The 56,835-nt window shown below is 73.1% G+C and carries 49 protein-coding genes, 1 pseudogene and 1 riboswitch (2 of these 51 cut by a window edge); of the genes and pseudogenes, 18 read left to right on the top strand and 32 right to left on the bottom strand.

What is annotated here, in order from left to right:
- The 4 genes from ACH4T9_RS15890 to ACH4T9_RS15875 form a co-directional block, all read right to left on the bottom strand.
- Nucleotides 1-1,423 carry the 5' portion of an ABC transporter permease gene (locus ACH4T9_RS15890; protein WP_396672681.1) on the bottom strand. It extends 1,058 nt beyond the left edge of the window, so the window shows 1,423 of its 2,481 coding nt (coding positions 1-1,423); the start codon lies at nt 1,421-1,423; its stop codon lies beyond the left edge, outside the window.
- Nucleotides 1,420-2,205, bottom strand: coding sequence for an ABC transporter ATP-binding protein (locus ACH4T9_RS15885; RefSeq protein ID WP_396672682.1), 786 nt, complete (start codon nt 2,203-2,205; stop codon nt 1,420-1,422). Before ACH4T9_RS15885 ends, ACH4T9_RS15890 begins: the two co-directional genes overlap by 4 nt.
- Nucleotides 2,206-2,353: 148 nt before the next feature.
- Complete coding sequence (locus tag ACH4T9_RS15880) at nt 2,354-3,019, bottom strand: response regulator (RefSeq protein ID WP_396672683.1); 666 nt, start codon at nt 3,017-3,019, stop codon at nt 2,354-2,356.
- On the bottom strand, nt 3,016-4,263 hold the full coding sequence (locus ACH4T9_RS15875) for a sensor histidine kinase (RefSeq protein WP_396672684.1): 1,248 nt from the start codon (nt 4,261-4,263) through the stop codon (nt 3,016-3,018). The genes ACH4T9_RS15880 and ACH4T9_RS15875 overlap by 4 nt, the downstream gene beginning before the upstream one ends.
- Nucleotides 4,264-4,633: 370 nt before the next feature.
- Here ACH4T9_RS15875 and ACH4T9_RS15870 point away from each other — a divergent pair, with 370 nt between their 5' ends.
- Complete coding sequence (locus ACH4T9_RS15870) at nt 4,634-5,638, top strand: hypothetical protein (protein ID WP_396672685.1); 1,005 nt, start codon at nt 4,634-4,636, stop codon at nt 5,636-5,638.
- A gap of 136 nt (nt 5,639-5,774) precedes the next feature.
- Here the strand turns inward: ACH4T9_RS15870 and ACH4T9_RS15865 are convergent, their stop codons facing one another.
- Complete coding sequence (locus ACH4T9_RS15865; protein WP_396672686.1) at nt 5,775-6,785, bottom strand: linear amide C-N hydrolase; 1,011 nt, start codon at nt 6,783-6,785, stop codon at nt 5,775-5,777.
- A gap of 183 nt (nt 6,786-6,968) precedes the next feature.
- On the opposite strand from ACH4T9_RS15865, the gene ACH4T9_RS15860 reads away from it, so the two are divergent.
- Nucleotides 6,969-8,195, top strand: a complete 1,227-nt coding sequence (locus ACH4T9_RS15860) for an SLC13 family permease (protein ID WP_396672687.1) — start codon at nt 6,969-6,971, stop codon at nt 8,193-8,195.
- Between the two features lie 22 nt (nt 8,196-8,217).
- Here ACH4T9_RS15860 and ACH4T9_RS15855 read toward each other — a convergent pair whose 3' ends face one another.
- Nucleotides 8,218-8,442, bottom strand: a complete 225-nt coding sequence (locus tag ACH4T9_RS15855) for a DUF1203 domain-containing protein (protein WP_396672688.1) — start codon at nt 8,440-8,442, stop codon at nt 8,218-8,220.
- A gap of 299 nt (nt 8,443-8,741) precedes the next feature.
- Between ACH4T9_RS15855 and ACH4T9_RS15850 the strand changes: the two genes are divergently transcribed.
- Nucleotides 8,742-11,750, top strand: coding sequence for a carbohydrate binding domain-containing protein (locus tag ACH4T9_RS15850; RefSeq protein ID WP_396672689.1), 3,009 nt, complete (start codon nt 8,742-8,744; stop codon nt 11,748-11,750).
- Between the two features lie 52 nt (nt 11,751-11,802).
- Here ACH4T9_RS15850 and ACH4T9_RS15845 read toward each other — a convergent pair whose 3' ends face one another.
- From ACH4T9_RS15845 to ACH4T9_RS15830, 4 genes are all read right to left on the bottom strand, one after another.
- Complete coding sequence (locus ACH4T9_RS15845; RefSeq protein WP_396672690.1) at nt 11,803-12,630, bottom strand: MerR family transcriptional regulator; 828 nt, start codon at nt 12,628-12,630, stop codon at nt 11,803-11,805.
- A gap of 137 nt (nt 12,631-12,767) precedes the next feature.
- Complete coding sequence (locus tag ACH4T9_RS15840) at nt 12,768-14,369, bottom strand: asparagine synthetase B family protein (protein ID WP_396672691.1); 1,602 nt, start codon at nt 14,367-14,369, stop codon at nt 12,768-12,770.
- A gap of 3 nt (nt 14,370-14,372) precedes the next feature.
- The gene (locus ACH4T9_RS15835) at nt 14,373-15,341 is read right to left on the bottom strand and encodes a DUF5715 family protein (RefSeq protein ID WP_396672692.1); all 969 of its coding nucleotides are present in this window, start codon (nt 15,339-15,341) and stop codon (nt 14,373-14,375) included.
- 667 nt (nt 15,342-16,008) lie between these two features.
- Nucleotides 16,009-17,613: a cellulose binding domain-containing protein gene (locus ACH4T9_RS15830; protein ID WP_396672693.1), complete on the bottom strand. Its 1,605-nt coding sequence runs from the start codon at nt 17,611-17,613 to the stop codon at nt 16,009-16,011.
- A gap of 460 nt (nt 17,614-18,073) precedes the next feature.
- On the opposite strand from ACH4T9_RS15830, the gene ACH4T9_RS15825 reads away from it, so the two are divergent.
- Nucleotides 18,074-19,789, top strand: a complete 1,716-nt coding sequence (locus tag ACH4T9_RS15825) for a DEAD/DEAH box helicase (protein ID WP_396672694.1) — start codon at nt 18,074-18,076, stop codon at nt 19,787-19,789.
- Nucleotides 19,790-19,898: 109 nt separating this feature from the next.
- Here ACH4T9_RS15825 and ACH4T9_RS15820 read toward each other — a convergent pair whose 3' ends face one another.
- On the bottom strand, nt 19,899-20,270 hold the full coding sequence (locus ACH4T9_RS15820; RefSeq protein WP_396672695.1) for a DoxX family protein: 372 nt from the start codon (nt 20,268-20,270) through the stop codon (nt 19,899-19,901).
- 111 nt (nt 20,271-20,381) lie between these two features.
- Between ACH4T9_RS15820 and ACH4T9_RS15815 the strand changes: the two genes are divergently transcribed.
- Nucleotides 20,382-20,891, top strand: coding sequence for a MarR family winged helix-turn-helix transcriptional regulator (locus tag ACH4T9_RS15815; RefSeq protein WP_396672696.1), 510 nt, complete (start codon nt 20,382-20,384; stop codon nt 20,889-20,891).
- Between the two features lie 229 nt (nt 20,892-21,120).
- Here ACH4T9_RS15815 and lon read toward each other — a convergent pair whose 3' ends face one another.
- On the bottom strand, nt 21,121-23,451 hold the full coding sequence (gene lon / locus ACH4T9_RS15810) for an endopeptidase La (RefSeq protein WP_396672697.1): 2,331 nt from the start codon (nt 23,449-23,451) through the stop codon (nt 21,121-21,123).
- Between the two features lie 492 nt (nt 23,452-23,943).
- Here lon and ACH4T9_RS15805 point away from each other — a divergent pair, with 492 nt between their 5' ends.
- The gene (locus ACH4T9_RS15805; protein ID WP_161683941.1) at nt 23,944-24,291 is read left to right on the top strand and encodes an Lsr2 family protein; all 348 of its coding nucleotides are present in this window, start codon (nt 23,944-23,946) and stop codon (nt 24,289-24,291) included.
- 575 nt (nt 24,292-24,866) lie between these two features.
- The gene (locus ACH4T9_RS15800; protein WP_396686833.1) at nt 24,867-25,079 is read left to right on the top strand and encodes a hypothetical protein; all 213 of its coding nucleotides are present in this window, start codon (nt 24,867-24,869) and stop codon (nt 25,077-25,079) included.
- A gap of 291 nt (nt 25,080-25,370) precedes the next feature.
- Here ACH4T9_RS15800 and ACH4T9_RS15795 read toward each other — a convergent pair whose 3' ends face one another.
- Nucleotides 25,371-26,264 (bottom strand): hypothetical protein, encoded by an 894-nt coding sequence (locus ACH4T9_RS15795; RefSeq protein ID WP_396672698.1) that lies wholly within the window; start codon nt 26,262-26,264, stop codon nt 25,371-25,373.
- Nucleotides 26,265-26,454: 190 nt separating this feature from the next.
- On the opposite strand from ACH4T9_RS15795, the gene ACH4T9_RS15790 reads away from it, so the two are divergent.
- From ACH4T9_RS15790 to ACH4T9_RS15780, 3 genes are all read left to right on the top strand, one after another.
- Nucleotides 26,455-27,597 (top strand): DICT sensory domain-containing protein, encoded by a 1,143-nt coding sequence (locus tag ACH4T9_RS15790; protein WP_396672699.1) that lies wholly within the window; start codon nt 26,455-26,457, stop codon nt 27,595-27,597.
- 287 nt (nt 27,598-27,884) lie between these two features.
- A complete protein-coding gene (locus tag ACH4T9_RS15785; RefSeq protein ID WP_396672700.1) occupies nt 27,885-28,442 on the top strand; it encodes a hypothetical protein in 558 nt (185 codons plus the stop codon).
- Nucleotides 28,443-28,612: 170 nt separating this feature from the next.
- Nucleotides 28,613-28,981 carry an FKBP-type peptidyl-prolyl cis-trans isomerase gene (locus tag ACH4T9_RS15780; RefSeq protein ID WP_161683944.1) on the top strand — a complete coding sequence of 123 codons (369 nt, stop codon included), beginning with the start codon at nt 28,613-28,615 and terminating at the stop codon, nt 28,979-28,981.
- 237 nt (nt 28,982-29,218) lie between these two features.
- Here ACH4T9_RS15780 and ACH4T9_RS15775 read toward each other — a convergent pair.
- Nucleotides 29,219-29,578 (bottom strand): annotated as a pseudogene (locus ACH4T9_RS15775) (STAS domain-containing protein); the annotation flags it as partial.
- A 140-nt stretch (nt 29,579-29,718) separates the two neighbouring features.
- On the opposite strand from ACH4T9_RS15775, the gene ACH4T9_RS15770 reads away from it, so the two are divergent.
- Nucleotides 29,719-29,859, top strand: a complete 141-nt coding sequence (locus ACH4T9_RS15770; RefSeq protein ID WP_396672701.1) for a hypothetical protein — start codon at nt 29,719-29,721, stop codon at nt 29,857-29,859.
- Nucleotides 29,860-29,890: 31 nt separating this feature from the next.
- On the opposite strand, the gene ACH4T9_RS15765 is transcribed toward ACH4T9_RS15770, so the two are convergent.
- From ACH4T9_RS15765 to pdhA, 5 genes are all read right to left on the bottom strand, one after another.
- A complete protein-coding gene (locus ACH4T9_RS15765) occupies nt 29,891-31,150 on the bottom strand; it encodes an Ig-like domain-containing protein (RefSeq protein ID WP_396672702.1) in 1,260 nt (419 codons plus the stop codon).
- Between the two features lie 228 nt (nt 31,151-31,378).
- On the bottom strand, nt 31,379-33,061 hold the full coding sequence (locus ACH4T9_RS15760; RefSeq protein ID WP_396672703.1) for a right-handed parallel beta-helix repeat-containing protein: 1,683 nt from the start codon (nt 33,059-33,061) through the stop codon (nt 31,379-31,381).
- Nucleotides 33,062-33,475: 414 nt separating this feature from the next.
- On the bottom strand, nt 33,476-34,924 hold the full coding sequence (locus ACH4T9_RS15755; RefSeq protein WP_396672704.1) for a dihydrolipoamide acetyltransferase family protein: 1,449 nt from the start codon (nt 34,922-34,924) through the stop codon (nt 33,476-33,478).
- Entirely contained in the window at nt 34,921-35,937 is a 1,017-nt protein-coding gene (locus ACH4T9_RS15750) for an alpha-ketoacid dehydrogenase subunit beta (RefSeq protein ID WP_396672705.1), read from the bottom strand. The genes ACH4T9_RS15755 and ACH4T9_RS15750 overlap by 4 nt, the downstream gene beginning before the upstream one ends.
- The gene (gene pdhA / locus ACH4T9_RS15745) at nt 35,937-37,169 is read right to left on the bottom strand and encodes a pyruvate dehydrogenase (acetyl-transferring) E1 component subunit alpha (RefSeq protein WP_396673045.1); all 1,233 of its coding nucleotides are present in this window, start codon (nt 37,167-37,169) and stop codon (nt 35,937-35,939) included. The genes ACH4T9_RS15750 and pdhA overlap by 1 nt, the downstream gene beginning before the upstream one ends.
- Before the next feature lie 72 nt (nt 37,170-37,241).
- On the opposite strand from pdhA, the gene ACH4T9_RS15740 reads away from it, so the two are divergent.
- On the top strand, nt 37,242-37,748 hold the full coding sequence (locus tag ACH4T9_RS15740) for an Lrp/AsnC family transcriptional regulator (protein WP_396672706.1): 507 nt from the start codon (nt 37,242-37,244) through the stop codon (nt 37,746-37,748).
- A gap of 46 nt (nt 37,749-37,794) precedes the next feature.
- Here the strand turns inward: ACH4T9_RS15740 and ACH4T9_RS15735 are convergent, their stop codons facing one another.
- The 3 genes from ACH4T9_RS15735 to ACH4T9_RS15725 form a co-directional block, all read right to left on the bottom strand.
- Entirely contained in the window at nt 37,795-38,766 is a 972-nt protein-coding gene (locus tag ACH4T9_RS15735; protein ID WP_396672707.1) for a DNA polymerase domain-containing protein, read from the bottom strand.
- 76 nt (nt 38,767-38,842) lie between these two features.
- The gene (locus tag ACH4T9_RS15730; RefSeq protein ID WP_396672708.1) at nt 38,843-39,664 is read right to left on the bottom strand and encodes an SAM-dependent methyltransferase; all 822 of its coding nucleotides are present in this window, start codon (nt 39,662-39,664) and stop codon (nt 38,843-38,845) included.
- Nucleotides 39,665-39,757: 93 nt separating this feature from the next.
- Entirely contained in the window at nt 39,758-40,084 is a 327-nt protein-coding gene (locus ACH4T9_RS15725; RefSeq protein WP_396672709.1) for a hypothetical protein, read from the bottom strand.
- A 336-nt stretch (nt 40,085-40,420) separates the two neighbouring features.
- Between ACH4T9_RS15725 and ACH4T9_RS15720 the strand changes: the two genes are divergently transcribed.
- A complete protein-coding gene (locus tag ACH4T9_RS15720) occupies nt 40,421-41,911 on the top strand; it encodes a S8 family peptidase (protein WP_396672710.1) in 1,491 nt (496 codons plus the stop codon).
- A gap of 62 nt (nt 41,912-41,973) precedes the next feature.
- On the opposite strand, the gene ACH4T9_RS15715 is transcribed toward ACH4T9_RS15720, so the two are convergent.
- From ACH4T9_RS15715 to ACH4T9_RS15705, 3 genes are all read right to left on the bottom strand, one after another.
- Nucleotides 41,974-43,104, bottom strand: coding sequence for a helix-turn-helix domain-containing protein (locus ACH4T9_RS15715; protein ID WP_396673046.1), 1,131 nt, complete (start codon nt 43,102-43,104; stop codon nt 41,974-41,976).
- 46 nt (nt 43,105-43,150) lie between these two features.
- Nucleotides 43,151-43,321 carry a hypothetical protein gene (locus ACH4T9_RS15710; RefSeq protein WP_396672711.1) on the bottom strand — a complete coding sequence of 57 codons (171 nt, stop codon included), beginning with the start codon at nt 43,319-43,321 and terminating at the stop codon, nt 43,151-43,153.
- Nucleotides 43,322-43,459: 138 nt separating this feature from the next.
- Nucleotides 43,460-44,668 carry a helix-turn-helix domain-containing protein gene (locus ACH4T9_RS15705; protein WP_396672712.1) on the bottom strand — a complete coding sequence of 403 codons (1,209 nt, stop codon included), beginning with the start codon at nt 44,666-44,668 and terminating at the stop codon, nt 43,460-43,462.
- Between the two features lie 231 nt (nt 44,669-44,899).
- Between ACH4T9_RS15705 and ACH4T9_RS15700 the strand changes: the two genes are divergently transcribed.
- From ACH4T9_RS15700 to ACH4T9_RS15685, 4 genes are all read left to right on the top strand, one after another.
- Nucleotides 44,900-46,120, top strand: coding sequence for a hypothetical protein (locus ACH4T9_RS15700; RefSeq protein WP_396672713.1), 1,221 nt, complete (start codon nt 44,900-44,902; stop codon nt 46,118-46,120).
- Nucleotides 46,117-46,788 (top strand): hypothetical protein, encoded by a 672-nt coding sequence (locus tag ACH4T9_RS15695; protein ID WP_396672714.1) that lies wholly within the window; start codon nt 46,117-46,119, stop codon nt 46,786-46,788. Before ACH4T9_RS15700 ends, ACH4T9_RS15695 begins: the two co-directional genes overlap by 4 nt.
- A 95-nt stretch (nt 46,789-46,883) precedes the next feature.
- The gene (locus ACH4T9_RS15690; RefSeq protein WP_396672715.1) at nt 46,884-47,369 is read left to right on the top strand and encodes a GNAT family N-acetyltransferase; all 486 of its coding nucleotides are present in this window, start codon (nt 46,884-46,886) and stop codon (nt 47,367-47,369) included.
- A 122-nt stretch (nt 47,370-47,491) separates the two neighbouring features.
- The gene (locus ACH4T9_RS15685; protein WP_396672716.1) at nt 47,492-47,992 is read left to right on the top strand and encodes a hemerythrin domain-containing protein; all 501 of its coding nucleotides are present in this window, start codon (nt 47,492-47,494) and stop codon (nt 47,990-47,992) included.
- Nucleotides 47,993-48,173: 181 nt separating this feature from the next.
- Here ACH4T9_RS15685 and ACH4T9_RS15680 read toward each other — a convergent pair whose 3' ends face one another.
- Nucleotides 48,174-49,022, bottom strand: coding sequence for a metallophosphoesterase family protein (locus ACH4T9_RS15680; protein ID WP_396672717.1), 849 nt, complete (start codon nt 49,020-49,022; stop codon nt 48,174-48,176).
- A 141-nt stretch (nt 49,023-49,163) separates the two neighbouring features.
- A riboswitch (ZMP/ZTP riboswitch) is annotated at nt 49,164-49,253 on the top strand.
- Nucleotides 49,254-49,271: 18 nt separating this feature from the next.
- Between ACH4T9_RS15680 and ACH4T9_RS15675 the strand changes: the two genes are divergently transcribed.
- Nucleotides 49,272-50,711: a glycine hydroxymethyltransferase gene (locus tag ACH4T9_RS15675; protein ID WP_396672718.1), complete on the top strand. Its 1,440-nt coding sequence runs from the start codon at nt 49,272-49,274 to the stop codon at nt 50,709-50,711.
- A 107-nt stretch (nt 50,712-50,818) separates the two neighbouring features.
- On the opposite strand, the gene ACH4T9_RS15670 is transcribed toward ACH4T9_RS15675, so the two are convergent.
- From ACH4T9_RS15670 to ACH4T9_RS15645, 6 genes are all read right to left on the bottom strand, one after another.
- On the bottom strand, nt 50,819-51,079 hold the full coding sequence (locus ACH4T9_RS15670) for a hypothetical protein (RefSeq protein ID WP_350887997.1): 261 nt from the start codon (nt 51,077-51,079) through the stop codon (nt 50,819-50,821).
- 61 nt (nt 51,080-51,140) lie between these two features.
- The gene (locus tag ACH4T9_RS15665; protein ID WP_396672719.1) at nt 51,141-52,544 is read right to left on the bottom strand and encodes a PLP-dependent aminotransferase family protein; all 1,404 of its coding nucleotides are present in this window, start codon (nt 52,542-52,544) and stop codon (nt 51,141-51,143) included.
- The gene (locus ACH4T9_RS15660; RefSeq protein WP_396672720.1) at nt 52,493-53,605 is read right to left on the bottom strand and encodes an alpha-hydroxy acid oxidase; all 1,113 of its coding nucleotides are present in this window, start codon (nt 53,603-53,605) and stop codon (nt 52,493-52,495) included. Before ACH4T9_RS15660 ends, ACH4T9_RS15665 begins: the two co-directional genes overlap by 52 nt.
- Nucleotides 53,598-54,569, bottom strand: coding sequence for an alpha/beta hydrolase (locus tag ACH4T9_RS15655; RefSeq protein WP_396672721.1), 972 nt, complete (start codon nt 54,567-54,569; stop codon nt 53,598-53,600). The genes ACH4T9_RS15660 and ACH4T9_RS15655 overlap by 8 nt, the downstream gene beginning before the upstream one ends.
- Before the next feature lie 9 nt (nt 54,570-54,578).
- A complete protein-coding gene (locus tag ACH4T9_RS15650; RefSeq protein WP_396672722.1) occupies nt 54,579-55,796 on the bottom strand; it encodes a cytochrome P450 in 1,218 nt (405 codons plus the stop codon).
- 69 nt (nt 55,797-55,865) lie between these two features.
- Nucleotides 55,866-56,835: the 3' portion of an SGNH/GDSL hydrolase family protein gene (locus ACH4T9_RS15645; protein ID WP_396673047.1), read on the bottom strand. Its footprint extends 302 nt past the window's final position; 970 of the gene's 1,272 nt are visible here — the last part of the coding sequence; its start codon lies beyond the right edge, outside the window — the gene reads right to left on this strand; the stop codon is at nt 55,866-55,868.

The following is a 56,835-nucleotide window of genomic DNA, read 5'->3' as shown; positions in this document are numbered from 1 at the left end:
CGATCCGGCGCGGGTTGCGCACCGCGTTCGCCACGGCCAGCCCGGCGGTCGCCCCGAACAGCCGGCGTGCCGGCCAGCCGAGCACCCGCACCAGCGCCGGCACCAGCACCGGGCCGAACAGCACGATGCCGAAGAAGGTGAGCACCCCACCCGCCGCGACCAGCGGCACCTGGCCGCCGGCCCCCGCCGCCACCAGCGCGGCCACCCCCGAGCCGAAGACCAGCGCGCCGGCCGCCAGCCGGACCCGGCCGGCCCGGCGGGTGGGCTGCACCGCCGCGTCGGTGAGCGCGGCCACCGGCGCGATCCGGGTGCCCCGCCAGGCCGGCACGGCGGCGGCCCCGACGGTGAGGGCGGTGCCCAGCAGCAGGCAGGTCAGCACGGTCGACGCGGTGACGGCGAGCCCGCCGGAGACGGGCACGTCGAACGCGGACAGCAGCGCGTTCATCCCGACGGCCAGGCCGGTCCCGGCGGCCACCCCGAGCGCGGAGGCGGCCAGCCCGGTCACCGCCGCCTCCAGCAGCGTCGCCCGGAACACCTGCCCCCGGGTCGCGCCGACCAGCCGCAGCAGGGCGGTGCGCCGGGTGCGCTGGGCGAGCACGATGGCGAAGGTGTTGGCGATGACGAACCCCGCCACCACCACGGCGACCCCGGCGAAGGTGAGCAGGAACAGGTTGAACTGCTTCAGGTCGCGTACGGCGTCCTCGACGGCGGCGTCGAGGATCTCCTGCCGGTCCTTCACGCTCACGCCGGCACCGGTCACCGCCGCCAGCCGGTCGGCCAGCTCCGCCGCCGGCACGCCGGGCGCGGCGGCCACCATGATCCGCCCGTAGCCTTTCTCCGCGGCGACGGCGAGGGCGTCGGGCCCGGCCAGGCCGATGAACGGCCCGCCGACGTCCCGGGAGGTGCCGGCCACGTCGACCGTGCCGACCAGGGTGTACGGGCGGGCCGCTCCCCCGCTGCCGCCCACGTTCACCGGCGACCCGAGGGTGAATCCCTCCTCGGCCACCGTCGGCGCGTCGAGGACCAGCTCACCGGGGCGCTGCGGGAGCCGCCCGGCCACCACGTCGTACGACTGGAGGGCCGGGTCGGTGGGGATCGCGGCGAGGACGGCGAAGCCGAGCACGGGCCGGCCGTCGGAGCCGACCACCCCGGCGGTGCCGGTCAGTTCCCCGTCGGCGGCGCGCACCCCGTCGACCGCGCGTACCTTTTCGACCAGGGCGGGCGGGATCGGAGCCTGCTCGGCGTACACGGCGAGGTCGGTGTGCCGGTCGAAGGTGCCGGCCCGGTCGTACGCGCCCTGCCTCATCCCGTCGGTGAAGATCAGGGTGCCGGCGACGAAGGCGACGCCGAGCACCACGGCCAGCGAGGAGAGCAACAGCCGCAGCGCGTCGGCGCGCATCATGCGCAGGGTCAGCCGGGTCATCGAGGGCCCCCCGCCGCGCCGGCCGGTGCCGGGTCCAGGCGGGCGAGGGCGTCGAGGACCGCCTCGGCGGTCGGCGCGGTCAGCTCGCGGACCAGCCGGCCGTCGGCGAGGAACACCACCCGGTCGGCGTGGCTCGCGGCGACCGGGTCGTGGGTCACCATCACCACGGTCTGGCCGAGGGTGTCGACGGCCTCGCGGAGCAGCCGCAGCACCTCCGCGCCGGAGCGGGAGTCGAGGTTGCCGGTCGGCTCGTCGGCAAAGATCACCCACGGCTTGGTGATCAGGGCACGGGCGACGGCGACCCGCTGCTGCTGGCCGCCGGAGAGCTCGGCGGGCCGGTGCCGCAGCCGGTCGGTCAGCCCGACGGCGGCGACCACCTGGCGCAGCCAGCCCGGGTCGGGCCGGCGGCCGGCGATGGCCAGCGGGAGCACGATGTTCTCCTCGGCCGTCAGCGCGGGCAGCAGGTTGAACTTCTGGAAGACGAAGCCGACCCGGTCCCGGCGCAGCAGGGTCAGCCGCTTGTCGTCGAGCCGTCCGGTGTCGGCGTCGCCGATGCGCACCGTGCCGGCGCTGGGCCGGTCGAGGCCGGCAAGGCAGTGCATCAGGGTGGACTTGCCGGAGCCGGACGGGCCCATGATGGCCGTGAACCGGCCGGCGGCGAAGTCGACGTCGACGCCGTCGAGGGCGACGACCCGCGCCTGACCGACGCCGTACTCCTTGCGCAGGCCCCGGGCGGTGACCGCGACGCCGGCGGCGGCGAACGCGGGAGGTGGTACGGACACGTGGTGCTCCCCGTGAAGACGGCGGCTGGGACGTCTCCGACGCTATGGGCGACACCGGCCGACCCGCGTCCACCCGCGCGCTCGACCTCGGTGCGCCCAGGGGTGCGCCGCCCGGTACGGCGGCGTACGACCTGAGTCGTACCCGCCGTCAGCCCCCGGGGGTGACCAGGCCGCTCTCGTACGCCAGCACCACTGCCTGGACCCGGTCGCGGAGCTGGAGCTTGGCCAGGATCCGCCCGACGTGGGTCTTCACGGTCGCCTCGGCGACGTGCACCCGGGCGGCGATCTCGGCGTTGGACAGGCCCTGCGCCACCAGCAGCAGGATCTCCCGCTCCCGCTCGGTGAGCTGGGTCAGCCGGGGGTCCCCGGTGGGGCCGGGGCCGAGCTGGCCGGCGAACCGTTCCAGCAGCCGGCGGGTGATCGGCGGGGCGACCACCGAGTCGCCCTCGGCCACCACCCGGATCGCGGCCAGCAACTCCTCCGGGGGGACGCTCTTCAGCAGGAACCCGCTCGCCCCGGCCTGGAGCGCGGCGAACGCGTCGGACTCGGTGTCGAAGGTCGTCAGGACCAGCACCCGGGGGGTGCCCCCGGGCCGGCCCGCGCAGATCCGCCGGGTCGCCTCCACCCCGTCCATGGTCGGCATCCGGATGTCCATCACCACCACGTCGGCCTCGATCCGGTCGAGCACCCGCAGCGCGTCCGCGCCGTCGATCGCCTCACCGACCACGGTCAGGTCCGACTGGGAGTCCAGCACCATCCGGAATCCCGCCCGCACCAGCGCCTGGTCGTCCACGATCACCACGCGGATCGTCATGCCGCCACCTCCGTCCCGGTGCTCGACGGTAGCGGCAGCCGTACCTCGACCTGCCACCCCCCGGTCAGCCTGGGACCGGCGGTGAGGCTGCCGTCGTACACCGTCACCCGTTCGCGCATGCCGACCAGGCCGTGACCGCCGGAGGGCGCGGGCCGGACCACCGGCCGACCGCGACCGTCGTCGGCGGCCCGGACCACGACGGCGCCGGGCGGGTGGTCCATCCCCAACGCGACCGTCGCGCCGACCCCGGCGTGCTTGAGGGCGTTGGTCAGCGCCTCCTGCACCACCCGGTACACGGTCAGCTCCAGGCCGGGCGGCAGCGCCGGGGGCTCGCCGGTGACCGTCCAGTCGATGCGCAGCCCGGCGGCGCGGAACCGGTCCAGCAGGTCGGGCAGCCCCACCAGCGCCGGTCGCCGGTGCACCGGTTCCGCCGACAGGCCCGGGGGCCCCGGACCGTCCGTCCCGGCCGCCGCGGCGGGCCCGGCCGCTTGGTCGGGCGCGCTCGGCTCCCGCAGTACGCCCACCAGGCGGCGCATCTCCTCCAGCGCCTGCCGGCCGGTGTCGGCGACCACCTTCACCGCCTCCCGGGCGGTCTCCGGGTCCCGGTCGAACATGTATCGCGCCCCGTCGGCCTGCACGATCATCACGGCCATGCTGTGCGCCACCACGTCGTGCAGCTCCCGGGCGATCCGGGTGCGCTCCTCGGCCACCGCCGCCCGCGACTCGGCCTCCCGCTCGCGCTCCAGGGTGGTGGCCCGCTCCTCCAGGCTGAGCACGTAGAGCCGCCGGGTACGCACGTTGAGGCCCATCAGCCAGACCGCGCCGGTGACCAGGGCGAACCAGATCGCCGTGGCCCACCAGACGACCGTGCCCTGCATCTGGAACGCGCCCAGCACCACCCCGACGGCGGCGACGATGCCGGCGACGATGCCGTCGCGCAGCCGCTCGGCGTACTTCACGACGCTGTACAGGGCGATCAGCACGGCGATGTCGAAGGCCAGCGGTCCCCAGCCGGCGACCACCTGAACCAGGGCGAGCACGGCGATGGCCGCCGTCACCGCCGACGGGTGGGTTCGCCGGAACAGCAACGTCACGGCCATCGCCGCGCCGACGCCGGTGGCCCACCACCCGCCGGGCTGGTTGACCGCGCCGGCGAGGCCGAACAGCACCACGAAGCCGGAGACCGCCACGTCGAAGGCCACGCTGCGCAGCGGCCGGCCGAACAGGATCCGCTTCACGGTCACCCAGCGTACGGGCCGGCGTGTGGTCCGGGCGTGGCCGGCCGGCTCCGGGCGGTGGGGCGTACCCGGCTCCCGGTGGGCCCGTCGGGTGGGACGCGAACGGGCAGGCGTACAGGAGCGTCGCGGGCCGCCGTTGATACACAATCGCGCGTGACTATTTGATTCATGTTCCGCCGTATCCGGGAATTACCGCCTCCCCGGCAAATGCGGACACCCTTTGAGCAATCGACATTCTTAAGTGTTTCATTGTTTGTGGCCGCTGCCTTACAGTAATCGAGCCGGGTGGCCGGGAACCTCAAAATCACTCGGACCTCCACCGCCCCATCGAAAGGGAATCAGCATGACAATCGCACGCACACGTCCACGTCCGCGCGTGGCACGGCTGCTGTTCGGTGCCGTACTGACCGCCATCATGGCGTTCTCCGTGGGCGGTACCGCTGCGGCCGCCGTCGACTCGGGCAGCGGCATGGCCGCCAACGCCCGCACCGACGTCTACATCAAGGACATCGCGAGCGACACCGGCTTCGAGCCGCACGGCGCCATCTATTCGTCGTTCTTCAACAGCCCGAACATCAAGATCTGCCCCACCGCGGTGGAGTGCGCCTCGTCCACGAATCCGGTCGTCGGCTCGACGAGTTACATTTTCGTGAAGCTGAACAACCACGGCCCCTACGGTTCCGGAATCAGCAGCGGAACGCTGAAGGCGTACTACACCACCTCCGGCGGCGCCGCGAACTGGCCGCTAAACTGGACGCAGATCGGCGCGAAGCCGCTGGTGGTCGCCGCCTCCGGGGTAACCACGACGTCGATCGCGTGGAACAACGTGCCCTCCATCGGGCACTTCTGCCTCCTGCTGCGTTGGGAGTCGCCGACCGACCCGATGCTGTTCGAGGGCCCGGCGACGTCCATCAACACGCAGTACAACAACAACATCGCCTGGAAGAACGCCAACACCGTCCCGGCGGCCACCCCCGGCTCGATCTCGGTCCGGCCGTACGCCCTGGCGAACGCCCTGGACGTGCCGGCCAAGTTCGACCTCGCGTTCCGGCCGCTGGGCGAGGCGGTGCCGGGTGCCAAGATCGTCGCCGACCTCGGCCCCGAGATGTTCCAGCGCTGGCGGGCCGCGGGTGCGCAGGGTGAGGGTATCCGGGTCGTCGGCAACACCTCGATCCAGATCGTCGACCCGGCCAAGGCACAGATCAAGGACCTGCTGATCAACCCGAACGAGCGGCCCGTGCTGTCGCTCAGCTTCTCGGTGGACCAGGTCCTGCAGAAGCCGTACGTGCTCCAGGTCGTCCAGGTCGGCCCGGCCAAGGAGATCGGCGAGAAGTTCGACGTGGGCGGGGTGGACTACACCTTCGATCCCAAGGAGCGCTGACGAGGGGGCGGTGGGCCGGGGGCCGGGGATCGCATCCCACGGCGCCCGGCCCACCGGCGTGCCGCCGCCCACCCCACGCCGGCCACTACGCGCCGGGACGGGGCCTGGAGGGAAACGGCCAGCCGTCCTTCAGGATCTACGGGAGGGTGACCGGGAGGCGGTACTGACGGTCCGTGCCCGTGGTGGTGCGGAGGTGGATCTCCCCGGTGCGCAGGCCGTACGTGACCGACCAGCGGGTGTGGCCCTGCCGGACGTCGTTGAGCAGTTCCAGCGCCGCCCGGTCGTCGACCACCCCGCCGGCCTTCGCCAGCGCTGCGGCGAGCACGCCGTAGCGGTGGTCGGTGCGCCGCTTGTCCTCGGGTACGCCGACAACGGGCACGTTGGTCAGCGCCTGCCAGCTCCCCCGCCCCTTCTCGACCCGCAGCGCCCCGTCGACGAACTCGACCACGGCCGACGCCCCCGTGGCGTCGGCGAGCAGGTAGTGCAGCGGCGGCCCGCCCTCGAAGTCGAGGTTGTGCCGGCCGAACACGGCGACGGCCTCGTCCACGGTGGCTGCCTGGTCGAGTACCAGCCGCAGGATGCGCACCGAGCCGACCGTGGGCTTGCCCGCCTCGGGGCGGGCGGTCGCGGCGTCGTCGGCGGCCAGCCCGACGGCGAGCCCGCGCTCGTTCATCCCGTCGAAGGGCAGCAGGGGCGCGTCGAGCAGCCGGCGGTCCCCCGTGGGGTCGGCGCCGACGCCGAGGTAGGACATGTCGACCAGGGAGACCGTGGCGTACCCGTCGGGCGGGTCGGTGCGCAGCACCAGAGCCGGGTTGGCCTCCCAGTCGAAGTTGCGGGCGAACAGCGGCCGGCTCCGGTCGCCCCACGCGGCGAAGAGCGAGCAGCCGAACGGGCTGGGCGGCGCGGCGTCGGTGCCGACGGTGGGGTCGTAGTCGCCGACGAAGGTCATCTCCCACATCGGCAGGTCGTCGACCTTGCGCAGGCTGGCCAGGGTCTGTTCGGCCTCGGCCGCGCTCTGCCGCGAGGCGGTGGGCGTGCCGGTCGCCGGGCCGGCGGGCGTCGACCCGGCGGCGGTGGGCTCGGGTCCGGAGCAGGCGGTCACGGCGAGCAGCAGGGCCAGGCCGGCGCCGAGGAGGGTCCTACGCATAGTTCCTGAACGCTAAGTCAGCCATCGACCGTTGTCCACCATGGCTGGCGGTCCGGGGAGCCGGCGGCGGGAACGCCGCCGCCGGCCGTCAGGTCCGTCCGATCCTGGCGGCACCGAGTGCCTGGTCACAGGGGCACGGCGAGCCGCCGGGGCGGCCCGGCCGCTGTGCGAGGATCAGCCGCCGTGATCACTGACGGCGGCGAGCCACCCGCACCGGCCGGTCGGACCCGGCTGCGTCGGTTGCACCCGCTCGACGGGGTGGCGCTGGGGCTGGCCCTGCTCGGGGCTGCCTGCGCGCTGACCGGGCTGCTGCCGCGCGCCGAGACGGCGGCCACCCTGGCACGCGTCCTGCCGCTGCTGCTGTTCCTCGGCACGGTGGTGGTGCTGGCCGAGCTGACGGCGGCGGCCGGGGTGTTCGACGTGCTGGCCACCCGGCTGGCCATCGTCGCCCGGGGCAGCTATCCCGCGCTGTTCGTGCTCTGCGTCGGCCTCGCCTCCGTCACCACGATCGCGCTGAACCTGGACACCACGGCCGTCCTGCTCACCCCGGTGATGCTGGCGCTCGCGCGCCGGCTGGGCATGCCGCCGCTGCCGCTGGCGATGACCACGGTGTGGCTGGCCAACACCGCGAGCCTGCTGCTGCCGGTGTCCAACCTGACCAACCTGCTCGCCGCCGACCGGGTCGGCCTCGACCCGCTGCCGTACGCGGCCCGGATGGCGCTGCCGCAGCTCGCCGCGATCGGGGTCACCATGGCACTGCTCTGGGCCGGGTACTGGCGGCGGGGGCGGCGAGGGGCGGCCCGGTTCGTCGCGCCCGAGCGGCCCGCGCCGGTGGACCGGGTGCTCTACCGGACCGCGCTCGCCGGCTGCCTGCTCCTCGTCGCCGGGATCCTCGCCGGGGTGGAGATCGGGATCGCCTCGGCGGTGGCCGCCGGGCTGGTGCTGGCCGGGTTCGCCGTCCGGTCCCGGGCCACGCTGCGGCCGGCGCTGGTGCCGTGGCGGCTGCTGCTCTTCGTCACCGGGCTGTTCCTGGTGGTGCAGACCCTCGGCCGGCACGGGCTGGACGACCTCGTCGGCGTGCTGCTCGGCCCGGACGGGGGGACGCTCGGGGCGCTGCGGGCCGGCGGGACGGGCGCGCTGCTGGCCAACATGGTGAACAACCTGCCCGCGTACGTGGCGGGCGAGGCGGTGCTCCCCCCGGGTGACGTCACCCGGCTGTTGGCCCTGCTCGTCGGCACGAACGTGGGGCCGCTGGTCGCGCCGTGGGCGTCGCTGGCCACCCTGCTCTGGTACGAGCGGTGCCGGGCCGCCGGGCTGGCGGTGCCGCTGGGCCAGTTCGTGGCCGCCGGCGCCGTGCTCACGGTGACCGCCACGCTCGCCGCCGTCGGCGCGCTGCTGCTCACCGGCTGACCCCGGGCGGCGGTGGCGGGCGTCAGCCGAGCCGGTCCACCGTGAACATGAAGCACCCGTATGCCACGTTGCGGCTGTGCAGCCGTTGCACCGCCGGGTCGGCCAGCAGTTCGACGATCAGCGGTTCACCGCCGACGGCGGTCGAGCGGTGCGGCGGCAGGCCGGAGGCGTCCCGGTCGGTGGCGCGGACGGCGGCGGGGACCTCGGGCGGCAGCGCCCGGACCCGGAAGGCGGGGGTCGTCGTCATGGTGTCAGCCTGCACCCCCCCGCCGGGCGGGACGCTGGCGGAAATCAGTCGTCGCGCTCGCGTGGCAGACGGTGCCGGCAGGGTGTTTTCCCGCCTGTTGTGAACATCTGGTGTCGGGACGTTGATGGTGGTAACTTTCTCGACACTTGCAAGACCTTGCAGAAAGATTCGGCCTTGCTTGACGTTATGCGTCATGCCACTGTCCGGATCGGACAGCCCACCCCCGAACCGAGGGCTGTCCCGCAGGGGTCCGTCCCCCTTCGGCCCAGGCGCCGACATCTCACCCCCGAGGAGCCCCGATGGGCAGCAGCACCGGGCGACGACGACGGATGATCGGGGCCGCGATGGCCGCCGGTCTGGTCGTCGGGCTGGCCCCGCTCAGCATCGCCGCCGCCGCGAACACCGTGACCGTCTACTACCAGCCCCCGGCCGCGTGGACCGGCACCGTGAACCTCCACTGGGCCCCCGACGGAGGCGCGTGGACGGCCGTGCCGGGCGTACCGATGGAGCCGGCCTGCACGGGCTGGCGCAAGCGGACCGTCGACGCCGGGTCCGCCGCCGGCCTGCAGGCGGTCTTCAACAACAACGCGGGCACCTGGGACAACAACAACGGCCGCAACTACCGCCTCGGCACCGGCGTGGTGACCGTGTCCGGCGGCGTGGTCGGCGCGGGCGACCCTTGCGCCGGCACCCCGACCCCCACCCCCTCGCCCACCCCGTCGACCGGCCGGACGGCCGACGTCTGGTACCACGTCGCCACCCGGGGCTGGGCCACCGCGAACATCCACTACCAGCCCGCCGGCGGGGCCTGGACCGCCGTGCCCGGCGTGCCGATGGAGGCCGTCTGCACCGGCTGGGCCCGCCGCACGGTCGACCTGGGTGCCGCCGCGACGATGAAGGCGGCGTTCAACAACGGCACCGGGAACTGGGACAACAACAACGGCGCGGACTACGCCATCGGGACCGGGGTGACCACGGTCAAGGGCGGCGTGGTGACCGCCGGGGCGAGCGCGCCGTGCGTACCGGAGACGCCGGACACCACCGCGCCGTCCACCCCGACCGGACTGGGCGCCACCGCGAACGGGGTGCGGGTGGCGGTGTCCTGGGCGGCGTCCACCGACGACCGGGCGGTCACCGGGTACCGGCTCACCCGCACCGGCGGGCCGCAGGGCACGGTCACGATGACCACCGCCGCCACCAGCTACCTCGACGGCGCGCTGACCGCGAACACCCGCTACGAGTACACCGTGCGGGCGTACGACGCGGCCGGCAACACCTCACCGGCCAGCGACCCGGCGGCGGCGACCACCGGCGACGGGCCGCCCCCGGCGACGGCCGGCAGCCCGCTCGGCGGCGATCCCCGCGAGGACAGCATCTACTTCGTGATGACCGCCCGGTTCGCCGACGGGGACAACGCCAACAACCGGGGCGGCAGCCAGCACGTCAGGTCCGGCAACGCGGCCAACAACGACCCGATGTTCCGGGGCGACTTCAAGGGCCTGATCGACAAGTTGGACTACATCAAGGGGCTCGGCTTCTCCGCCCTGTGGATCACCCCGGTGGTGCTGAACCGGTCCGACTACGACTTCCACGGCTACCACGGCTGGGACTTCTACCGCGTGGACCCGCGCCTGGAGAGCCCCGGCGCGAGCTACCAGGACCTGATCAACACCGCGCACGGCAAGGGCATCAAGATCTTCCAGGACGTGGTCTACAACCACAGCTCCCGCTGGGGCGCCAAGGGCCTGTTCACCCCGACGGTGTACGGCGTCCGCGACGAGCAGTGGAAGTGGATGTACAGCAAGCAGGAGCCGGGCCGCGGGTACGACCCGATGGTGGAGCACGCAGGCGCCGATCCGGAGCTGACCCCGGCGCAGAACGCCCTGGCCAAGGGCCGCGCGTACAACGGGGACGTGTGGTCGACGGCCGCGCCGGCCGGCAACCAGTGCCCGCGCTGGGGCACCCCGAACGGGACCAGCCCGGAGGGCTTCAAGCTCTACGAGTGCCAGTGGCCGGCACCGACCAACAAGCTGTTCCCCGCCGACCTGTACCACCAGTGCTGGATCGGCAACTGGGAGGGCGAGGACGCCCGGAGCTGCTGGCTGCACGAGGACCTGGCCGACTTCAACACCGAGAACGCCACCGTGCAGCAGTACCTGATCGACGCGTACAACCGGTACATCGACATGGGGGTGGACGGCTTCCGGATCGACACGGCCGTGCACATTCCCCGGGTCACCTGGAACCGCCGCTTCCTGCCGGCCATCCAGCAGCACGCCCTGGCCAAGCACGGCGAGAAGGGCAAGGACTTCTACGTCTTCGGCGAGGTCGCCGCGTTCGTCAACGACAAGTGGAACCGGGGCTCGGTCAACCACTCGGCGCAGTTCTTCACCTGGAAGGAGCGCAAGGAGTACAGCCCCGACGACGTCAGGGCCGCGATCGAACAGTTCGACTACGAGCAGCTGTCCGGCCCGGGCGGCCAGCCCACCACCGACAACGCCTTCCTGCGCGGGAACACCTACCACGCCCCGGACCACTCGAAGGCGTCCGGCATGAACGTCATCGACATGCGGATGCACATGAACTTCGGCGACGCCAACAACGCGTACGGCAACGGCAAGGACTCCGACGACAGCTACAACGACGCCACCTACAACGTCGTCTACGTCGACAGCCACGACTACGGGCCGAACAAGTCGAACACCCGGTACACCGGGGGCACCGACGCCTGGGCGGAGAACATGAGCCTGATGTGGACGTTCCGGGGCATCCCGACGCTCTACTACGGCTCGGAGATCGAGTTCCAGAAGGGCGCGAAAATCGACTGCGGGCCGACCTGCCCCCTCGCCACCACCGGCCGGGCCTACTACGGCGACCACGTTCAGGGCACGGTCACCGCGTCGGACTTCGGCAAGGTCAGCTCCGCCACCGGGCCGGTGGCCACCACGCTCAGCCAGCCGCTGGCCAAGCACGTGCAGCGGCTCAACCAGATCCGCCGGGCGGTGCCCGCCCTACAGAAGGGGCAGTACTCGACCGAGGGGATCAGCGGGTCGATGGCGTACAAGCGCCGGTTCACCTCCGGCGCGGTGGACAGCTTCGCGCTGGTGACGGTCTCCGGCAGCGCGACGTTCGCCGGGGTTCCGAACGGCCGGTACGTCGACGCGGTCACCGGCGACGTGAAGACGGTGACCAACGGGACGCTGACCGCGGCCGTCGCCGGCAAGGGCAACCTGCGGGTGTACGTGCTGGATCTGCCGGGCAACCCGGCGCCGGGAAAGATCGGTGAGGCGGGCGCCTACCTGCGGTGACCCGACAGCGGGGGCGGCCGGACCGGCCGCCCCCGCCATCGCCGCGTCGGCCTCAGGGGGTGGGCCGGACCACCGGGAGCTGAAGCTCGGTCACGCCCTTCGTCGGGTCGTCGGCGCAGTAGTCGAGGTACAGCTCACGGGCGAAGCCGGCGGCGCGCCAGCCGTGCTCCTCGATCCAGGCGGCGAGCACCTGCATACTGCGCTCCACCTCGTCCATCGGGCCGTGGTGGATGAGCGTCGCCGCCGCCGGCACGGCGGGCAGATCGACGATCGCGACGTCCCGGGCCGCTGCGGGGTCGGCGGTCACCGTCACCCCGGCGTGCACCACGACGGCCTCCCCCTCGGCCGGCTCGTACCAGGCCAGGGCCGGCCCTGCGAGGGCCAGCCGGGCCGCGTCGAGGCGGCGGAACAGCTCCGGGTAGAGCGGCTGGATCACCGGGGAGATGTCCGGGGTCTGGTAGCTGCGGGCCACCGCCGTCAGCTCCGCGACGCGGACCGGGGGCAGTTCCTTGAGTACGACGTCCTGGGTGGTCATCCGACCCTCCGTCTCGATCATGCGGAGCCTCGCCTCGACCCCGGCCAGCCGCGCGGTGTCGGCGGCCAGCCGGGCCGCCAGCTCGGACCGGCGCAGCCGCAGCATGCCGCGCAACTCGGCGACGTCGACGGCGTCGTCGAGGATCGCCCGTACCTGCCCAAGGGTCAGCCCCAGTTCCTTGAGGGCGATCACCCGGTTGAGCCGGTGCAGTTGCTCGGCCCGGTAGAGCCGGTACCCGGTGTGCGGGTCGACGGCGGCCGGGCGGAGCAGCCCGATGCTGTCGTAGTGACGCAGCATGCGGACCGACACCCGGCCGAGTCCGGCGAAGTCTCCGATAGTGAACATGGCCCCTCACACGTTCGGCCCTGACACGGTGTCAGAGTCAACCAGACGGGGCCGGCAGCCGGGGGCGGGTAATGAAGGACCGCGCCGGGCGGCCGAGGCCGACCCGGCGGGGCGGGGTACGGGGCGAGCAGCAGCGGTCAGCCGACCGGCGTACGTCGCGTGGCGCGCGGGCCGACCAGCCGGCGGACCACCGGCGCGGCGTTCCACTTCGCCGCCCCGACCAGGTCCCGGGCGTGCTCCAGCATCGTGTAGTCCGGCCTGGCCAGCCCGTCGGCGATGGCCCGGTCCAGGTCGTTGCCGCATCGACTGAGCACGCTGTCGAAGTCCCGCCGGACGGGTTCGAGCAGGTGATAGCCGAACGAGCGGTGCAGCCGGGCGAACAGCGGCTTGTAGAGCCGGGCCCGCTCGTGCAGCCCCGACGAGTACGACATCGGGTTCTTCGGCCGGCGCAGCACGTAGTCGGGCAGCACGTCGGCGAAGGCCCGTCGCACGATCCACTTCTCCCGCCCCTCGCGCAGCTTCAGCTCCAGCGGCAGCCGCATCGCCAGTTCCACCACGCTGAGGTCGAGGAACGGCACCCGCGCCTCGACCCCGTGCCCCATGCTGGTCCGGTCCACCCGCTGCAACTCCGTACGGCACAGGTTGCGGATCCGGTGCAGGAACAGCCGGCGGGCCCGCTCGGGGCCGACCTGGTGGTACATCGGGTAGCCGCCGAACAGCTCGTCGGAGCCGTCCCCGGTGAGCACCACCCGCACGCCCAGCTCGCGGAGCCGACGGAAGATCGGCACCGAGACCACCGCGTTGATGATGTCCCCGTACTCGGTCAGCTCCGAGATCCGGATGGCCTCCCGCACATCGGCCAGCCGGACGTCACGGGGGCGCAGCTCGACCACCTCGTGCGGCATCCCCAGGTCGGCGGCGAGCCGCCGGGCGTACGCCACGTCCGGGCTCTCCGGCACGCCGACGGTGACCGCCACACAGTTCGGGTGCATCTGGTGGGCGTGCACCAGGGCCAGGGAGCTGTCCAGCCCGCCGGAGAGCACCACGCCGAGGGGCAGGTCGGTGTCCACCCGCATCCGGATGCTGTCGGTGAGGGCGGCACGGACGAGCAGGGCGGCCTCGTCCGGGTCGTCCACCATCGGCAGCCCTTCGCCGAGGGTCAGCAGGTCGACGTACGGGCGCAGCCGGACGTCGCCACCCGGCTCGGCCCAGCCGTGGTGCCCCGGGGGCACCTCGCACACCGGCGCGCCGTGCCCGACCAGCGCCTTGACCTCGCTGGCCAGGTGCAGGCAGCCGGGCACCCGGGACCAGTACAGCGGCTTGACCCCGATCGGATCACGGGCCAGGTAGGCCCGCCCGGTGGTCTGCTCGACGACGACGAATGCGTACTCGCCGCGCAGCCGCCGCACCGCGTCCTCGCCCCAGGCCAGGAACGCGGCGAGCAGCACCTCGGTGTCGCTCTCACTGCGGAACGGGTGGCCGAGTCGCGTCAGCTCCGCGCGCAGCTCGTGGTGGTTGAAGATCTCGCCGTTGTGGCAGAGCAGGAACCGCCCGTCGGCGGAGACCCAGGGCTGCACGGCCCGGTCCCGGTCGACGATCCGCAGCCGGCGGGTGCCGGCGAGCAGCCCGGCCTCCCGGCGGGTCTCGGTCACCTCGCCGCGCGGGGCGAGAACTGCCAGCATCCGGCGGAAGGTGGCCGGGTCGGCCTCCGGGCCGATGCTCAACGCGATGCCACACACGGCTCAGACCCCCATCTCGGCCTCGTACGACCGGCGGAACCGCAGCCCGGCGGCGGGCGCGAGGCACAGGTGCCACGCCTGTCCCTCGTCGACCACGTTGACCTCCCCGGCCCGCTGCCGGGCGAGCAGCAGCCCGGCCAGGGCGTCCCGGGCGCCGAATCGCTCGAACCAGGCCAGCTCCACGTCGACGGCGTAGCCGAGACAGTGCCCGCTGGGCACCATCGCGGCGTAGCCGAGGCGGCGTAGCTGGTGCTGATGCTCGGCGCTGCGGACCAGGCTGGTCACCCACAGCGGCGGGGTGCCGGGCGGGGTGATCCGGTCGAACTCGCGGCCGATGTCGTTGAGCAGGCCGATCACCTCGCGCCGGGCCCGGCGGAACTTCAGCCCGGCGGTGTGCGGCCGGGCCTCCGGCAGCAACCGGCGGCGCACCGCCCGCACGCCACGGCCGACGAGGGTGCCCGGCTGCTGCTGGTACCGGAAGCGGAGCAGGTCGCGGCGGCGCAGCCACTCCAGGTCCACCAGGTCTGCGCTGGCGTTCACCTGCGCGTCGGTCATGAAGGTGGGCGCGTCGCGCCACCACAGCACGTCGATGCGGGAGAGCAGGTAGATCCGGATCAGGGCGGTGAGGTCGGCGGCGGAGCTGCGCGGGTTGGGCCGGTAGCGGGCCATCTCCAGCAGCAGCGTCTCCCGGGCCCCGATGAGGCCCTGCGGGGTGGCGTGGAGCACCGCGGCGATCGCCGGCTCACGCAGGCGCTCGTCGAGCAGCACCTGTCGGGCCCCCGTCGACTCGGGTTCGGCCAGGGCACCGACCTCGATCAGCAGCTCCGCCACGGCCGCCCGGTAGGCGGCGAGGTCCGGGGCGGCGGGCGAGGCCGGTCGGCGGGCCACCCCCCGGGCCGCCCGACGGGCCGGCATGGCGGACGCGACGGGCAGGCCGAGCTGGGGGCCGGTGCGTCGACTGGGCACTCGCATGGTCGGGTCCTCTCTTCCGGCACGACACGGTGTGGGTTGACCTGATACACACCGTAATGGCCAGAAGTGGGGGCGAGAGCGAACAATCTTCCTATATCCCCCTAACGGCGGGGACCACCGTCCAACGGTGAGGACCGCCCGGACCGCTGGCAGCAGCGGCGCAGCCCTGGGCGACGCCGCTGCCCCGGATCGGGCTGGTGGCGCACGGCGACGCCGAGCCGTCGGTGACCGCCGAGTTTGCTACCTGCGACTCAACCGCTGACCGAGGTGGAGCCGGACGGCCGGGGTGGGTGCGGCACCCCGGCCGTCCGCCCGGGCCTCGATTCCCGGAGGAAGAGGCCCTTGTCCCAGTTTCGCCGAACCCGGCCGTTCGCGCAGCCCCCTCCGCCGACCGCGGAGCCGGACCGCGCCCAAGAAACCCGCGGTGTCCCGGTCGTCGTCGATCGAACCGAGCCCGTCCAACAGGAGGGTGCTCCGGCGGGAGGGCTTCGCGTAACGGGGCCCGCGCACGAATCGGCCCGGGGCGCGGAGGCGGGCCCGGCCGGCCGCGGGTCGGGCCGGGCTGCCGCGACCGGCGGCGGGAACGTCGGGTGTCCCCGACCGGTTCGGCCGGGGACACCCGTGGCTGGTGCGGGCCGCCCGTCAGGCCGCCCGCACGGGGGACGTGTCAGCCCTTGGCGCAGGCGACGCCGTTGAGGCTGAAGGCCGTCGGGACACCGTTGGTTCCGGGAGTCGAGGTGGCGGAGAAGCCGAAGTTGACGCTGCCACCGGCGGCGATCGTGGGGTTCCATGACGCGTTTCGGACGGTGACCTGCTTCCCGGACTGGGCGGCCTCCCCGTTCCAGGTGTTGTTGATGGCCTGGGCACCGGGGAACGAGAAGGTCAACGCCCAACCGTTGACCGCGCTGCCGGCACCGTTGCGGATGGTGACGTCGGCGTTGAAGGTGTTGCCCCAGTCGGACAACACATACCGCACCGTGCACACGCTGGGTGGCGAGGTTGGCTGCGTCGTCGGGGACACCGTCGGAGAAGCCGTCGGGCTCGGGCTGGTCGGTGACACGGTCGGTCCGACCGTGGGGACCGTGCCACCGCTCTTGGCGATCATCCGCTCGGAGTGGGCTCGGAACACGGCCAGCTCCGGATCGCCCTGGGTGACGCCGAACTTGCCGTCGATCTCGCGATCGGCGTACCACCAGAACGCGCTGCCGTCGCCGCCGGCGGCCTCGAAGTCGGCGAAGAGCTCCCGCCACCATGCGGTCCGGTCGACGTTGTGCGTATTGAACTCGCCCATGAAGAAGGGCTTGCCGAGCAGGTTGTGTGAGTCTGAGATCCACTGCCGGACCAGCGCCTTGGTCTCGGCGAGGTCCAGGTCGGCCCACGACTCCGTCGGGTAGGGATGGGCGGAGGTGAAGTCGATGTACGGAGACTGGTGGGTGTACACGAACGGGTTGCCCTCGTCGCCACCGAACCCGTACCGCGTCTCGTGCGCCTCCAGGCCGGTGCCGAGCAGGTGGTGGGGGTCGATGCCCTTGACGAAGGCGCCCATCTCGTCGACCCAGGCCCGCAGGGTGGTGCCCGTGGTGTTCTCGTTCGGGGTCTGGTCCTGGTAGCGGGGCTCGTTCATCAACTCCCAGGCCAGGACCGTCGGCTCGTCCTTGTACCTGACGCCGCTGTAGTGGTTGACGCGGTTCAGGACGTGGCTGACGTAGTTCTTGTACGAGGTGAAGCAGCCGGGGCACTTGGACTTGTTGAAGAACTGACCGCGTCCGGGGTGACCGCCGGACAGGCCCTCCCACTGGAGGCGACGGTCGATGCCGCCGTATGCCTCCCAGTAGTTCTCGAAGACCGGAACGAGCCGGATGTTGTGTGCCTTCGCCGACTGGATGACGTAGTCGAAGAGCGCGAACTGCTGCTCGTTGTAGACGCCCTCGGCCGTCTCGAACCCGTGCCAGCTCTCCATGCTGAACAGCCAGGTCCGCACCACCGTGACCCGATCCGCGCTCAGCCGGGCGAACTGGCCGTCGATGCGGGCCTTGTCCATGTACTGGGTCTCGGTGTCACCCGATCCGCTGCCATAGGTGAACAGGTCGTACGTGTTCGTCCCGGCGAAGTAGAACGCCTTGCCGTCCAGACAGAAACGGATACCGCACCGCTGGACGAACGGCGACGCCGCCGCCTGCGCGCCGGGGCCCACGACGAACACGCCGATCGCGGCCAGCAGAACGCCGAGGAGCAGGCCTACGGACAGTCCTGGGAATTTCTTCCTGGGCATGCTGAACTCCTAACCATTCGTGGGGGGACGCTGAACTTTGTCGCGGCCAGCCCGGGCCGCTTCGGGCGATGACCACAGGGAGGGAATCCCCTGGGCCGGGGCTACGACCGAGGCCCGGCCCGAACCATTACATCGATCACTGTGGTTGCCTGATGAACCCATCAAAGCACTGAACCGATTAAGTTACAAGGCTGTAAACCGTGGGCGCGCCTCGCCGCCTTCGGCGCGGCCGTGGCGCACGCCCAAGTGAGCCGCATCGTCGACGGTGCTGCCCACTTCGCCCGCGGCTGAGAACCCATGATTGTTAACCGATTCAGTTACCATCTCGACGGTAGGAGGCGGGCCGGTGCCAGCGGGCCGGTCGCGGCACACCACCGGCCGTCGCCCGCGACACAGGCCGGGTAAGCCGGTTGTGCCGGTCGCCCGAGCGCGCCTCGAGGGGTGATGAAAGGCTTATGGCATGAGTTCCGCACCGACACCGATCGACCCCGCCGCCCCCGGCAGCACCGACGAGGCGACCGCCTTCACCGACCTCGGGTTGCGCGCCGAACTGCTCGGCGCCCTCTCCGCCCTCGGCTACGAGGAGCCGACCCCGATCCAGCGGGAGGCCATCCCTCCCCTGTTGGCCGGTCGGGATCTGCTGGGCCAGGCGGCCACCGGCACGGGCAAGACCGCCGCGTTCGCCCTGCCGCTGCTGCACCAACTGCCTGACCGGCGCCCCGGCGGCGACCCGGTGGCGCTGGTGCTGGTGCCCACCCGGGAGCTGGCGGTGCAGGTCTCCGAGGCGTTCCACCGGTACGGCAAGGACCTGGGCACCCGGGTGCTGCCGATCTACGGCGGGCAGCCGATCGGCCGGCAGCTACGCGCCCTGGACCTGGGCGTGGACGTGGTGGTGGCCACCCCGGGGCGGGCGCTGGACCACATCGCCCGGGGCACCCTGCGGCTGGGCGAGCTGGCCACGGTGGTGCTCGACGAGGCCGACGAGATGCTCGACATGGGCTTCGCCGAGGACATCGAGGCGATCCTGGAGCACGCCCCGGCGCAGCGGCAGACGGTGCTGTTCTCGGCGACCATGCCGTCGCGCATCGACGGGATGGCCCGCCAGCACCTGACCGCACCGGTACGCATCCAGATCGGCCGGGAGCAGCAGGTGGCCGGCGAGGCGCCCCTGGTGCGGCAGAGCGCGTACATCGTGGCGCGGGCACACAAGCCGGCGGCCCTGGGCCGGGTGCTGGACGTGGAGTCGCCGACCGCGGCGATCGTGTTCTGCCGCAGCCGCGAGGAGGTGGACCGGCTCACCGAGACGATGAACGGCCGGGGCTACCGGGCCGAGGCGCTGCACGGCGGGATGAGCCAGGAGCAGCGGGACCGGGTGATGGGACGGCTGCGCGCCGGCACCGCCGACCTGCTGGTGGCCACCGACGTGGCGGCCCGGGGCCTGGACGTCGAGCAGCTCACCCACGTGGTCAACTACGACGTGCCGTCGGCCCCGGAGTCGTACGTGCACCGGATCGGCCGGGTGGGCCGGGCCGGCCGCGAGGGCGTGGCGATCACCCTCGCCGAGCCGCGCGAGCACCGGATGCTCAAGACCATCGAGCGGGTGACCGGGCAGCGGATCGCGATCGACAAGATCCCCACGGCGGCCGACCTACGCACCCGGCGGCTGGAGCTGACCCAGGCGGCACTGCGGGAGTCGCTGCTGGAGGACGACCTGGATCCGTTCCGGGTGATCGTGGAGTCGCTGTCGGACGAGTTCGACCTGATGGAGGTCGCCCTCGCCGCGGTGAAGCTGGCCCACGAGGCCGCCTCGCCGGGCTCGGACGACGACGAGGAGGAGATCCCCCAGGTCGCGGTCCGTCCGCAGCGGGAGACCCGGCCGGGGTACGAGGGCCGGGGTGGCGGCGACCGCCGTCCGGCCCGCCCCCGGTCGGGGGACGCCACGCAGGTGTTCATCGGGCTGGGCCGACGCGCCGGGGTGCGCCCGCAGGACCTGGTGGGGGCGATCACCGGAGAGACGCGGGTGAGCGGCCGGGACATCGGCTCGATCGAGATCGCCGACCGGTTCTCGCTGGTGGAGGTCCCGAACGGGGCGGTCGACGAGGTGATCGCCGCGCTGCGCGGCAGCACCATCAAGGGCCGCAAGACGACGGTACGCCGCGACCGCGACCGCGCCTGACCTCTTGATCGATTCGGCGTCGGTGACAATCGCGGCCCCCTCGTTCCGGGGCACCGCCAGGTCACCGACGCCGAGTTGATCCGCGGCGGCGCGGGTCGGCCGGGTCAGGTCAGAACGCGTACGAGCCGAACCTGCCCCAGGCGACGACGAGCGCCGCGACCAGCAGCACGGCGGTGAACGCCGCGCCCGGGTACTCCTTGGCCCGGGCATGCACGACGACGGCGCCGGCCATCACGATCGCCGCGCCCACGGCGGCCAGCGGGGTCAGCACGGTGGCGATGCCGGTGACGGCCGGCAGGATCAGGCCGACGGCGGCGAGCACCTCGAGTGCGCCGAGCGCCTTCACGGCGGGCTCGGGCACGCCCTCCACCCAGCCCATCTGCTCACGCAGCTTCGCCTTGGGTCGGGCCACCTTGGTCAGCCCGCCCACGGCGAAGACCAGCGCGAGCAGGATCTGCAGGATCCACAGGACGACGTTCACGAGGGTGCCTCCGAAGGGCTGCCGCCCAGCCGGGCGGACAATTTACTTGACGTTTCAAGCATCACCGTACGGTCGGGTACTTGAAGCGTCAAGTATCGGTACGCTGGAGCGATGGAACCCACCCGCTGGCTGAGCGACGGCGAGCAGGAGGTCTGGCAGCGGATGCTCGCCGTGCTCACCCTGCTGCCGGCCGAACTCGACGGGCAGCTGCAGCGCGACGCGGACCTGACCCACTTCGGCTACGGGGTGCTGGCGCTGCTGTCGGAGACCCCTGGCCGGTCCCGCCGGATGAGTGAGCTGGCAGCCCTGGTCAACGGCTCGCAGTCCCGGCTGTCCCACCTCGTCGGCCGGCTGGAGCGCCAGGGTTGGGTACGCCGCGAGCGGGCCGACGACGACGGCCGGGGCTCCGTCGCGGTGCTCACCGACGCCGGCTACGCCCACCTGGCGGCGAGCGCGCCCGCGCACGTGGCCCGCGTCCGCTCGCTGGTCTTCGACGCGCTCACCCCGACGCAGGTGGCGCAGCTCGGCGCGATCACCGCCGCGCTGCTGGCCCGGCTCAGCCCGACCGGCGGCTGCCCGGCGCCCGCGACGCGACGCGGGAACGCGTCCGACGGGTCGTGACGGCCTGCCCCGGACCTGGCCCCCGGTGCTGCCGGAAATGAGGCCCCCGGCAGCGCGGGACGAGGTTGAGGCAGCGCCGGAGCCGACGCCACCTCACCGGCCACCGGCCACCGGCCACCGGCCACCGGCAAGACCCTGCTGCCCACGATCAGTGGGGGCCTTGGCCGGGCGCGCGTTGACAGAGGTCCCCCGCCCGCGTGAAGCGATGACAGGGGACCTCTGTCCGCCCTCAGGCGGCCGTCAGGGTGGGACCGGTGAGGGTGCCGGCGTCGGCCGGGCGCAGCGCCAGGGCGAGCACGTCGACGACGTCGGCGAGGGTGTGCACGGTCAGCGCCTCCCGTACCTCGGTGGGCAGGTCGTCCAGGTCCGGCTCGTTGCGGGCCGGGATGATCACCTCGGTCAGGCCGGCCCGGTGCGCGGCGAGCAGCTTCTGCTTCACCCCGCCGATGGGCAGCACCCGGCCGGAGAGCGTCACCTCGCCGGTCATCCCGAACTCGGGCCGCACCGGCCGGCCGGTCACCAGCGAGGCCAGCGCCGTCACCATCGTGATTCCGGCGCTCGGCCCGTCCTTGGGCACCGCGCCCGCCGGAACGTGCAGGTGGATCCGCCGCCCGGCGAGGGCGTTCGGGTCGATGCCGAGCCGGCGCCCGTTGGAGCGCAGGTACGACAGCGCGATGTGCGCGGACTCCTTCATCACGTCGCCGAGCTGGCCGGTGAGGGTCAGCCCCGGCTCACCCTCCATGCTGGTGGCCTCGATGAAGAGCACGTCCCCGCCCGCGCCGGTGACCGCGAGGCCGGTGGACACGCCGGGCACCGCCGTCCGCTCCGCCGACTCGGGGGTGAACCTGGGCCGGCCGAGGTAGCGGGCCAGATTGTCGGTGTCCACCCGGACGGGCGTCGGGTCGGTCGCCAGGGCGACCGCGACCTTGCGCAGGATCTTCGCCAGCGCCCGTTCCAACTGCCGGACGCCGGCCTCCCGGGTGTGCTCCCCCGCGATCCGGGCGAGCGCGTCGTCGGCGACGGTGACCTCCTCGGCGGTCAGGCCGGCCCGCTCCCGCTGCCGGGGCAGCAGGTGGTCGCGGGCGATGGCGACCTTCTCGTCCTCGGTGTAGCCGTCCAGGGTGACCAGCTCCATCCTGTCCAGCAGCGGGCCCGGGATGGTCTCCACCACGTTGGCGGTGGCCAGGAACAGCACGTCGGACAGGTCGAGGTCGACCTCCAGGTAGTGGTCGCGGAAGGTGTGGTTCTGCGCCGGGTCGAGCACCTCCAGCAGGGCGGCGGCTGGGTCGCCGGCGTAGCCGACCGCGAGCTTGTCGACCTCGTCGAGGAGCACGACCGGGTTCATCGAGCCGGCCTCGCGCAGCGCACGGACGATCCGGCCGGGCAACGCGCCGACGTACGTGCGGCGGTGGCCCCGGATCTCCGCCTCGTCGCGGACGCCGCCGAGGGAGACCCGGACGAAGCTGCGGCCGAGCGCCCGGGCGACGGACTCGCCGAGGCTGGTCTTGCCGACGCCCGGAGGGCCGGCGAGGGCGAGCACCGCGCCGGAGCCACGCCCGCCGACCACGCCGAGGTTGCGCTCGGCCCGGCGGTTGCGCACCGCGAGGTACTCCAGGATGCGGTCCTTCACGTCGGCCAGGCCGGCGTGATCGGCGTCGAGCACGGCCCGGGCCGCGGCCAGGTCGGTGTTGTCCTCGGTACGCGTGGTCCACGGCATCTCCAGCACCGTGTCCAGCCAGGTGCGGATCCAACCCGCCTCCGGGGAGGCGTCGCTGGCCCGCTCCAGCTTGCCGACCTCGCGCAGCGCCGCCTCACGGACCTTCGCGGGCAGCTCGGCGGACTCGACCCGGGCCCGGTAGTCGGCGGAGCCGTCCGGCTCGTCCTCGCCGAGCTCCTTGCGGATGGCGGCGAGCTGCTGGCGGAGCAGGAACTCGCGCTGGGACTTCTCCAACCCCTCGCGGACGTCGCTGTTGATCTGTTCGGTGACCTCCTGCTCGGCCAGGTGGTCCTTCACCCAGCCGACGAGAAGATCCAGCCGGGCGGTGACGTCCGGAGCGGCGAGCAGTTCGGTCTTCTGCGCCAGCGTGAGCCAGGGCGCGTAGCCGGCCGCGTCGGCCAGCTCGGAGAGGTCGGTCATCCGCTCCATGGCGTCGATGACCTGCCACGCGCCGCGCTGCTGGAGCACGGACGTCATCAGGGCGCGGTACTCGCGGGCGAGGTCCCGGGCCCGGCCGGTGGGGACGGGTTCGGGCAGTTCGGTGGCCTCGACCCAGAGGGCGGCGCCGGGGCCGGGGACGCCGGAGCCGATCCGCGCCCGGGACAACCCCCGGACCACGGCGGCCGGCTCGCCGCTGGGCAGGCGGCCAACCTTCTCGATGGTGGCGACCGTGCCGACGGGGCCGTACTCGCCGTCGATACGGGGCACGGCGAGGAGTTGCTCGTCGCCGGTGGCGCGGGCCGCGTCGACGGCGGCCTGGGTGGTCGGGTCGAGGGTCACCGGAATGACCATGCCGGGCAGCAGGACGGCGTCGGTCAGTGGAAGTACCGGAAGAGTTGCCATCGAACACCTGCTATCGCGTTGAGTTGAGCCTGACTCACTCAAGTAACAGAGCCTCCCCCTTGTTCCGAAGCGTGATTCAAGCCACTCCACCGGTCGCTCGAAGGCGGCCCGGCGCAGGGCCCGGGCGCGGATCTCCCTCGCCGACCGGAGGCGTCCGACGAGGAGCGACGGCAATCCCCGCGCCTGATCGCGGCGGGGGCCGGGGCCGGCGCGATCTTCGGGAAACCGTCCGCCGCCGAAGGGAAGGCGTGGCGGATGGCGACAACACCGCCGCGCCTGCCAGGGGTGTCGCAGGCGAATCGGGCGGCCACCCCGCAGCGCCTCTGGCCTGCTCAACCGCTTGAGCGGCACCGGCAAATTCCACCGGCCGAGCGGGATTCCATCCCGCGTAACTCGACTCGCCGAATGCAGAACCGGGCATATTCTTGCGGAATTGCCAGTTGATACGTCAAACTCTTAGAACACCCCGCCCCACACAAGGAGTAATTGGCGATGGCTCGGAAAGTAATCACCGTTCTGACTGATGACCTCGACGGCGGGAAGGCGGATCGGACCGTCGAGTTCAGCCTGGACGGCGTGGCGTACACCATCGATGTCTCCGACGAGAACGCCGGCACCCTGCGCAAAGCACTCGATCCCTACATCAACGCCGGCCGGCGCATCGGTCGCGGCCCGGTCGAGACCGGCCGGACCGCCCGCCGCCCGGGAAGGGCCCCCGTCTCCGGAATGGACCGCGAGCAGAACCGGGCCATCCGGGAATGGGCCGCCAACAACGGCCACGAGATTTCCGACCGCGGGCGCATCCCGGTGTCGGTCGTCGAGGCCTACAAAAACCGCTGATCCGGCGGCGGTGCCGCGATCCGGGGGTTCCCGGGTCGCGCCGTGGAGGCCGGCACCCGCTGGCCCCTTTCCGGTCGCAGTTCCCACGGCGCCGGCCGACACAGGCCGGTGCCGGTGCGGGCCGTCCCACGACCCGGTCGGTCAGCTACTTGGCCGGTCGGCGCACTCGACGGAGCAGCGGGCGGGCCGGGCCCGGCACACCCGGTTCTCCGGGGCGCCCGTCGACACGTCGGTGAACGGCGCGCGGACGGGGCCGGGCCGGCACGGCACCGGCGTCCGGTGCACCCGACACACCCTCCCGAGGTGACGGCCCACCCACGCGCCGACCGGCGTCCGCTCTTCCTGCCGTGCCGGTCCGCCGAGATGACGGCCACCTGCGCGCCGCCCCGCGTCCCACGTCCACCGGTCCAGCCTCGCAGGCCGCCGGTGCTCGAACCGCGCGACGGGGTCGCCCAGGGGTGATCGGCCCCCGGGCGACCCCGGATCTGCCGACGGTCGCGGCGCCGCCGCGCGAGTCAAGTTGACCTGGATCCACACGAGGTCGGATCCACACGACGTCGAAGGCGGGTGCCCGGTTGACCCGCTCCATCATCGGGATGCGAGGTACGGGCCGCCACCGGCCCGGACCGCGCACCGGGCGTGCCGGGCTGCGGCAGGCCGTCCCCGCCTCCGTTCCGGCCGCCGCCGTTGTCCCCGCCGCGCTGACCGCCCTTGTTACCGATTTTGCCGAAGACCGCGAGCGTGCCGACAACGTCCAGCAGCCGCCTGCTCCGCGCGATACCGGATGACGCCCCCGTGTGGGCCTTCGCATCGAATTGCTCTCCTGCCCCGATCCGGTAGCCGCCACGTGGCCCCGTCGGACCGATCAATTCTGGGAGGTCGCCGGTGAGGGTCACTACGACGTGCCGGCGCATGTCGATGGTCGATGATGTTCTTTCCGCACCGTCATCCACGCCCGCAGGCTCGGTGGAGCAGGATCCTGTCCATTCCCGCTGGAGTAAGATGCCGTGGCGCGAGGCTCAACCCGGATATGGGAATTCTGCGGGAGCGGCCGGTCGACGGCCCCGTTCCAGGGGACGTCAGTCCGCGCAGAGGTGGTCGAATCCAAAGCCGTTCCGCATTTCGTCACGGCGCGCCCGCAGCCGGCGGATGTCCCCGTCGAACTGCTCGCGGGCGACCAGTTCCGGCTCGCCGCCGTCGAGGCCACGCAGCCGCTCGCCCACCGCCACAGCCGCGAGGTCCTCGGCGAGCCGCCCCGGGTCCACCCCGCAGGAGAGGCGGTGCTCCCACACCCGCACCCGTTCCACCAGGAACCGTCCGGGCCGCACCTCGACCCAGCTCCAGCCCTCGGCCGGGCCGTCCGCCCAGCGCACGTGCAGGCCCCGGACGATCGGGTCGACCAGCCGACGGGAGACGTAGGCGTCGACGGCTGCCGCCCGGGCCAGGGCACCGAGATCGTTGACGTGCCCGCTGCGCCCGTCCGGCAACCGGCCGACGATGTCCCGGAAGGCGACCGGCGTGGCGTCCCCGGGCTCGGTGTGCCCCGGGTCCGGCCGGACGGCGTCGGCGTAGGCCCGCGCGTCGATGACGTACTCGACGATCCGCCGGCCTTGGTCGGCGGCGCGCAGGGTGGGCGAGGCGATCCGCAGCACCGCCAGGCCGACGGCCGCGCACACGGCGTCCTTCATCCGTTCGGCGCGCTGGGCCGCCGACCCGGGCGGCACCGGCGGCCCGACCTCGACGGCGAACAGCGGTCGGCCCGAAGGCGCGGCGCAGACCACGTGGTCGAGGCACTCCCGGCCGGCCGAGCTCCACTGGTGACCGGTGACCCCCGGCGGACGGCCGTGCAGCAACTCGCCGAGCCGCCGGGCGGCGTACACCACCTGGCCGCCCCGGGCGAGGGCCGGACCACGGCCGGTCGATGCCGCGACGGGGCGCAGCAGGGAGCCGTCTTCACTACCGGTGCTCGTCATCCGCCTTGTCCATCCGTCGGGCCGTCAACCGGCCGAGTCTAGGCCGTCGATCATGGTTCCCACCTCGCCGGTGCGGCCCGCGCCGGGCCGCCGGTCGGCCCGGGCACGCCGCCCGGACGCTCCTCGCCGCGGCGCCGGCTGGGCGGGGCCGGCGGAAGCGCTCCACTCTCCGGTTCTCTAGGCTCAGCGGGTGCTGCACAGTGGACGGCCCCCGGAACTCATGACCAAGCGCAGCCTCGTCGCCGTCTCCCATGCCATCGAGAGCGCCGCCCTGGCCATCGCCGAGGACGGGCCGCTGGTGGTCGTCGCGCTCTTCCAACGGATGCCGTACTTCGAGCGGGAACGGGCGGTCTACGAGCGGATTGCCGCCTCGGGGGCGGTGACGGTGGTGGGCGTGGTCGGGCAGCGTCCTTCGGAGCTCCCCGACGGCGCGTACGGGGTGGCCCTGGAGGAGACCGAGGACCTGGCGCGGGAGTGGAGCGTGGTCGCGCTGACCCCCCGGTTCGGCGCGACGCTGGTCGCGTACGACCGGGCGGAGGTGGAGCCGGCAGCCACGCTGGAGGCCGGCCGGCTCTTCGACGGCCGGTGGGGTTTCCGCCGCGACGAGGCGTTGCACGAGGTCCTGCGGCTGCGCGACCGGCTCGCCGACCGGCTTCCCGACGCGGCCCGCGCAACCGTGGACGACGTGCTGGCCCGGGTGCGTGATCTGCCCGCGACGCCCGGCGAGGCACGCGGCGAGGCGGCGCTGCGGCTGATGTTCTCCCGCGCCGAGCGTGCGGCCCCGGAGCGCTGGGCGACCGGGTCGGGGTCGGGTGACCGCGGCCGGGGTGCCGAGGCGAGGGCCGCCGAGGCCGCCGCACCGCTGCTCGACGAGTCGGGGATGCGGCTGTGGACGGGCGAGGACGGGATCACCGCGTCGGGCACCCTGCCGGTGGCGCTGATCGGCGTCCGGGTCGACGAGCCGGCTGGCGCGCCGGAGCGCTTCGGCCGGCGCAGCGCGGCCCGCGAGGCGCAGGCGGTGATCGGGGCGGTGACCGCGCCGCTGCGCCCGGTGGACCGGGCCGTACGCCTGTCGGACCAGGAGTACCTGTTGTTCCTGCCGGCGCTGACCGAGGAGCAGGCGGTGGCGGTGGCCGGCCAGGTGCACGAGGCGGTCGGCGACCTGGTCCGGTCGTACCCGTTCGTCGCGTTCGCGGTGCATGCGGCGGTCACCGTGACGGCCCGGCGGCCCCTGCCCGTGGCCGACGTCCGGCACGCCGTCGGGTGGGCCGCTCAGGAGGGCGTGCCGGTGGCCCGGCTGGCCCCCGAGACGGCCGAGGTACCGGTCGGGTAGCGCGGGTCAGGAGCTCGGGTGCGGGAGTCGAGGGGTGTCCGCGTGCTGCCCCCGTACCGTGCCGGAGGCACTGCCCACGCGAGCACCGGTCTCCGGTCTCATCGGTTGCGGTTGCGTGATCATCGACTACGGTCGGACGAGGCCGACGGGGAAATGTCCGGCCGGGACGAGTAGATCAGGGTCGAAGGTCCCGGTCGGAAGCGGACCCATCGGCCCTGACCGGGACGCCGGTGACGATGTCCAATGGAACTGCCACCGGGAACGCGGTGCGAGGCACAGGAAGGGACGTGGACACCATGGCCGCGACGATCGAGCGGACCGCCGCCAACACCATCGCTCCATCGGGCGAGACCACCCGCCAGAGGGCCGCCCGGTACGTCCTGGCCGGAATCCGGATCGCCCTGGGCTGGACCTTCCTCTGGGCCTTCTTGGACAAGATGTTCGGCCTCGGCCACGGGACCGAGGCGAAGAACGCCTGGATCGAGGGGGGCAGCCCCACCAAGGGCTTCCTGGCCTTCGGCACGGCCGGCCCGTTCAAGGGGTTCTACACCGAGATCGCCGGCGCGGCCTGGGCGGACTGGCTGTTCATGCTCGGCCTGGCCGCCATCGGCGTGGCCCTGATTCTCGGCATCGGGATGCGGATCGCCGCCGTCGCCGGTGGCCTGCTGCTGGTGATGATGTGGACGGCCGTCCTGCCCCCCGAGAACAACCCCTTCATGGACGACCATCTCATCTACGCCGCGGTCCTGGTGGTCCTCGCCCTGCTCGGCGCGGGCGACACCCTCGGCCTCGGCCGGGCCTGGAAGCGGCTGCCCATCGTCCAGCGGTTCCCCTGGCTGAGGTAGTCGGACGAGCACGGCCCCGACGGGCGCCACCTTCCCGGTGGCGCCCGCCGCCGCATGTCGGGCCGCGCTGGGACCGCCGGGCGCGGGACCGCCGGACATCGGCAGATCACGATCCGGCAGGATCGACGGCGACCGCAGTTAGCCGCAGCACCGAGCAGGAGGCGTACGACATGGACAAGCCCCAGGTTGGCCCGATCGAGGGCGCGCCGCCCGCCGATCTCGTCATCGAGGACCTCACGGTCGGCGAGGGCCCGGAGGCCCAGCCCGGTCAGCGGGCCACCGTGCACTACGTGGGGGTGGCCCACTCCACCGGTCGCGAGTTCGACGCGTCCTGGAACCACGGCGAGGCGTTCGAGTTTCCGCTGGGCGGCGGGAGGGTCATCGCCGGCTGGGATCAGGGCGTGGTCGGCATGCGGGTCGGCGGCCGGCGCAAGCTCACCATTCCGCCGCACCTCGGGTACGGCAACCAGGGCGCCGGCGGCCTCATCAAGCCCGGCGAGACCCTGGTGTTCGTCGTCGACCTGCTCGGCGTCCGCTGATCGGGGTGGGGTCGTCGGCCGGTGCCGGCGGCCCCACCCGACGGCAGGCCGTCAGACGCAGGCCAGCATGGGCGCGGAGGACGCCTCCGCCACGGGCACGAGCGACCCCAGGGCGCGGGCCAGCGACCCGAGCACGGCAGGTTCCGGCGGGGTCACCGCCGGCTCCGGTCGCGCCGACGACTCCCCCGCCAGGGCGGGGACGAGCGGCGCCAGCAGACGCGGCGCTGCCACGGTCGAGGCAGCCGCAGTCGAGGCGACAGCGGTCGAGGCAGCGGCGCCGTCCCGAACGGGGATGACGCGGTCAAGGCCGGTGACGTGCAGCACCCGGGCGACCACCGGGGCCGGGTCGACGAGGACCAGCTCGCCGCCACGGGCGCGGACCCGTCGGTGCGCGGCGACCAGCGCCCGGACCCCGGCCGCGGAGAGCAGCCGGACGCCGGAGATGTCGAGCCGCAGCAGCGGCCGGGCCGGGGCGGCCCACAGCGCGGCGCGCAGCAGGCCGACGGTGGCGATGTCGACCTCGCCGGTCGCCCGCATCTCCACCGCGTGGTCGCCCACGCTGACCTGCACGTGGAACCGATCGCTGCGCTGCTCCATGACCACGAATCTAGCCCCGCCCCCCGACAATTCCGCCCTGCCGAGGAGTGACTCCGGGTACACCCAGGGTCTGACCCCGAGTCACTCCGGGTCCACCCTGAGCAGGAGCTGCGGCAACGCCGGCCACCGTGCCGCCCCCGTTGAACGGGCCGTGGACGGCGACCGACCTGCGGCTCGACGACGCGGAGCTGCTGCCGCTGGCCGAGGGCGCGCTTGGCCCCGAGGGTGGGCGACGGGGCGCAGCCGGTGAGGACGGCGACCGGTCCGCCACCCTGCGGTGACGGACCGGTCCGGCGGTCGTTCCTCCCGTGTTCAGCCGCCGCTGGCCGAGGGGGCCGGTGCGGGCGAGCTGCCGCCGGCCACCGCGCCGGGGTGCGGCGCCACGTGCGGGCTGGGCCGCAGCCCGGCCGGTACGGGCAACGCGCTGCCCTTGGCGAACTCGTCCCAGCCGACGTTCCAGGCCGTCCAGCCGTTGCCGGCCTGCAGCGGCACCTCGGTGCCCTTGACGGTCACCAGGTCGCCGACCTGGGTGATCCCCATCAGCCAGTCGGCCGCCGTGGCGGAGACGTTGGCGCAGCCATGGGAGACGTTGGTGTAGCCCTGGTCGCCCTCGGACCACGGCGCCGAGTGGATGAACTCACCGCCCCAGGTGATCCGCTGCGCGTCGTCGACGTCGACCACGTACCCGCCGTCGGGCTCGCCGCGGGTGTCGAACGTCGTCCGCTCGTGCTTCTCCATGATCACCATCTTGCCGCTGGAGCTGGGCGTGCTCGGCTTGCCGAGGCTGACCGGGATCCGGCGGACCAGCTTGCCGTCCCGGAACACCGACATCTGCTTCGTGGCGTTGTCGATGTCGACGGCGACCTGCCGCCCGATCTTCGAGGTGGCCCGGCGGTCGGCGTCGCCCATCAGCTCCTTGCCGATCGGCAGCCCGTCGAGCGCCGCCCGGACGCTGATCGCGGTGCCCGGCCGCCAGAAGTCGGGTGCCCGGTAGTACACCTGGCTGCCGTCCTCCAGCCACGACCAGGTGCCCGGCTGCGGCGGGTCGGTCTTGACGAACAGCCGCTTCTGCACCGCCGCCCGCGCCTCCTTCGGCACGGCCGGCTCGAAGGCCACCGTCACCGGCATCGCGGTGCCGTACGTCTGGTTGCCCGCGAAGTAGAGAGTGCTGGTGATCGCCGGCTTCGTCGGCTTCGACGCCGTGGTGAAGGTTGTCTTCCGGGTGGAGGTCCGCCCCTGGTCCCCGGTCACCGTCACCTCGGCGGTGTACGTCCGCCCGTTCGCCAGGGGCGCGCTGGGCACCCAGCTCGACCCGTCCTCCCGGGGTTCGCCGCCCAGCTGCCGCCCCTTGTCGTCGGTGAGCCGGACGGCGCTGACCTTCCCGTTCGTCACGCTGGTGCCGACCTCGGCGCTGAGCGGGACGTCCCGGGCCCGGTCGGCCGGCGTCAGCTCGACCGCGGGTGGCGGCGCCGCTCCCCCGGCGGTCTTCCGTTCGGCGGTGCACCCGCCGAGCACCAGCGAGGTGGCTGCGATGGTTACCGCAAATAGCGTCGATCGCCGCCTCACGTTCATATTCGCACCCCATTCCCCATTTCCCCTTGGCCACATTCTGTACGGCCGGACGGGAGGCGCGACGCAGCTTTCCGGGAATTACGTGAAGCATTTTTCGGCAGTTTCGACGGCACCGGGCCGAAAGTGTTCCCGCCGACCCGGCAGGACCCGATGTCACGGTTCGGCCGGGTCACCCCGGACGACCGGTTCGCCCCGCCGTGCACCCGGCCCGGAACCGTCCACCGGCGATCAGCAGTCCCAGTCCTGGTCACCGTGGTTGCGGTCCCAGCGGCCACCGACCGGCGGGGTGTCCAGCCGGGTGGGGGCCACTGCGTTGCCGGCCAGGTCGTTGTCCTCCACCCGGCAGGCGACGCAACTGCCCCGCTCGGTGATCCACAGCCCGTGGGTCTGCGTACGCCTGTGGTGGTTGTCCCAGACCCGGTTGCCCCGGACGGTGGCGGAGTCGAACGGCGCGTTGATCGTGATCCCGGCCCGGCACTCCGGCGCCGGCGACAACTCGTACGCGGTGCCGGGCAGGGGGACGTCGCCACTCCACCCGCTGTAGGCGTCGGGGCGGACCGGGGCGAGGGTGAGCTCCTTGCCGTCGTTCGCAGCGACCACGGCGACCCGCTTGTCCACCCGCAGCACCTTGCCCCGGTGCCCGTCGTGCGGCCAGTCCGCCGCCCGGTCGACCAGCGACCGCTCGGTGTAGCGGACGGACTCCCCGCTGCCCCGGTACTCGTCGGCGCACTGCCGGCCGTTGTTGCGGATCCGGTTGTTGAGCAGCACGGCGTCGGCCATCGGGCGGTCGATCCGGATGCCGTCCAGGCCGTTGCCCCAGAAGTCGTTGCTGTCGATGACCACGTCCATGGCCGCCCCCTGGTAGCCGTGGCCCAGATCGTGCCCGTGGTACCCGTACGCCCCGCTCCCGCTGATCCGGTTGCCCCGGATCGTGTACGGCCCGGGGGTGTTGCCCATGCTGACGCCGTCGCGGACGTTGCCGTCGATGACGCAGTCGGACAGCAGGCCACCCCGGCCGGCGATGCCGGACGTACCCTCGGCGGAGACGTCGAAGCCGGCCTCCAGATTGCCGATCATGGTGCAGGCGGAGACGACCAGCCCGTCGGCGCCCCAGTCGGAGATGCCGAACCTGTTGCCCTGGCTGTGGCAGCCGATGATCCGGTAGCCACGCGGGGGCTGCCAGTAGGGCTTCTGCAGCTCCAGGAAGATGCCGTTGGTGCCGTTGCCCAGCGTGGTGCAGTTGGCGATGGTGAGCCGCTCCACGGTGCCCCAGCCGCCGATGCCGACGCCGATCCCGGCGCCGCCCATCTCCTCGCCGTTGTCCAGTCGGCCGCAGCCGACCACCACCACCCCCTCGATCAGGCTGTCCTGGAGGAAGTCGCAGCCGAGCCCCGTCGCGGCGGTGTGGTGGATGTAGAGGTTCCGGAACGTCCCGCGCACCACGTACTGGAGGCCGAGCCCCTTGGCCAGGTAGTTGTACTCGGCCATGCTCACGCCGGAGCCGTCGATCTCGAAGTCGGTGAAGGCGCAGTCGGCGATGTGCCGGTCGCGGTCGGCGCCGTGCTGGACCGTGGTCCAGAAGGCCAGCGGCGTCGGCTCGACGCGGTTGCCCTCGTTGCTCAGCAGGAACCGGGTCGCGCCCGGTCCGGCCCCGATCAGCGACACCCCGCTGCGCCACACCGTGCCCGCGTCCCGGATGGAGTAGATGCCGGGCGGGCAGTAGATCACCCGGGCCCGTCCGTCGGCGGCGTACCCCGCACCGAGGCGGTCCACCAACGCGGCCAGCGCTGGTTGGTCGTTGGTCACCCCGTCACCGCGCAGCCCGTACTCGGTGGCGTCACAGTGCAGCGGCGCTCCGGCGACGGCGGGACGACGTTCCCGGACGTTGACGGGCACTCCCTGGAACGACACTGCGCTCTCCTCTCCGACGGCGAACGGACGGGCGGTGGAGGGCGCGGCTCGCACCCGGACCGCCACCGCCAAGGACGACCGGGACGGCCGCCGACGGCGCCGATTTCCCGGCCGCCGGGCCGGAAAACGGAATGGTGCCGCCGCTGTCCCGGCACCTCAGCCAGGATTGCGCTCTATCGGGAACACAATTCCCTCATCGCACCGCGAGGCCACTATTTGCCGGATCGCGCGCGATATTGCTCGCCGTGACAATCGACGGAATTGTCGGGGCGGTGCGCCGGCCGGGGCTCGGACACCCGTTTTCGCCGAAAAGGACCGCACGCCCGGATCCCGCCACGCCTTCGGGTGCACTTCTTGTCGCCAGGGGCGGCAGGAGATGCACCCGAAGGGCGGCGCGCGCCGGGAGCGGCGCGGTCAGACGTTCGCCACCAGCAGGGCTGGCTGTTCGACGCAGTCGGCGACGTGCCGCAGGAAGCCCCCGGCGACCGCGCCGTCGCAGACCCGGTGGTCGAAGGTGAGGCTGAGCTGCGTCACCTTTCGTACGGCGAGCTGCCCGTCGATGACCCACGGCTTGTCCACGATCCGGCCCACCCCGAGCAGCGCCGCCTCCGGGTGGTTGATGATCGGGGTGGAGCCGTCGACCCCGAACACCCCGTAGTTGTTGAGGGTGAAGGTGCCACCGATGAGGCGGGCCGGGGGCAGCGCGCCGGCCCGGGCCGCGGTGGTGGTCTCGGCGAGGGCCACGGACAGCTCCCGGGTGGTGAGCAGTTGGGCGTCGCGCAGCACGGGGACGACCAGGCCCCGGTCGGTCTGCGCGGCGATGCCCAGGTGCACCCCACGGGACTGCACGATCCGCTGCCCCTCGGTGTCGACGCGTGCGTTGAGCTGCGGGAACCGACGCAGGCCGCTGAGGCAGATCCGGGCCAGCAGGGCCAGGATGCTCACCGGTTGGTCCGGCGTCGCGGCGTTGATCGCCCGCCGGGTCTGCACCAGCGCGGTGGCGTCCGCGTCGACCCAGATGGTCACCTCGGGGATCTCCCGCCGGCTGCGGGAGAGCTTGTCGGCGATCACCTTGCGGATGCCGGTGAGCGGGATGACCAGGTCCTCGTCGCCGGCCGACCGGGCGGGCTCCGGCCGGACCGGCACCGGGGCGAGCCGGGGGGCCGGGGCGAGCGACGTGGCCGGGGCGGCGAGGGCCGCTTCGACGTCGGCCCGGCGGACCACCCCACCGGGGCCGGTGCCCCGCAGGGTGGCCGGGTCGATGCCGTGCTCACGGGCCAGCCTCCGGACGATCGGCGAGATGACCAGCGCCGCTCCCGCCGGGGCGGGTACGGGAGCCACGTCCGGGCCAGCGGCCGGCGTGGAAGCGCCGGCCAGCACGAGGGGCGGCGCGGGCGCCACCGTCGGGGCGGCGGCCGAGGCTGGGCCCGGCGCGGGCGCCGGAGCCACGGTGGCGGCCGACGGTTCCGGGGCGATCGCGAGGCGGGGGCGGCGACGACGTCGGCCCGCCCCGCCGTGCCCGGTGCCGTACCCGATGAGGACGTTGCCGGAGCCGGCGCGCTCCTCCTCCCGGTAGGTGGCGTGCCCGGCGGGCTCGCCGCCGTCGCCGTCCGGCGGCGCGATGGTGATCAGTGGCTGGCCCACCGGGCGCGTCTCGCCGGCCGCGCCGTGCAGGGCCACGACCCGACCGGCGTACGGGCAGGGCACGTCCACGACCGCCTTGGCGGTCTCCACCTCGACGACGGTCTGGTCCACGGTCACGGTGTCGCCCACGGCGACCCGCCACTCGACGATCTCCGCCTCGGCCAGCCCTTCGCCCAGGTCCGGCAGGAGGAAGACCTGGGTACGGTCGACGGTGGTCATGCCGCGCTGCCCTGGGTCAGCCAGCGCGGATCGGGCCGGTCGTCCCACTGGAGCCGGGCCACCGTGTCGAGCACCCGGTCCACCCCGGGCAGGTGGGTGTGCTCCAGCATCGGCGCCGGGTACGGGATGTCCAGCCCGGACACCCGCAGCACCGGGGCGTGCAGGGCGTGGAAGCAGCGTTCCTGCACCCGGGCGGCGATCTCGGCGCCGACCCCGGCGAAGCCCTGCGCCTCCTGGATCACCACGCACCGGCCGGTCTTGCGCACGGAGGCGGTGATGGTGGCGTCGTCGAGCGGGACGATGGTGCGCACGTCCACCACCTCCAGGTCCCAGCCCTCCTCGCGGGCGGCCTCGGCGGCCTCCAGCGCCACCGGCACCGCCGGCCCGTACGCCACCAGGGTGGCGTCGCGGCCGGGGCGGCGCACGACGGCCCGGCCGAACGGCTCGGTGCGGGTGGGCAGCTCGGCCTCGGCGCTGGAGAAGTAGAGCTTCTTCGGCTCCATGAAGACCACCGGGTCGGGGTCGGCGATCGCCTCGCGCAGCAGCGAGTACGCGTCGGCGACGGTCGCCGGGGTGATCACCTTCAGGCCCGGGGTGTGCGCGTAGTAGGCCTCGGACGAGTCGCAGTGGTGCTCGACCCCGCCGATGCCGCCGGCGTACGGCACCCGGATGACCATGGGGACGCTCAGCGCGCCCCGGGTGCGGTTGCGCAGCTTGGCCACGTGCGAGGCGATCTGCTCGAAAGCCGGGTACGCGAACGCGTCGAACTGCATCTCCACGACCGGCCGCAGCCCGGACATGGCCAGGCCGACGGCGAAGCCGACGATGCCGGCCTCGGCGAGCGGGGTGTCGAAGCAGCGCTTGTCGCCGAACCGGGTCTGGAGCCCGTCGGTGATCCGGAAGACGCCGCCGAGCTTGCCGACGTCCTCGCCGAAGACGAGCACCCGGTCGTCGTCGGCCAACGCGTCGGCGAGCGCGGCGTTGAGCGCCTTCGCCATGGTGGTGGCGCCCATCAGGCGTCCCCCTCGGACTCCCGGTCGGCGGCCAGTTCGGCGCGGACCAGCTCGCGCTGCTCGACGAGCTGCGGGGTCGGCTCGGCGTAGACGTGGTCGAAGAGGCTGAGCGGGTCGACCTGCGGCTGGACGTTCATCCGCTCGCGCAGGTCGGCGGCGTACGCCTCGGCCTCCTCGGCGATCGCGGCGACTGCGGCGTCGTCGAGCATTCCGCGCGTGCGCAGGTACGTCTCCAGCCGGGCGATCGGGTCGCGGTCGCGCCAGGTGTCGACCTCGGCGCCGTCGCGGTAGCGGGTGGCGTCGTCGGCGTTGGTGTGCGCCTCCATCCGATAGGTGTGCGCCTCGACCAGGAACGGGCCCTGACCGGCGCGGGCGTGCTCGACCGCGCGGGTCAGCACGGCGAGCACGGCGACGGGGTCGTTGCCGTCGACCTGCTCGCTGGGCACGCCGTACCCGATGCCCTTGTACGCCAGCGACGGCGCGGCGGTCTGCCGGGACAGCGGGACACTGATGGCGTACTTGTTGTTCTGCACGAAGAACACGACGGGGGCCTTGAACACGGCGGCGAAGTTGATCCCCTCGTGGAAGTCGCCCTCGCTGGTGGCGCCGTCGCCGATGAAGGCCAGCGCGACGGTGTCCCGCCCCTGGTGGGCCTCCCCGTAGGCGAGCCCGGCGGCGTGCACGCACTGGGTGGCCAGCGGCGTGCACTGCGGGGCGGTGTGCCGCTGCGCGGGGTCGTACCCGCAGTGCCAGTCACCGCGCAGCAGGGTGAGCACCTCGACGGGGTCGATGCCCCGGGAGACCAGCGCCATCGACTCGCGGTAGGTGGGGAAGACCCAGTCGGTGTCCCGGACGGCGAGCCCGACGCCGACCTGACAGGCTTCCTGGCCCCGGGACGAGGGGTAGACGGCAAGCCGGCCCTGCTTGGTCAGGGCGGTGGCCTGGGTGTCGAACCGGCGGCCGACCACCATTCGGCGGTACAGCTCGCGCAGCGCCTCGGCGGGCGGCTCGGGGTAGTCGGCGCGGGCCGGCAGCGGGGTGCCGTCGGCGTCGAGCAGCCGCACCGGCTCCGTCTGCGGCAGCAGGCCGGCAGTCGGGTCGGTCGTCGCCTGCCCGCGGGCGGGGGCCTTGGTGGGCTTCTTGGCCGGCGGGCGGGTGCGCGGGGATGCCCTGCGGACCGCCTGGGGTGTGGTCGTCACGGCGGGGACCTCCTGGACGTGTGGTGGCCCTATGCTCCTGCTGTTGGATGATTGACTCAAGATTCACGATGAACGTGGGACGATCGGCACTGGGGAGGGTCTGAGTTGAGCCAGGAGACAATCCCGGAGCCGGGCGTGACGGGCGGGGCGGGACGTTCGGCCGGGCCGCTGGACGAGGTCGACCGGCGCATCCTCGACAAGCTGGTCCGCGACGGCCGGATCTCCATCCGCACCCTCGCCGAGCAGGTGCACGTCTCGCGCACCAACGCGTACGCCCGGGTGGAGCGGCTGCTGCGCGACGGCGTGATCACCGGGTTCCGGGCCCAGGTCGCTCCGGAGCCGGCCGGGCTGGGCACCTCGGCGTACATCGCGCTGACCATTCAGCAGAACACCTGGCGGGAGGTGTCGGCCGAGCTGGCCCGGGTGCGCTACATCGAGCACGCGGCCCTGCTCGGCGGCGAGCACGACGTCCTCGCGCTGGTCCGGGCGCCGGACAACGCCACCCTGCGGGACGTGGTGCTGGCCCGGGTGCAGAGCATCTCCGGGGTGCTGTCGACCCGGACCTGGCTGGTCTTCGAGGAGTTCGACGGCGCGCAGAGCCCCTGGGAGTGAGCCCGCGCCCCACCGGTTCCGCCGCACGGCCGGCCTGGGCGGCGGCTCAGCGTTCCGGTGGGGCCTCCAGGCCCTCCCGGTCGGCCAGCTCCAGCAGCGGCTCCAGGGAGAACCGCTGCCCGTCCAGCCCGGCGTGCGGGTCGCCCCGCTCGGCGAAGCGGGCGGGCATACCGACCACGTCGAAGTCCTCCGGGCGGGCGTCGTCCAGCTCCGACCAGTCCAGTGGCGCGGAGACCAGGGCCTGCGGGGTGGGCCGGATCGAGTACGCCGAGGCCATGGTGTGGTCCCGGGACATCTGGTTGTAGTCGACGAAGACCGGGCGGTCCCGCTGGTCGCGCCACCAGGTGGTGGTTACCAGCTCCGGCAGCCGGCGCTGCATCTCGCGGCCGAGCGCCAGCACCGCCCGGCGGCAGTCGGCGAAGCTCCACCGCGGCTCGATCGACAGGTAGACGTGCAGGCCGCGCCCGCCGGTGGTCTTCGGGTAACCGGTCAGGCCCAGCTCGGCGAGGAACGCCCGGACCTCCCGGGCGACCGGCACCACCTGGTCGAAGCCGACCCCGGGCATGGGGTCGAGGTCGATGCGGAGCTGGTCGGGGCGTTCCACGTCGGCGGCGGTGACCGGCCACGGGTGGAACCGCAGGGTGCCCAGGTTGGCCGCCCAGACCACCACGGCCAGTTCGCTCGGCGCGACCTCGTCGGCCGTCCGGCCGCTGGGGAAGGTGAGGTGCGCGGTGCGGACCCAGTCGGGCGCGCCGGCCGGCAGCCGCTTCTGGTAGAACGCGTCGCCCCGGTTGTCCTGCCGGGTGCCGATCCGCGCGCCGGGGAAGACGCCCTTGGGCCAGCGCTCCAGCATGGTCGGGCGGTCGCGGAGCGCGCGCAGGATCCCGTCGCCCACGGCGAGGAAGTAGCGCACCACGTCCAGCTTGGTCAGCCCGCGCTCCGGGAAGTATGGCTTGTCGGGGCTGGAGACGCGCACGACCCGCTCTCCGACCCGGATCTCCTGCGCCGCCGTCGCCATGCCTGACACCGTACGACGTGGCACCGACACGCGCGGGCGGGTCGGCGCCACCCGGCCCCGTCGGGTGGGCCCGCGGTCAGGGCTTGCGGCCCACGCAGCCGTACTGCGGGACGGTGACCGGCTCCTCCCCGTCGGCCGGCCGCCACCGCCCGCACGACACCAGGCCCGGGTCGAGCAGCTCCAGGCCGTCGAGGAACCGGGCGATCTCGGCCCCGGTGCGGGACCGGATCGGCGGGGCGGCGTTCTCGTTCCAGAACTTCATGGCCGGCACGTTGGCCTCGCCACCCAGCTCGACGGTCGGGTGGGTGAGCACCAGGAAGCTGCCCGACGGCATCTCGTCCATCAGCCGGCGCACTATCGCCACGGCCTCGTCGGTGTCGAGCACGAAGTTGAGGATGCCCAGCATCATCACCGCCACCGGCCGGTCGAGGTCCAGGGTCCGGGCGGCGCCGGCCAGGACCGACGCCGGGTCGTGGACGTCGGCCTCCAGGTAGTCGGTGGCGCCCTCGGCGGAGCTGGTCAGCAGGGCCCGGGCGTGCACCAGCACCATCGGGTCGTTGTCGACGTAGACGATCCGGGCGTCGGGGGCGACGGCCTGCGCGACCTGGTGGGTGTTGTCGGCGCTGGGCAGGCCGGTGCCGATGTCGAGGAACTGCCGGACACCCACCTCACCGGCCAGGTGCCGCACCGCGCGGGCGAGGAAGCGCCGGTCGGCCCGGGCGACCTCCCCGATGACCGGGAACATGGTGTGGATGTGCTCGCCGACCCGGCGGTCCGGCTCGAAGTTGTCCTTACCACCGAGCCAGTAGTTCCACACCCGGGCGTTGTGCGCCACTGTGGTGTCGATGCGCTCCGCCCGTCCCCCGTCACGGACCCCGATGTCGCCGGCCTCTGACACGAAAACTCCTCGACTGCCGCTGTTGTCCGGTCAGCGTAGCCGAGCCTGTGGCCGCCGCCGTGCCGCGGCCGGATGATCGAACAGTGTGGACGGTCAGGCCAGCACCGTCACGCCGACGACCATCAGCGGCAGCGAGACGAACAGGAAGATGCCGACCCCGGTGAGCACCCGGCCGCCACCCGCGTCTTCGCGCTCCGGGGCGAGCCCGAACGTCGCCCGGGCCGGCAGCATGCCGATCCGGCTCAGGGTCAGGTCGCCGGTCAGCCCGAGCAGGGTGCCGACCACGATGAGCGCGACACCGAACCGGAACGCGAAATCACCGCCGCCGACCACCGTCCACACGCCCACCGCGACGGCCACCGCCACGAGCGCGATGACGAACAGCATGAGAGCCTCCCGCAGGCCCCTGACCACCGTCATCGCTCGCAGCCTCCTCCGGCCGGCCGGTTGCCGGCGTCGCACCGACACCCCGTCGCCGGGGCCCCGGCGACGCCGGTGACATTCTGCCGGTCGGCACCCCTCGGCGCTGTCCCCTTGTCCACTTCGGCCCGGGAGAGCGCCGGCCACGGCCGCGCCCACTCCGGACGGCCCTCATTGCCACCGTCTGACAGTCCCTGTCTGGCCGGACGGAGGTTTGTAACGGCCGCGACGAATTCCTACGCTGTGCATCGGAAGCGGGCGCCCCGTCCGCTTCCCGCCGAGCCGCGCCTCCACCAGGGGCGCGAGCCGGCCGGATACAGCCCCCTGGGAGCCTGTGTGAAGAACCTCCGTCGCAAGACCCTGGCCGCCGCGTCCTCCGTGACGCTCGGTGTCGGTCTCGCCCTCACCGGCGGACTGACCCCGGCGGCGGCCGCCGGCCCGGACGCCACCTACCTCGTCGTCGCCCCGCTGGGTGGCAAGGCCGACAGGGCTGCCGCCCGGGTGGCCGCCGCCAACGGCACGGTGGTGGCCCGCTACGACCAGATCGGCGTGATCGTCGCCCGATCCACCAACCCGAACTTCGTCACGGACGTGAAGGGTGCCGGCGTCGAGGCGGCGGCCTCCACCGCCGGCCTCGGTACCGCCCTCGAAGAGGGCGAGACCGTGGAGGTCCCGGCGGCCGACGTCGTCAACTCCACGGGCGACCCGACCGCCGAGCCGATGTACGGCCAGCAGTGGGACATGCCGATGATCGGCGTTCCGCAGGCCCACGCGGTCAACAACGGCCGCCCGAGCGTGGTCGTCGGCGTGCTGGACAGCGGTATCTCCAGCAGCCACCCCGACCTGGCCGGCCAGATCGCCAAGGACAAGAGCGCGTCCTGCGTCGGCGGTGTCCCCGACACCACCGAGGCGGCCTGGAACCCGACCTCCTCCGACCACGGCACCCACGTCGCCGGCACCATCGCCGCCGCCGTCAACGGTGTCGGCGTCACCGGTATCGCCCCGGGCGTCAAGGTCGCCGCGGTCAAGGTGGTGAACGACGACGGCTTCATCTTCCCGGAGTCCGCGGTCTGCGGGTTCATCTGGGCCGCCGATCACGGCATGCAGCTCACCAACAACAGCTACTTCGTCGACCCGTGGGAGCTGAACTGCCGCAACGACCCGCGCCAGCGTCCGGCGTGGACCGCGATCCACCGGGCCATCCGCTACTCGCAGAGCAAGGGCGTGCTGAACGTGGCGTCCGCGGGTAACTCGAACTGGGACCTCGCGGGCAAGATCACCGACGACGGCAGCCCGAACAACGGGACCCCCGAGACGCGGCCGGACCTGGGCAACGAGTGCCGCGTCCTGCCGGCCGAGGTGCCGGGCGTGGTGACCGTGTCGGCGGTCGGCCCGACCGGGCAGAAGAGCTACTACTCGTCGTACGGCAAGGGCGTCGTCGAGGTGACGGCCCCGGGCGGCGACACCCGGTTCCGCACCCAGGGCGCGCAGTCGACCATCGCCGACGGCATCCTGTCCACCACCTTCAACACCGCCACCCGGACCAACGGCTGGGGCTACAAGCAGGGCACCTCGATGTCCTCCCCGCACGCGACCGGCGTCGCCGCCCTGGCGCTGTCGGCCCACCCGAGGATGGGGCCGCTGCAGCTGACGCTGTTCCTGCAGCTCACGGCGGTGGCGCAGGCCTGCCCGGCGGGCGCGGTGTACAACCCGGTGCCGCTGATCGCGGCCGGCCCGCACGCGTACGACTCGACCTGCTCCGGCGGGAAGTACTACAACGCGTTCTACGGCTCGGGCATGGTCAACGCGTACAACGTGGTGAAGTGACCGCCTGACCGCACGACCAGTGGTGGGGCCCGGCGCGTGCGCGCCGGGCCCCACCCGTGCGGTCACCGGGCCAGTCCGACCACCATCACCAGGTGCGCCACGCCGGCCGGCGTCGGGCCGCCGCGCGCCACATCGGCGATCACCGTACGCGCCAGCGGCCGGCACCGGACCTCGGCCGGCGCGGTCCGGTCGGCGTCGACCAGGGCGCGGCCCGCCCGAAGCAGGTCACCGACGTGCAGGTACGCCCGCGCGGCGTCGACCAGGTGCGCGGCCCGATGTTCCACCGGCAGCCGCCCCCACGTGCTCCGGCCGGTGGCCCGCTCGTGCCGGCTGACCGCCTCGCCGCCGTCGCCCAGGGCGACCGCCGCCGCCACCCGGGCCAACTCGACCGACGTGGGCCCGAAGCTGGTCCGGTGGTGGTCGTGGCCGTCGCCGACCCGCTCGGCGATCTCGCCCGCCCGGTCGGCCAACTCCCCCGCGCTGCGCGCGTCGCCGCTCGAGGCGGCGGCAAGGGCGGCCTCCACCAGCAGCGTCCCGCACAGGGCAAGCTCCTGCGGCGGGCCCTCGTACGACGCCGGGGACGCGATCCGGTGCGCGGCGGCGAGCGTCACCGCCATCGCCGGCCCGCCCCGACCCGACGCGCGCAGCGCCTGCCCGAGCGGGATGGCGGCGATTGCCGCCAGCAGCGGATCATCGGCCGCCAGCGCCATCGCCCGGTCGGCGGCCAGCCACGCCACGTCGGCCTCACCGAGCTTCACCAGCACCGACGACGTGAGCCGGTACACCTGCACCAGCAGATCCGCCCCGTCGCCCGCCGGGGCGGCAGCGCGGGCGCGCTGGGCGTCGCCGAGCAGGCCCGGAAGCGCCCGCACCAACTGCGGATAGCCCGCGTGCTGGTACGTCAACCAGGCGTGCTCCACCCGGCGGCGCAGCTCACCCGTCGACGGCCGGGGGCCGGGCAGGCAAGTGTCGTATCGGGCCAGCGCCGCCCGCAGCCCGTCCAGCCCTTCGACGGCACCGGCCGTCCCCGCCGGCCGAGCACCCCCGTCGACCAGCACCGACGTGTCCACCCGGAGGACCTCGGCGACATCCTGGACGATGGAGAACCTGTCGAGCGCGCGGACGCCCCGCTCGACCTTGTCCACCCAACTCTTCGACCTGCCCAGCCGATCGGCGAGCATCTGTTGGGTCATCCCGCGTTGGGCCCGCCACCGCGCGACCCGCCGGCCTATCGGCAGGTCATCGCTGGTCACGACGCCACCGCCGGTCCGGCACCGCCCTGGTGGTGTCGTCCACCGGAATCCGGTCCGCCTCGGCCTGCGCCAACAGCCGTTGCCTCGCCGCCTCCCGCTCGGCCGCCTCGGCCTGCTCACCCCGGTTCGGCACCGGATCGTCACCGTGCACCTGCATCCCCACCTCCGTTGGCAGGGGCGCGACGGCAACCGATCCCCTACCGCCGGAGATGCGCACCGCGCCCATCACGGAAGGTAGGGCAGCAACTACCCGTGGATCGTCACCCCCTGTGCGACTACCCCGCTATGGGGCACCTCAGATCACTCCCACCCGCTCGGCCAGGCCACGAAGGTCGGGACGCGTCGTGGGCGTTTCCCGCACCAGCAACTCACGTACCGTCGCACGCATCACGAGGTTCAGACGGGAGTCCTCCGGAGATTCCCGGTCCGCCCTACCGAGCATGTGGACGGCTGCCAGGTCCTCCCGGCGGATCGCGTACGCCCGCCCCAGCTGAAGGTAGTGGGAGTAGCGGCGCTCCACACTGGCAAGCGTCCCCACGTCGACGCGCTCGGCCAAGCGCAGCGCCTCGCCCGTCCGGGACAGCTCCAGGATCACGGCAGCGCGGTGAATCCCCACGTTCGCCGGGCCGAAGAAGGTGCGGTGGTACGTCGTCTCTCCGGTGATCGCCGATAGCCGGGCAGCATCGTCGATTGCCTCCAATGCGCGCCGCTCGTCGCGCAGCCGTGCCCGCTGCACCGCCAACAGCAGCCGTAGCGAACCGGCAAGCGCCATCCCCGCCGGGCCACCACCGCTGGCCGATTCCACATCGCGGATCGCGTCCTCGCACATCAGAGCGGACTCTTCGGTGTGCCCTCTGTTGCTGAGCACCTGGGCAAGGTTCCAACCGGCTGCCGCCCGGTAGGCCGGATCATCTGCGGCACGCGCCGCAGACATCGCCCGATCGGCCGCAAGGTACGCCACGTCGGCAGCGCCCACCCGCTTCCCGAATGATCGGACCAGCAGATAGATGTCTGCGGCGGCTCGCTCGGCATCGCGCCGCACCGCGCCGCTGGAAGCGGTGAGTGTGGCCCGGGCGGTGAGGATCAGGTCTGCCAGCAGCGGTGCGGTGCGGCTGTACCGATGCTGACTGCTGGACCAGGTGTCCCAGGCCCATGTGATCGACCGACGCAGCGCGGCGATGTCCACCGGCCCGTCGAGCGTGGGAGCGTAGGCGTGCAGAGCGGCACGTACCGGCTGGACGGACTCGTGCTCGGCCCGCTCGTCCGGTAGCTGCCCGACGGGCATCCCCGTGAGTCGGTACAGGTCGCGCACCCGCAGAATGCGAGCGATCTCGATCCAGTCGCCCAGCGTGTTCACCGACCGCTCGCCGGATTCCCACTTTCGCCACGCTGATGCCGTCACACCTTTGAGCTGCGCGGCGACTTCCTGGGTGAGCCCCGCTCGCTGACGATAGAGCTTGATGCGCTGGCCGGGGGTCATTCCCGGACTGACAACCGGATCCATCGGGCGCTCCCGGGTAGGGGGCTGGACGGCGCTTCCGCCGGTCGCCCCAAAGCCGGCAGGTTTCCTACATCGGACGGTACACCGACAGCAACACCGGAGTGCAGCGCTATGCCTCCGCAGCGTGACCCGAATGCGGGAACTCGAAGCCCGCCTGACTCCTCGGGGTCGTCCCACTCCTTGGCGTCCCAATGCTCGTTGACAGGACCCGGTGGCCGGGGAAGGGTCTGCGCCATGATCGGACACCTCGACGACGACCGGCTGCGTGCCTTCGGCAAGCCGGCGCGGGTCACGGTATGGCCGGCGCGCGACGCGTTGCTTCAGGTCGGTGATACGGAGACCCTGCTCAGGATCGTCGAGCGGGACGGCGGTTTCGTGGTGGAGAAGCGGGACCGCAGCGGGGCGTGGCACCCCCAGATGTCCGCCGGGTCGCTGGCGGTCGCGCGCCGGTACGTGATCGGGGAGATCGGCGGCTGGGTGCGGGCCATCGTGGAACGGGGCCAGCGAGGGCCGTCCCCGGACGAGCCGCTTCGGGACGGGTTCACGTTGACCGACCTCGGGCCCTCGGGGCTCGTGCTGTCCTGGCGCGAGGCGTCCGGCGAGCGGTCGGCCCGCTTCCCGCCCGGCCCGTGGCGTGGCAGGGCCGTGCGATTCGCCAGGTACGCCGACCTGTCGGAGGAGTCGATCGTGCGGCGGTTCGGCGGCACCGGGGCGACGCCGGACGCGCCGCCGCCCGGCAGCACCGCCCCTACCGAGGCCGAAGTTGATGCCGACGCCGACGCCGAGGAGCAGCGGGTGGCGGCACGGGAGATCGTACGGTTGGTGCGCCGCGAGCTGCCGGCGGGAGCGGACCGCCTCACGATGCGCGCCGGCGTCCTGGCGACGGTCGACTGCTGCCGGTGGTGGGCGGCGTGGGGCGAGCGGCGCGAGGAGGTTCACCGCCCGGACGACCCCGCGCTCCGCGACGCGCTCCACGCGTCGCGGCGGGCCTCCTACCGGCCGGGCCTGGGTACGTGGTTCAGCGTGGAGCTGACCGTGACGTCAGCGGGCGACGAGACGATGCGGTTCGACCGCGACGACGAGCCGGTGTGGTGGTCGGAACCCGTCGATCCCACCGCGTACGTGACGGAGCAGCGGTCCTTTCCCCGCGAGGAGACGCACCAGCCGCCGTGGCTGCGTCAGCGCCTGGCGCAGGGGCGTGCGCAACTGCCGCAGCGCCTGATCGAGCGGGGCACCGAACTGTTCGGCCGGATCGCGCCGGGCGCGGAACTCGTCCACCACCTGCTGCCGGAGGACGACGCGGTGCTCGTCGTCCGCCCGGTCCGGGGCGGCGGGTCGATCTACGTCGCGCACGACGGGACCGTGCTGTTCGCGGCGTCCGCCGTGCCGCCGCACCAGGCGCTCGAACTGTTCCGGTCCGGGCAGCGCACCCCCGCCGAGAAGTTCGCGGGATGACGCCCGCAGCAGGATCAGCGCCCGGGCGGGCACCGCTCCGCGAGTTCTCCCGCCGGATCGGCTCGGCGACCGTCACGGTCGAGGCCAGGGAGCAGCTCGGGACGCAGGCGGATGCGCTGCTGGACATCATCGCCGCCTACGCCGACGAGCTGCGGGACAAGTTCAGCGTTCAGGCGGGGTGGGCGCCGTTCATGCTCGTCGCGCGTGGTGAGGACCGGTTCGGTGTCGTCGCGCCGGACTTCGCGACAGAGACCCCGGACCAGGTGGGGTGGGTCGGGGATCTCACGCTGGCGCTTTGGGTGCTCAACGGCCAGGTGACGGTCGCCCGCAGGCTGCCCGGAGCCGAGCCGCAGCCTGTGCACTTCAACGACACAGTGCTGTGCTGGCGCGGCATCGAGAACGCCGAACGGTTGATCATGAGCCGGACCGCGCGCAAGGATCGCGCCGACGACTCCGGGTGGTACATCGACGTGTTCCCACAACCCCGTGAATCCCGGCAGGCAAACGAGTTCGTCCGCTGGCCGGCGTTCCAGCTGCTCGGCGTCAACAAACACATCGCCCGGGCGTTGCTCCTGCCGGTGGGTTACGGCGCGGTGGTGAGCCCCACCCGGATAGATGCGATCATCGATCTCTCCGCCGGCAGCGTGGCGGTCCCCGGGCCGCTCTGAGCCCAGGGCCGTGCCGGCCGGGCGGAGGTTTCGCCGGCACAGCCGCCCCGGGTCGCGTCGGCCGGCCCGGGCGGCGGGTTGCTAGGGTCGCGCGGGTGACCGGACTGCAGCGGCTCGACGTCCAGCACGCCGCCGCGCTGCTCCGCTTCGAGCGGGAGAACCGGGCGTACTTCGCCCGGTCCGTGCCGGACCGGGGCGACGACTACTTCGCCGGCTTCGCCGCGCGGCACGCGGGCCTGCTCGCGGAGCAGGCCGCCGGGCTGTGCCACTTCCACGTCCTGGTCGACGGCGACGGGGCCGTGCTGGGCCGGTTCAACCTGGTCGACGTCGCCGACGGCGGGGCGGAGCTGGGGTTCCGGGTGGCCGAGCGGGCGGCCGGGCGGGGCGTGGCGACGGACGGCGTGCGCCGCGTGGTCGAGCTGGCCCGCGCCGGGTACGGGCTGCGCCGGCTGGTCGCGTCGGCCGCGCTGGACAACGCCGGTTCGCTCGGGGTGCTCCGGCGCACCCGTTTCGTCCCGGCCGGCGAGGTGCTGCTCGACGGGCGTCCCGGGCTGCGGCACGTCCGGGAGCTGGGGGCCTGACGCGACGTCGACGCCCCCGCGTCACCCGCCCGGGGAGGCGGTCGACCCGACCGGGTGAAGGCTGTTTCCGCAGCTCACCTCATGGGTACCGGAGAGATCACCAGCAACCGAGGAGGTCACAGGTGTCCACCGATGCCATCGTCCTGTTGAAAGAGGACCACAAGGAGATGCGCCGCCTGTTCAAGGCTTTCCAGGATGCCGAGGACGGGCCGGCGAGCCAGCGGCAGAAGCTGGTCGGGCAGATCCTTGAGGCCCTCACGGTGCACACCTACCTGGAGAACGAGGTGATGTACCCGGAGGTCCGCAAGCTGCTGCCGGACCTGGAGGACGACATCCTCGAGTCGTACGAGGAGCACCACGTCGCCGACCTGCTCTGCGCCGAACTGGCCGCCATGGACGCCGGCGACAGCCACTTCAACGCCAAGACGACGGTGCTGATCGAGAACGTGCAGCACCACGTCGAGGAGGAGGAGCAGGAGTGGTTCCCGAAGGTGCGGGAGGCGCTCGGCCGCAAGCAGTTGCAGGAGATCGGCGAGCGGATGATCGCGCTGCGCCCCGACGCGCCGCGCAGCCCGACCGAGCCGAAGGCGATCAAGAAGGCCGTCGACGCGGTCAACGCCTGAGCGCACACGACCCCGACCCGGGGCCCGGCCTGACGGCCGGGCCCCGCCGTCGTCTCCACCGCCGATTCTTGGACAGTTTCCGTCCCCGGCGAACAGCAGCTGTCCAAGGTCCGAGGTCCGAGGTCGCCGGGGCGGGCGCGGGGGCGGGGTCGCCGGTGGGGCGGGTCAGGGGTGCGGCGGGTCAGGTGGTGGGGGGCGGGGGGAGGATCTGGCGGAGCTGGCCGGGTGGGGTGGCGCGGGGACGCCACTCCCGGGGGTAGCCCACCGACACCTCCTCGAAGCGCACCCCGTCGTGCCAGGTGGTGCGGGGGATGTGCAGGTGGCCATAGACGGCCGCGACGGCGTCGTAGCGCAGGTGCCAGTCGGCGGTGGCGTCGGTGCCGCACCACTGGGCGAAGATCGGGTAACGCAGGACCCGGGTCGGCTCCCGCACCAGCGGCCAGTGGCTGACCAGCACCGTCGGCAGGGCCGGGTCGCGGGCGTCGAGCCGCCGGGCGGTCCCGGCCACCCGGGCCGCGCACCACGCCTGCCTGCTCGGGTACGGGTCGGGGTGCAGCAGGAACTCGTCGGTGCAGACGATCCCGGTGGCGTACGCCTCGGCGAGCGCCGCCTCCCGGGTGTCCAGCCCCTCGGGCCGCCAGCCGTAGTCGTACAGCAGGAACAGCGGCGCCACCAGCGCCGGCCCGCCGGGGCCCCGCCACACCGGGTACGGGTCCTCCGGGGTGAGCACGCCCAGCCCGCGGCAGACCTGGACGAGGTGCCGGTAGCGGGCCTCGCCGCGCAGGGCGATCGGGTCGGCCGGGGGCGTCCACAGCTCGTGGTTGCCGGGTGCCCAGACCACCTTGGCGAAACGGCGGCTGAGCACGCCGAGCGCCCACTCGACGTCGGCCACGGTGTCGCCCACGTCGCCCGCGACCAGCAGCCAGTCGCCCGGCGAGCGGGGCCGCAGGCCCTCGACGATGTCGCGGTTCTCCGCGTACCCCACGTGCAGGTCACTGATGGCGAGCAGCGCGCCGTCTTCCTTCGCCATCCGTCGATCGTACGGGAGCGCCTCCCGGCCCGGGAGGCGCGGCGGCGACGGCCGGGTCGTGCGCTCGTCGCGCCTCTGCGCTCCCCCGCCGATGGGGCCACGGAGGTCGGCCGGGGCGGCGGGGGCGGACCGGGTACGATCAGCACGGGCCGTGACTGGCGCGTGGGGATGGAAAACCATCGGGAAGCGGTCCCGTCATCAGGACGTTTGCCGAGCGCCTGGGCCTTCCGCACGTCACCAGGAGGTCGCATGTCGTCGCCGAATGCCGAGTCCACCGCCTTCCGCAGCGCCCTTGAGGTGATCCGGGCCGTGGAGCCCCGGGTCGCCGACGCGATCGGGGCGGAGCTGGCCGACCAGCGCGAGTCGCTCAAGCTGATCGCCAGCGAGAACTATGCCTCCCCCGCCACGCTGCTGGCGATGGGCAACTGGTTCAGCGACAAGTACGCCGAGGGCACCGTCGGCCGCCGCTTCTACGCCGGCTGCCAGAACGTCGACACGGTCGAGGCGCTCGCCGCCGAGCACGCCAAGGAACTGTTCGGCGCCGCGCACGCGTACGTGCAGCCGCACTCCGGGATCGACGCGAACCTGGTGGCGTTCTGGGCGATCCTGGCCGACCGGGTGGAGTCCCCGGCTCTGAAGAAGGCCCAGGCACGGCACGTGAACGACCTGACCGAGCAGGACTGGTTCACGCTGCGCCGGGAGCTGGGCAACCAGCGGATGCTCGGCATGTCCCTGGACGCGGGCGGCCACCTCACCCACGGCTTCCGGCCCAACATCTCCGGCAAGATGTTCGACCAGCGCAGCTACGGCACCGACCCGGTGACCGGGCTGGTCGACTACGACAAGGTCGCCGAGGCGGCCCGCGAGTTCAAGCCGATGGTCCTGGTCGCCGGCTACTCGGCGTACCCGCGGAAGGTGAACTTCCGGATCATGCGGGAGATCGCCGACTCGGTGGGCGCGACGTTCATGGTCGACATGGCGCACTTCGCCGGCCTGGTGGCGGGCAAGGTCTTCACCGGGGACTTCGACCCGGTGCCGCACGCGCACATCGTCACCACCACCACCCACAAGTCGCTGCGGGGCCCGCGCGGCGGCATGGTGCTCTGCGGCCCGGAGCTGGCCGACCAGGTGGACCGGGGCTGCCCGATGGTGCTCGGCGGCCCGCTGCCGCACGTGATGGCCGCCAAGGCGGTCGCCCTGGCCGAGGCCCGCCGCCCCGACTTCGCCGACTACGCCCAGCGGATCGTCGACAACGCCCAGGCCCTCGCGGAGGGGCTGCTGAGCCGGGGCGCGAAGCTGGTCACCGGCGGCACCGAGAACCACCTGGTGCTGATCGACGTCTCCGGGTACGGGCTGACCGGCCGGCAGGCCGAGCAGGCGCTGCTCGACTCGGGCATCGTCACCAACCGCAACTCCGTCCCGCAGGACCCGAACGGCGCCTGGTACACGTCGGGCATCCGGATCGGCACCCCGGCGCTGACCACCCGGGGCCTGGGCGTGGCCGAGATGGACGCCACCGCCGAGCTGATCCACACCGTGCTCAGCCAGACCGTCTCCGGCTCGAACGCCGACGGCACCCCGTCGAAGGCCAAGTACGTCCTCGACCCGGCGCTGGCCGACAAGGTCAGCCGCCAGGCCACCGACCTCCTGTCGACCTTCCCGCTCTACCCCTCGGTCACCCTGAGCTGACCCGCCCCTCCGCCCCCGCGATCACGGAGGCGTGGTGCCCGGGACGGCTGGTTCACACCAGCCCTCCCCCACCACAGGTCCGTGATCGGCGGGGTCGGGGGCGAGGGTCAGGCGAGGGGGCGCTTGAGGTGGTAGCGGTGGACCTCGGTGCTGCCCTGGACGTTGTTCACGTCCTCGGCGGCGGAGACCAGCTCCCAGCCGTCCCGGCCGGCGCGGTTGAGGTGGGCGATCGCGGTGTCGCCGTACGCGGTGATGTCGGTGCGGGACCCGTCCGGGCCGTACCAGACGAACGAGACGTGGAAATTGCGTCCCTGCCCCTGGTAACGGCGGACCAACAGCGCGTACTCCCATGCGACCATACGATCCATTATGGCCGGTGCGTCCGGACCGCCGACACACGGGGGGTGGCGGAACGGCGACAGTGCGGGGTCAGGCCAGCGCCGCCGGGGCCGCCGCCCGGGCCAACTCGTCGGCGATCAGCGCGGCGAGGCGGTCCAGGCCGACGTCGATCTGCTCGCAGGTGACCGCGCTGATCGACAACCGCAGCGCGGCCACCGGTGCGGTGTCGTCGTAGAAGTGCGCCATCGGGGTCCACAGCACGCCGTACTCCTGCGCCGAGCGGCGCAGCAGCGCGTCGTCGACGGGGAACGGGACGGTCAGCACCGCGAAGAACCCGCCGGCCGGGACGTTCCAGGACACCGGGGAGGGCGCCGGGAACCGCAGCGTCAGGCCCGCCACCAGGTGGCGCAGGTTGCGGGCGTACGCGGCGCGCTCCCGGACGTTCGCCGCGACCAGGCTGCCCCCGTGGGCGAGCAGCGCGCCCCCGACCACCGCCTGGGCGATCGCCGAGGTGTTCACCGTGACCATGCTCTTGATCTTCGCGAGCTGGTCGGCGAGCGGCCCCACCGTCCCGTCGGAGCCCCGGACCCGCTGGTCGGCCACCAGGTAGCCGACCCGGGCCCCGGGCAGCACGGTCTTGGCGAACGAGCCGAGGTAGACCACCCGCCGGCCGGTGTCCAGGGCCTTGAGCGTCGGCACCCGCTGCGCGCCGTCGGCGTGGAACAGCCCGTACGGGTTGTCCTCGATCAGCAGCAGGTCCTCCTCCGCGGCGAGGTCGAGCAGCCGCCGCCGGTCGGCCAGGTCGATGCTGGTCCCGGACGGGTTGGCGAAGTCCGGCATCACGTAGCAGGCGCGCGGGCGCAGCCCCTCGGCGCGGGCCCGGCGCACCTGCTGGCGCAGGTCGGCCAGGTCGATCCCGGTCGGGCCAGCGGCCACCGGGCGCACCGGCAGGTCCACCAGCCGGGCGGCCCCGGTGAGCCCCACGTACGTCGGGGCGACCGCGAGCAGCACGTCCCGGGGGTCGGCGCGCAGGGCGCGCAGCACCAGCAGCATCGCCTCCTGACAGCCGACGGTCACCACGATCGACTCCGGGTCGACGGTGATCCGCTCGTCGACGGCGAGGTTGCGGGCCACCAGGTCGTGGATGATCCCCTTTGTCCGGCCGTACTGGAACAGGGTGCGGTGCACCTGCTCCGGGCCGTACCCGAGGTCGTCGACCAGGTACGCCCGGAAGGTCTCCAGGTGCCGGTGCAGGTCGGCGACGTCGAAGAACTCCTCGTACGGCCGGCCGGCGGCCAGCGACACCGCCGCCGGGTAGCGCTGGGCCACCTCGTTGAGGAAGTTCATCGAGTTCAGCGCCGGATCGTCCACCGCCGGGTGCAGGTCCGCGACGTCCAGGTCCACATCCATGGCCGCCTCCACCGGTCGTCCACCGTCCACGTTCAGCCTCTCGTGATCGTCCGCAGTTCGCGGGCCTCGGCCGGGTCGGCGCACCCGGCGAGGGTGAGCGCGTCGCGCAGCTCGGCGGCGAGCAGCGCGAACGCGGCGTCGGCGCCGGCCCGCCCGGCGACGGCCAGCGCCCACAGCAGCGGCCGGCCGACCAGCACCCCCGACGCGCCGAGCGCCAGTGCGCGCAGCACGTCGACGCCGCCGCTGATCCCGCTGTCGACGAGCACCTCGCACCGGTCACCCACCGCGGTCAGCACCTCCGGCAGCATGGTGACGGCGGCCGGGGCCGCGTCGAGCTGCCGCCCGCCGTGGTTGGACACCACCACCGCGTCCGCGCCCGCGTCGGCGGCGAGCACCGCGTCGCGGGGGTCGAGGATCCCCTTGACCACCAGCGGCAGGTCGGTCTGCCCCCGCAGCCAGTCGACGTCGGACCAGGTCAGGGCGGGGGCGAAGACGGCGCTGGTGTGCCGGGCCACGGCGGAGGTGCCGGGGACGCCGACGTGCGCGAGGTCGTCGCGGCTGCCCGGCAGGTTGGCCGCGCTCACCTCAGGCGGCAGGGCGAAGCCGTTGCGTACGTCGCGCAGCCGGGGGCCGAGGATCGGCACGTCGACGGTGACCATGAGGGCGGTGCAGCCGGCCCGGTGCGCCCGGGCCACCAGCTCCCGCACCATCCCCCGGTCACGCAGCCAGTAGAGCTGGAACCAGACCGGGCCGCCGACCGCCGCGATCTCCTCGACGGTGGTGCTGCTCAGCGTGCTCACCACGTACGGCACCCCGGCCGCGTGGGCCGCCGCCGCGAGCGCCGGCTCGCCGTCGGGGTGCACCAACCGCTGGTACGCCATCGGTGCCACCGCCACCGGCAGGGCGTACGGCCGGCCGAGCAGCGGGGCGTCGGTGCGGGGCCGGTCGACGCCGCGCAGCATCCGGGGCAGCACGGCGATCCGGTCCAGCGCCGCCCGGTTACCCGCGAGGGCGGTCTCGGTGCCGCTGCCGCCGGCCACGAAGTCGTACACCTCGGGCGGGAGGACGTCGCGGGCCAGGGCGGCGAAGTCGGCGAGGCTCGCCGCGAGCGGCGCCCCGCCCGGGACGGGGGCCGGGTCAGCCATCGACGGCTCCCGCCTCGGAGAGGAGCGCCGGGGCGGTCCCGAGCCGCTCACGCAGGAACGCGGCGGCCCGGTCCTGGGCCCGCCGGCCCGCGTCGAACGCGCCCGGCATGGCGAAGAACCCGTGGATCATCCCGTCGTAGCGGGCCAGCTCGACCGGCACCCCGGCCTCGCGCAGGCGGGACGCGTACCGCTCCCCCTCGTCGCGCAGCGGGTCGTACTCGGCGGTGACGACCAGTGCCGGCGGCAGGCCGGTCAGGTCCTCGGCGAGCAGCGGCGAGGCGAGCGGGTCCTCGGCCGTGGCGGGGTCGGGCAGGTAGTGCCCCCGGTACCAGGCCACCGAGTGCCGGTTGAACAGCAGCGGGTCCTGCTCGCCGGCCGGCTCGTCCCGCCGACGCTGGTCGGTGTTCGGGTAGACCAGGAGTTGGGCGGCGAGCGCCGGCCCGCCCGCGTCCCGGGCCAGCAGGGTGACCGCGGCGGCGAGGTTGCCGCCGGCGCTGTCCCCGCCGACGGCCAGCCGGTCCGGGTCGACCCCGAACTCGTCGGCGTGCCCGGCGAGCCAGCGCACGGCGGCGTGGCAGTCGTGCACGGCCGCCGGGAACGGGTGCTCGGGGGCCAGCCGGTAGCCGACGGTCACCACCTGGCAGCCGGCGGCGTTGGCCAGCCGGCGGCAGATCCCGTCGGCGGTGTCGACGCTGCCCAGCGTCCAGCCGCCGCCGAAGAGGTAGACCAGCGTGGGCAGCCGGCCCGGCCCGGCCGGCCGGTGTACGCGGATCGGGAGTTCCCCGGCGGGGCCGGGGACGACTGTGTCGCGTACCTCGTGCACCGGCTCGACGTCGCCGCCGCCGGCCCGGATCGCGGCCAGGTCGGCGGCGCGGGCCTCGGCGAGGGACTGGGTGTACAGGGGCGTGACGCCGGCCGCCGCGCGGGCGGCCCGGTACGCGATCACCTGCGGGTCCAGGGGCATGCCGGTCTCCTAACCGCCGGTCGTGACGAACAGCTTGTCGATGCCGCGCAGGAACAGACTGCCGCTGTACACCGGTGTCTGGGTGATCCGCAGCTCGGGGAAGCGGGCGAACAGCCGGGGCAGGGCCAGCCGGCCCTCCAGGCGGGACACCGCCGCGCCGAGGCAGTAGTGCAGGCCGACGCCGAAGGCCAGCGACGGCGGGCCGCCCCGGCGCGGGTCGAAGCGGTCGGGGTCGGGGAAGCGGGCGGGGTCCCGGTTCGCGGCGGCGATCAGCAGCATCACGTTCTCGCCCTCGGCCACCGGGACGCCGTTCAGGACGGTGTCCCGGGGCGCTGCCCGGGCCAGGAAGTGCACGGGGCTCTGCATCCGCAGCACCTCGTCGACGCAGCCCAGGGTCAGCTTGTCGTCGCCGGGCAGGGCGGCGGCCACCTCGGGGTGGTCGAGCAGCAGCGGCAGGCCGTTGCTGAACATGTAGACGGTGGTGACGAAGCTGGCGTTGAACAGCACGATGAGGTTGCTGATCAGCTCATCCTCGGTGAGGTCCACACCGCCGGAGTCCACCGCCTCGACCAGGCCGCTGACCAGGTCCTCGCTGGGGGTGCGGCGGCGGTCGGCGATCAGCTCCCGGTAGTACGCACGCAGCTCGGTGGCGGCGGTGTCGGCCTTGGCCAGCCGCTCCGGGGTCGCCCCGGCGACGTCCAGGAAGTCGTCGATCCGCTCGACCCGCTCGCGGTACCAGGACAGGTCGGCCTCGGGCAGGCCGATGAACTCGGCCATCACCAGCGCCGGGATCGGGTACGCGAAGTCGGCCACGAAGTCGACCTCGCCCCCACCGGCGCCGGCCTCCGCCATCCGGTCCAGCAGCCGGTCGGTGATCCGGTCGATCACCGGCTCCAGGGCGCCCAGCCGGCGGGGGGTGAACGTCTTGGCGAACACGGCCCGCATCCGGGTGTGGTCCGGCGGGTTGATGAACATCATCGAGGATTCGAAGGTGCGCAGGATCTCGTGCTGCTCCCAGCCCGGCGGGGACTGCTTGGTCCACTCGGGGTCGCGCAGCACCTCGCTGACCAGGTCGTATCCCCCGGCGACGGCGGCGACGGTGCTGTGCGCGGCGCGGTTCGGGATCTCGCGGATGGGGCCCATCTCGTGCAGGGCCGCGTAGAAGGGGTACGGGTTCTGCCGGCCCTGTTCGCTGTACAGGCCGGCCAGCAGCTCTTTGACGTCCACTTTGACGCTTCCTCCCCAGGAATTTTCAGACGGGGCGGCGGGGGGATCACCCCCGCCGCCCCGCCGGTGTCACAGACCGAGCAGGCGCAGCGGCACCGCGTCGGCGATCGCCTGGTTGCCCAGGTCGTTCGGGTGGATGTGGTCACCCGAGTCGTACGCCGGGAGCAGCCGGCTCTGCTGCGCCGGGTCGCGCAGTACCTTGTCGAAGTCGAGAACCCCGTCGAACTCCTGGCTGCCGCGCAGGTACGCGTTGACCGCCTGGCGGGTGGCCTCCTTCTCCGGCGTCCACACCCCCTCGACGCCGTGCCCCTGGTACGGGGTCAGCGTGCCGACCAGGCTGGTCAGGCCGCGGGCCTTGACCTGCTGGTTGATCTGCCGCAGCGAGGCGATGATGTTCTCGGCGGAGTCGCCGGACATCCAGATGTCGTTGATGCCCAGGTGGGTGACGACGGTCTGCACGCCGGTCTGCGGGAAGACGTCCTCGTTGAGCCGGGCCAGGCCGTTCGGGCCCAGCTCGAAGTAGCCGGGGAAGCCGCCCGTGCCGGGCTCCGTGCCCTCGTGGTTGAGCCGGTTGCCGGCCAGGCTGAGGTTGAGCACGCCCGGGGTGCGCACCTCGGGACGGCCGTCGATCAGCCGGTCGGCGAGCAGGTCCGGCCAGCGCTTGTTGGAGTTGACCGAGCTGCCGTTGCCGTCGGCGATCGAGTCGCCGAGGACCACGACCGAGCCGGGGCTCTGCCGCCGCTGCACGTCCACACCGGACAGGAACATCCAGCAGCAGTCGGGGCGGGTGGTGAAGCCGGTGCCCGCGGCGGCACCGGTGAGGTCGGTGGCGCCGATGAACGTGGTCTGCCGGGACTGGCCGTGGAACGTGACCGGCCCGGTCAGCACCGGGAAGTACAGCGTGACGACCAGGTCCTCCTGGTCACCGACCGGGAAGTCGATCGGGTCGCTGAGCAGCTCGGCACCCCGGTTCATGGTGACCGTGGCGGAGCCGTTGAACTTGAGCTCCCGCACGCTGGCGGCGGTGACGTCCGACAGG

Origin of the sequence: Micromonospora sp. NPDC020750 (assembly GCF_044334565.1) — a bacterium.
Taxonomy (GTDB): domain Bacteria; phylum Actinomycetota; class Actinomycetes; order Mycobacteriales; family Micromonosporaceae; genus Micromonospora.
The sequence above is the reverse complement of the archived record's forward strand: the minus strand, read 5'-3'. Positions and strand labels throughout refer to the sequence as shown.

What these genes read in the sequence shown, in the direction of transcription:
- ACH4T9_RS15880 (WP_396672683.1), bottom strand. Translation starts at nt 3,019, where the DNA reads ATGACGATCCGCGTGGTGATCGTGGACGACCAGGCGCTGGTGCGGGCG.
- ACH4T9_RS15865 (WP_396672686.1), bottom strand. Translation starts at nt 6,785, where the DNA reads ATGCGTAGGACCCTCCTCGGCGCCGGCCTGGCCCTGCTGCTCGCCGTG.
- ACH4T9_RS15855 (WP_396672688.1), bottom strand. Translation starts at nt 8,442, where the DNA reads ATGACGACGACCCCCGCCTTCCGGGTCCGGGCGCTGCCGCCCGAGGTC.
- ACH4T9_RS15850 (WP_396672689.1), top strand. Translation starts at nt 8,742, where the DNA reads ATGGGCAGCAGCACCGGGCGACGACGACGGATGATCGGGGCCGCGATG.
- ACH4T9_RS15845 (WP_396672690.1), bottom strand. Translation starts at nt 12,630, where the DNA reads ATGTTCACTATCGGAGACTTCGCCGGACTCGGCCGGGTGTCGGTCCGC.
- ACH4T9_RS15835 (WP_396672692.1), bottom strand. Translation starts at nt 15,341, where the DNA reads ATGCGAGTGCCCAGTCGACGCACCGGCCCCCAGCTCGGCCTGCCCGTC.
- ACH4T9_RS15830 (WP_396672693.1), bottom strand. Translation starts at nt 17,613, where the DNA reads ATGCCCAGGAAGAAATTCCCAGGACTGTCCGTAGGCCTGCTCCTCGGC.
- ACH4T9_RS15825 (WP_396672694.1), top strand. Translation starts at nt 18,074, where the DNA reads ATGAGTTCCGCACCGACACCGATCGACCCCGCCGCCCCCGGCAGCACC.
- ACH4T9_RS15815 (WP_396672696.1), top strand. Translation starts at nt 20,382, where the DNA reads ATGGAACCCACCCGCTGGCTGAGCGACGGCGAGCAGGAGGTCTGGCAG.
- lon (WP_396672697.1), bottom strand. Translation starts at nt 23,451, where the DNA reads ATGGCAACTCTTCCGGTACTTCCACTGACCGACGCCGTCCTGCTGCCC.
- ACH4T9_RS15805 (WP_161683941.1), top strand. Translation starts at nt 23,944, where the DNA reads ATGGCTCGGAAAGTAATCACCGTTCTGACTGATGACCTCGACGGCGGG.
- ACH4T9_RS15795 (WP_396672698.1), bottom strand. Translation starts at nt 26,264, where the DNA reads ATGACGAGCACCGGTAGTGAAGACGGCTCCCTGCTGCGCCCCGTCGCG.
- ACH4T9_RS15780 (WP_161683944.1), top strand. Translation starts at nt 28,613, where the DNA reads ATGGACAAGCCCCAGGTTGGCCCGATCGAGGGCGCGCCGCCCGCCGAT.
- ACH4T9_RS15765 (WP_396672702.1), bottom strand. Translation starts at nt 31,150, where the DNA reads ATGAACGTGAGGCGGCGATCGACGCTATTTGCGGTAACCATCGCAGCC.
- ACH4T9_RS15755 (WP_396672704.1), bottom strand. Translation starts at nt 34,924, where the DNA reads ATGACCACCGTCGACCGTACCCAGGTCTTCCTCCTGCCGGACCTGGGC.
- ACH4T9_RS15750 (WP_396672705.1), bottom strand. Translation starts at nt 35,937, where the DNA reads ATGGGCGCCACCACCATGGCGAAGGCGCTCAACGCCGCGCTCGCCGAC.
- ACH4T9_RS15735 (WP_396672707.1), bottom strand. Translation starts at nt 38,766, where the DNA reads ATGGCGACGGCGGCGCAGGAGATCCGGGTCGGAGAGCGGGTCGTGCGC.
- ACH4T9_RS15725 (WP_396672709.1), bottom strand. Translation starts at nt 40,084, where the DNA reads ATGACGGTGGTCAGGGGCCTGCGGGAGGCTCTCATGCTGTTCGTCATC.
- ACH4T9_RS15715 (WP_396673046.1), bottom strand. Translation starts at nt 43,104, where the DNA reads ATGACCCAACAGATGCTCGCCGATCGGCTGGGCAGGTCGAAGAGTTGG.
- ACH4T9_RS15710 (WP_396672711.1), bottom strand. Translation starts at nt 43,321, where the DNA reads ATGCAGGTGCACGGTGACGATCCGGTGCCGAACCGGGGTGAGCAGGCC.
- ACH4T9_RS15705 (WP_396672712.1), bottom strand. Translation starts at nt 44,668, where the DNA reads ATGGATCCGGTTGTCAGTCCGGGAATGACCCCCGGCCAGCGCATCAAG.
- ACH4T9_RS15700 (WP_396672713.1), top strand. Translation starts at nt 44,900, where the DNA reads ATGATCGGACACCTCGACGACGACCGGCTGCGTGCCTTCGGCAAGCCG.
- ACH4T9_RS15695 (WP_396672714.1), top strand. Translation starts at nt 46,117, where the DNA reads ATGACGCCCGCAGCAGGATCAGCGCCCGGGCGGGCACCGCTCCGCGAG.
- ACH4T9_RS15680 (WP_396672717.1), bottom strand. Translation starts at nt 49,022, where the DNA reads ATGGCGAAGGAAGACGGCGCGCTGCTCGCCATCAGTGACCTGCACGTG.
- ACH4T9_RS15675 (WP_396672718.1), top strand. Translation starts at nt 49,272, where the DNA reads ATGTCGTCGCCGAATGCCGAGTCCACCGCCTTCCGCAGCGCCCTTGAG.
- ACH4T9_RS15670 (WP_350887997.1), bottom strand. Translation starts at nt 51,079, where the DNA reads ATGGATCGTATGGTCGCATGGGAGTACGCGCTGTTGGTCCGCCGTTAC.
- ACH4T9_RS15660 (WP_396672720.1), bottom strand. Translation starts at nt 53,605, where the DNA reads ATGGCTGACCCGGCCCCCGTCCCGGGCGGGGCGCCGCTCGCGGCGAGC.
- ACH4T9_RS15655 (WP_396672721.1), bottom strand. Translation starts at nt 54,569, where the DNA reads ATGCCCCTGGACCCGCAGGTGATCGCGTACCGGGCCGCCCGCGCGGCG.